Source organism: Streptomyces sp. NPDC002785 (assembly GCF_040295565.1).
Taxonomy (GTDB): Bacteria; Actinomycetota; Actinomycetes; order Streptomycetales; family Streptomycetaceae; genus Streptomyces.
The window spans coordinates 1-40414 of sequence record NZ_JBEOVN010000051.1 but is presented as its reverse complement, the minus strand read 5'-3'; the positions used below and the strand labels follow the sequence as shown (position 1 = coordinate 40414).

At 68.7% G+C, this 40414-nt stretch carries 33 protein-coding genes and 1 tRNA gene; 18 read left to right on the top strand and 16 right to left on the bottom strand.

All coding sequences use genetic code 11. The features are described from left to right. Positions 1-377: 377 nt before the first annotated feature. Complete coding sequence (locus ABTZ94_RS15260; RefSeq protein ID WP_351201215.1) at positions 378-896, top strand: GNAT family N-acetyltransferase; 519 nt, start codon at positions 378-380, stop codon at positions 894-896. Positions 897-1488: 592 nt separating this feature from the next. Then, positions 1489-2226 carry a dienelactone hydrolase family protein gene (locus ABTZ94_RS15255; protein WP_351201213.1) on the top strand — a complete coding sequence of 246 codons (738 nt, stop codon included), beginning with the start codon at positions 1489-1491 and terminating at the stop codon, positions 2224-2226. A 68-nt stretch (positions 2227-2294) separates the two neighbouring features. Here the strand turns inward: ABTZ94_RS15255 and ABTZ94_RS15250 are convergent, their stop codons facing one another. From ABTZ94_RS15250 to ABTZ94_RS15235, 4 genes are all read right to left on the bottom strand, one after another. Continuing rightward, a complete protein-coding gene (locus ABTZ94_RS15250; RefSeq protein WP_351201211.1) occupies positions 2295-2849 on the bottom strand; it encodes a DUF6262 family protein in 555 nt (184 codons plus the stop codon). Next, positions 2846-4240 carry a tyrosine-type recombinase/integrase gene (locus ABTZ94_RS15245; protein WP_351201209.1) on the bottom strand — a complete coding sequence of 465 codons (1395 nt, stop codon included), beginning with the start codon at positions 4238-4240 and terminating at the stop codon, positions 2846-2848. The genes ABTZ94_RS15250 and ABTZ94_RS15245 overlap by 4 nt, the downstream gene beginning before the upstream one ends. Positions 4241-4389: 149 nt before the next feature. Further along, positions 4390-5367 carry a hypothetical protein gene (locus ABTZ94_RS15240; protein WP_351201207.1) on the bottom strand — a complete coding sequence of 326 codons (978 nt, stop codon included), beginning with the start codon at positions 5365-5367 and terminating at the stop codon, positions 4390-4392. Then, positions 5364-6506 (bottom strand): tyrosine-type recombinase/integrase, encoded by a 1143-nt coding sequence (locus ABTZ94_RS15235; protein ID WP_351201205.1) that lies wholly within the window; start codon positions 6504-6506, stop codon positions 5364-5366. Before ABTZ94_RS15235 ends, ABTZ94_RS15240 begins: the two co-directional genes overlap by 4 nt. Positions 6507-7581: 1075 nt before the next feature. Between ABTZ94_RS15235 and ABTZ94_RS15230 the strand changes: the two genes are divergently transcribed. Genes ABTZ94_RS15230 through ABTZ94_RS15220 form a run of 3 tightly spaced genes read left to right on the top strand, consistent with a single transcriptional unit; the run spans position 7582 to position 14917 of the window. After that, entirely contained in the window at positions 7582-8781 is a 1200-nt protein-coding gene (locus tag ABTZ94_RS15230) for a restriction endonuclease-related protein (protein WP_351201203.1), read from the top strand. Continuing rightward, positions 8778-12170: a hypothetical protein gene (locus tag ABTZ94_RS15225; protein WP_351201201.1), complete on the top strand. Its 3393-nt coding sequence runs from the start codon at positions 8778-8780 to the stop codon at positions 12168-12170. The genes ABTZ94_RS15230 and ABTZ94_RS15225 overlap by 4 nt, the downstream gene beginning before the upstream one ends. After that, positions 12167-14917 carry an RNaseH domain-containing protein gene (locus tag ABTZ94_RS15220; RefSeq protein WP_351201199.1) on the top strand — a complete coding sequence of 917 codons (2751 nt, stop codon included), beginning with the start codon at positions 12167-12169 and terminating at the stop codon, positions 14915-14917. Before ABTZ94_RS15225 ends, ABTZ94_RS15220 begins: the two co-directional genes overlap by 4 nt. A gap of 219 nt (positions 14918-15136) precedes the next feature. Here ABTZ94_RS15220 and ABTZ94_RS15215 read toward each other — a convergent pair whose 3' ends face one another. Further along, positions 15137-16024 carry a DUF5655 domain-containing protein gene (locus ABTZ94_RS15215; protein ID WP_351201221.1) on the bottom strand — a complete coding sequence of 296 codons (888 nt, stop codon included), beginning with the start codon at positions 16022-16024 and terminating at the stop codon, positions 15137-15139. A 1568-nt stretch (positions 16025-17592) separates the two neighbouring features. Here ABTZ94_RS15215 and ABTZ94_RS15210 point away from each other — a divergent pair. Then, positions 17593-18810: a tyrosine-type recombinase/integrase gene (locus ABTZ94_RS15210; RefSeq protein ID WP_351201197.1), complete on the top strand. Its 1218-nt coding sequence runs from the start codon at positions 17593-17595 to the stop codon at positions 18808-18810. A gap of 97 nt (positions 18811-18907) precedes the next feature. On the opposite strand, the gene ABTZ94_RS15205 is transcribed toward ABTZ94_RS15210, so the two are convergent. After that, positions 18908-18981: transfer RNA gene (locus ABTZ94_RS15205), tRNA-Pro, on the bottom strand. Between the two features lie 126 nt (positions 18982-19107). Between ABTZ94_RS15205 and ABTZ94_RS15200 the strand changes: the two genes are divergently transcribed. Then, positions 19108-19809: a thiamine pyrophosphate-binding protein gene (locus ABTZ94_RS15200; protein ID WP_351201195.1), complete on the top strand. Its 702-nt coding sequence runs from the start codon at positions 19108-19110 to the stop codon at positions 19807-19809. Positions 19810-19866: 57 nt separating this feature from the next. Continuing rightward, the gene (locus ABTZ94_RS15195) at positions 19867-20769 is read left to right on the top strand and encodes a transketolase family protein (protein WP_351201193.1); all 903 of its coding nucleotides are present in this window, start codon (positions 19867-19869) and stop codon (positions 20767-20769) included. A 30-nt stretch (positions 20770-20799) separates the two neighbouring features. Here the strand turns inward: ABTZ94_RS15195 and ABTZ94_RS15190 are convergent, their stop codons facing one another. The 7 genes from ABTZ94_RS15190 to ABTZ94_RS15160 form a co-directional block, all read right to left on the bottom strand. After that, positions 20800-21363 (bottom strand): GAF domain-containing protein, encoded by a 564-nt coding sequence (locus ABTZ94_RS15190; RefSeq protein WP_502967248.1) that lies wholly within the window; start codon positions 21361-21363, stop codon positions 20800-20802. Positions 21364-21383: 20 nt separating this feature from the next. Beyond that, positions 21384-21944 carry a GTP-binding protein gene (locus ABTZ94_RS15185; RefSeq protein ID WP_351201219.1) on the bottom strand — a complete coding sequence of 187 codons (561 nt, stop codon included), beginning with the start codon at positions 21942-21944 and terminating at the stop codon, positions 21384-21386. 247 nt (positions 21945-22191) lie between these two features. Continuing rightward, complete coding sequence (locus ABTZ94_RS15180) at positions 22192-22563, bottom strand: DUF742 domain-containing protein (RefSeq protein WP_327271533.1); 372 nt, start codon at positions 22561-22563, stop codon at positions 22192-22194. Between the two features lie 2 nt (positions 22564-22565). Beyond that, the gene (locus ABTZ94_RS15175) at positions 22566-23000 is read right to left on the bottom strand and encodes a roadblock/LC7 domain-containing protein (RefSeq protein WP_351201189.1); all 435 of its coding nucleotides are present in this window, start codon (positions 22998-23000) and stop codon (positions 22566-22568) included. A gap of 7 nt (positions 23001-23007) precedes the next feature. Then, complete coding sequence (locus ABTZ94_RS15170; protein ID WP_351201187.1) at positions 23008-24966, bottom strand: ATP-binding protein; 1959 nt, start codon at positions 24964-24966, stop codon at positions 23008-23010. 392 nt (positions 24967-25358) lie between these two features. Then, on the bottom strand, positions 25359-26597 hold the full coding sequence (locus ABTZ94_RS15165) for an MBL fold metallo-hydrolase (RefSeq protein WP_351201185.1): 1239 nt from the start codon (positions 26595-26597) through the stop codon (positions 25359-25361). Between the two features lie 95 nt (positions 26598-26692). Further along, positions 26693-27133, bottom strand: coding sequence for a PPOX class F420-dependent oxidoreductase (locus tag ABTZ94_RS15160; protein ID WP_351201183.1), 441 nt, complete (start codon positions 27131-27133; stop codon positions 26693-26695). A gap of 328 nt (positions 27134-27461) precedes the next feature. On the opposite strand from ABTZ94_RS15160, the gene ABTZ94_RS15155 reads away from it, so the two are divergent. Genes ABTZ94_RS15155 through ABTZ94_RS15140 form a run of 4 tightly spaced genes read left to right on the top strand, consistent with a single transcriptional unit; the run spans position 27462 to position 31217 of the window. Then, positions 27462-29084: a thiamine pyrophosphate-binding protein gene (locus ABTZ94_RS15155; RefSeq protein WP_351201181.1), complete on the top strand. Its 1623-nt coding sequence runs from the start codon at positions 27462-27464 to the stop codon at positions 29082-29084. Then, on the top strand, positions 29081-30301 hold the full coding sequence (locus ABTZ94_RS15150) for a glutamate dehydrogenase (RefSeq protein ID WP_351201179.1): 1221 nt from the start codon (positions 29081-29083) through the stop codon (positions 30299-30301). Before ABTZ94_RS15155 ends, ABTZ94_RS15150 begins: the two co-directional genes overlap by 4 nt. 47 nt (positions 30302-30348) lie before the next feature. Beyond that, positions 30349-30624: a hypothetical protein gene (locus tag ABTZ94_RS15145; protein WP_351201177.1), complete on the top strand. Its 276-nt coding sequence runs from the start codon at positions 30349-30351 to the stop codon at positions 30622-30624. Beyond that, positions 30606-31217: a TetR/AcrR family transcriptional regulator gene (locus ABTZ94_RS15140; RefSeq protein ID WP_351201175.1), complete on the top strand. Its 612-nt coding sequence runs from the start codon at positions 30606-30608 to the stop codon at positions 31215-31217. The genes ABTZ94_RS15145 and ABTZ94_RS15140 overlap by 19 nt, the downstream gene beginning before the upstream one ends. Positions 31218-31381: 164 nt before the next feature. Here the strand turns inward: ABTZ94_RS15140 and ABTZ94_RS15135 are convergent, their stop codons facing one another. Together ABTZ94_RS15135 and ABTZ94_RS15130 are read right to left on the bottom strand one after the other, a co-directional pair. Next, the gene (locus ABTZ94_RS15135) at positions 31382-32383 is read right to left on the bottom strand and encodes a DUF6745 domain-containing protein (RefSeq protein WP_351201173.1); all 1002 of its coding nucleotides are present in this window, start codon (positions 32381-32383) and stop codon (positions 31382-31384) included. A gap of 181 nt (positions 32384-32564) precedes the next feature. After that, on the bottom strand, positions 32565-32891 hold the full coding sequence (locus ABTZ94_RS15130) for a DUF8820 family protein (protein ID WP_114247858.1): 327 nt from the start codon (positions 32889-32891) through the stop codon (positions 32565-32567). Positions 32892-33092: 201 nt separating this feature from the next. Here ABTZ94_RS15130 and ABTZ94_RS15125 point away from each other — a divergent pair, with 201 nt between their 5' ends. The 6 genes from ABTZ94_RS15125 to ABTZ94_RS15100 are packed head-to-tail and all read left to right on the top strand — an operon-like array spanning position 33093 to position 39263. After that, the gene (locus tag ABTZ94_RS15125; protein WP_351201171.1) at positions 33093-34049 is read left to right on the top strand and encodes an STM4015 family protein; all 957 of its coding nucleotides are present in this window, start codon (positions 33093-33095) and stop codon (positions 34047-34049) included. A gap of 6 nt (positions 34050-34055) precedes the next feature. Further along, positions 34056-35027, top strand: coding sequence for an STM4015 family protein (locus ABTZ94_RS15120; RefSeq protein ID WP_351201169.1), 972 nt, complete (start codon positions 34056-34058; stop codon positions 35025-35027). Continuing rightward, positions 35008-36162: an STM4014 family protein gene (locus ABTZ94_RS15115; protein WP_351201167.1), complete on the top strand. Its 1155-nt coding sequence runs from the start codon at positions 35008-35010 to the stop codon at positions 36160-36162. The genes ABTZ94_RS15120 and ABTZ94_RS15115 overlap by 20 nt, the downstream gene beginning before the upstream one ends. Before the next feature lie 37 nt (positions 36163-36199). Then, positions 36200-37015, top strand: coding sequence for an STM4013/SEN3800 family hydrolase (locus ABTZ94_RS15110; RefSeq protein ID WP_351201217.1), 816 nt, complete (start codon positions 36200-36202; stop codon positions 37013-37015). Continuing rightward, positions 37012-38376, top strand: a complete 1365-nt coding sequence (locus ABTZ94_RS15105) for an STM4012 family radical SAM protein (protein ID WP_351201165.1) — start codon at positions 37012-37014, stop codon at positions 38374-38376. Before ABTZ94_RS15110 ends, ABTZ94_RS15105 begins: the two co-directional genes overlap by 4 nt. Positions 38377-38384: 8 nt before the next feature. Next, positions 38385-39263 carry an STM4011 family radical SAM protein gene (locus ABTZ94_RS15100; protein WP_351201163.1) on the top strand — a complete coding sequence of 293 codons (879 nt, stop codon included), beginning with the start codon at positions 38385-38387 and terminating at the stop codon, positions 39261-39263. A 48-nt stretch (positions 39264-39311) separates the two neighbouring features. Here the strand turns inward: ABTZ94_RS15100 and ABTZ94_RS15095 are convergent, their stop codons facing one another. After that, positions 39312-40157 carry an SGNH/GDSL hydrolase family protein gene (locus ABTZ94_RS15095; RefSeq protein WP_351201161.1) on the bottom strand — a complete coding sequence of 282 codons (846 nt, stop codon included), beginning with the start codon at positions 40155-40157 and terminating at the stop codon, positions 39312-39314. Positions 40158-40414: the final 257 nt, after the last annotated feature.

The following is a 40414-nucleotide window of genomic DNA, read 5'->3' as shown; positions in this document are numbered from 1 at the left end:
TTGTTGTCGTGTCACACAGCCTGATCTATCGGATCAGGCCTCGCCGCGGGGGCGAATCCACAGATTGATCACAACCAGATACGCGCCCTAGCCGAGGCGACCACGCTCCTCTCCCCCCTCACCGACCAAGGCCCCACCAGCGGATTCCCCCGCTCCGCCCTCCTGCACGGCATCCACCTCGCGCACGCTCACCTCCTCGCCCGCGACCCCGAAGCCACCGCAGCCACCCTCCTGCAACTCGCCGACCGGGTACCCGACGTGCAGTCCATCCGCTGCCGCAACCTCCTGCGCCGGATCCGCCGCTCCGCCGGCGCCCGCATGCGCGCACCGGATGGCACCCGTGCGCTCACCGCCGTCGACAGGGCACTATCGGCTTCATGACCTCCGTGCCCACGGCCCCCGACGCCCAGACCGCGATACGCCTGACACCCTCCGTGACCGCCGTACCCTACGACCACCCGGACGCCCACCGCCTGACCCAGGCCCTCCACGCTGAACAGCTCACGTTGTACGGCTTCGCCGACGACCCGGACACCACCCCCGAGGCGGACTTCGGCCCGCCTCACGGCCTGTTCCTCATCGCCCACGTCGACGAGGAGGCGGTCGGGTGCGGAGGAGTACGCCTCCTTGGCGAGTGCACCGCAGAGAACAAACGGATGTACGTCTCCGACGAAGCCCGCGGCTACGGGATCGGACGGTACCTCCTCGAACACCTCGAACGGCACGCCGCCAGTCGCGGGGCGACGCGGATCATGCTGGAGACCGGACGGCGCAACACCGCCACCCTGGCCCTCTACCAGCGCACCGGCTACCGGCCCTGCCCTTCCTACGTCGCCGGACGCGACCGCCGAGTTAACCGGGCCATGACCAAGCCTCTCGGCAGCAGCTCACCGTGACTGCTGGAGGGCCGCCGCGTCCGGCGCCGAAATCCCGGCATTGAGCGTGCAATACTCCGCCCCGGTAGCGCTGGGCGAGGCCCAGCTCGCTGCTGTCGTACGCCTTCCAGCCGGTGATTATCTAGAGTTGTAAAGGATCCTGGCAGGTCAACGCACCATGTCGACAGCAGGCACGTAAGGCACGTTGTGCCGTGGTCCCGGAGTGGGGTGAGCACGAAGCTCGCGGCGGAGTCGGGCAGGGGCACGGGGCTGGGAGCACGTTTCCCTGTACGCCGACGTGGCGGGGTACGAGATCGCGTGGACGACGGCCGATGGGGAGGAGAGACGCCGGCTCCTGGCCGAGGCCAGGGGTGTCGAGCCGCACTATGGACTGGGGTGCTGGCGTCGCCTTTTGCCCGGTGGGCTAGGCTGTGTGGCCATGAATACCGGGACGGCATTGCGCCACACACTGATTGGTGACCCGGTGCTCTTCTGAGCGCCGTACGGGCCGGTGCGGGCCCGCTGTTTGATCGAGGATCTTGCGCTGCTGCGCGTGCTCCGCCTCTGTCGTGTTGATCACAGGCTCAACACATCAATCACGACAGGAGAATTCATGCCCACCAAGATGCTGCAGATTCCCACTGCGGACGGCCAGGCCAACGCTTTCGCCGCCTTCCCCGACCGTGGCGAGCGGCACCCAGGGGTGCTGATGTACGCGGACGGCTTCGGCATCCGGCCCGTGCTGCGGGAGATGGCCCGCGAACTGGCCGGGCACGGGTACTACGTGCTCGTCCCCAACCTCTTCTACCGGCACGGCCCGGCACCGGTGATCGAACTTCCCGAGCAGATCGGAGAAGAGGTCCGGCCCGCACTCATGGCCCAGGTGATGCCGTTGATCGAGGCGCACACCGCCGAACGTGTCCTGAGCGACGCCGACGCCTACCTCAGGTTCCTCACCACCCAGCCCGAGGTCGCCGCCGGACCGGTCGCGGTAACCGGCTACTGCATAGGCGGCCTCCTGGCGATGCGCACCGCCGCGGCCCACCCTGACCAGGTGGCCGCCCTCGCCGCATTCCACGGCCCCGTGGGCGTGGACGGGCCGGGTGCCTTCGCCGAGATCACCGCCCAGGTCCACTTCGGCCATGCCGAAAGCGACCTGACGCCCGAGGCCCTGGGCGAGCTCAACCGGGCCCTGGACGCCGCGAAGGTCGACTACACCTCCGAGATCTACCCCGGCACCGTCCACGGGTTCACCATGTCCGACACCGACGCCTTCGACCCCGCCGGACTACAGCGCCACTGGGACCACCTGCTCGCCCTCCTCGACCGCACACTGGCCAACAGCTACTGACCGAGTAGGGGCCTGACCAGCGTAGAAGGCTGCTGGTCAGGCCCTCGTCGAAGAGGCGGATGTGTGGGTCAGGCGTTCTCCGCGCGGATCATTTTGCGCAGACTGCTGCGGGCAGCTGCCAGGTCCTTCTCCAGTTCGTCGACTCGCTCCTTCATCGGCTGAAGCTGGGCGATCTCCTGTTCAAGTCGCCTGTTGGCATTGGTGAGTTCGGAGATACGCGCGGTCAGCTGCTGGTTGCCGACCTGGTCGAGTTGCCGACCGAGTTGCTGGCGGACGGCTTCACGCAGGCGGTCACGTTCCTGGCGGAGGGTGGTGATCTCCTCGCGGGCCATGAGCAGGTCGGACTTCAGGCTTGCCGGGCTGGCCTGGCGACCGTCTGATCGTGCGACGACAGGTTCGTGTTCCTGCTGGCGGATGGCCGCTTCAACGTGTTCGCGTACGCCTTCGGCATAGACGAGCCAGGTGGAGACCTTCGCGGTGCGGGCGACTGTGGTGAAGGTGATGGGCTCGCCGTCGGCGAGCATTCTCTGGACGGCGTCCAGGACTCGCTGCCGTTTTTGGAGGCTGTCGGCCCTGCGGGAAGCCGCGAGAACCTCGGCCGGGGTGCGGGCTGCGGCGCTCACATCTTGTCCTGCTGAATCACGGTGAGGGGCAGCAGCTTGCGGCTCTCACCGGCCCGCAGACGACGCAGGACCGCAGCGGCTTCTTCCAACTCGGCGCGCTCTTCCTCCGGCATGCTCGCCATCCGTCGGCGCATCTTCTCGGTGACCTCCTCGTAGGAGACGATCTGAGCGGTGAGGTTGTCGACGACGAAGCCGGCCGCGTCCATGGCCAGAGCGGTCTCGCGGTCGGCTCGCAGGCTGTTGATGTGGTCCTCGATGGTCGGGAGATAGGACGGGTCAGGGCGGTAGAACCCGCAGCCGGAGCACTGGAAACGGATCGGGCATGCCTGGCCGCCGGCCTTGACGTTGGATGGTTCGGTGCAGCCGCCGAACGGGACGGCCACCGATCTTTGTTCATAGGCCAGCGGCGAGCACGGAGAGGCGGCTCCGAGCCGGTCGACGACCTGGAGGCTGAGTGTCTTGACGGCCTCGCGCTTCCGCTTCAAGGAGACGCGGTAGTAGCCGAGCGTGGTGCGGGGGTCGTCGTGATCCATGAGGTCCCGCAGCACGTCGAGCGGGGTGCCGGCGTCCGCGTGGCGTTGGGCGAACGAGTGCCGGAACGCGTAGGGAAAGATCAGGGACTTGTCGAACGGCAGCGGGTTGCCGTCGGTGTCGAAGGTGCCACTGTCCAGCTCAGGCAGGGAGTCGACCCACTTGCGCAGCGTCGCTCCCAGAGTGATCGAGCTCAGGTGCGGCAGACCGGCCGCATCAGTAGCCGCCGGGAAAAGGTGCGCTTCGCTGTGGGAAGGTGCGTCGACCTGGTCGCGGACCTTCTGCCATCGCTCGATCGTCTGCACTGTCTCGGTGACGATCGGCAGGCGCCGTCGCATCCGGCGGCCCTTGTTGTTGTTCCAGATCAAGGAGACCTCATCGCCCTCGCGTTCCAGGCAGTTCCTGGGCAGGGAGGCCACTTCGGTCGGGCGGCGACCGCAGTCGCGCAGGACGACGTAGACGGCGCGGAACATCGCCCGCACCTCTTCGGGATCGAGGTCTCCGTAGTGGGCGTCGACGGGGAAGGAGTCGAGCTGGGCGTCGAGCTGGCGGATGACGTGCTCCGGGATGGCCCGGCCGATCTCGTCTTCGTTGGTGTCCTCCTGGGGGATGCGGTGCGAGGAGTGGCGGGCGAACATCCCCGGCGCTTCCTCGAGTTGACCGGTGAGCCGGCCGAAGTCCAGCAAGGCGAAGAAGCAGCTGAGCATCTTGGTGCGGTAGCTGGTCGCGCACAGCTTTCCGGTCCTGCTGTTGCGGGCCGCCGCGATCTCCTCGAAAGCGGCCTGGATGTGGGTGAAGTCGAGTTCGGAGAGTTCGGCTCCGCCGCCGGGCAGTCGGTTCATGCCCTGGGCGGCCAGCACGATGCCTCGGTGCCATCGGTTGAACTCGTTGCTGGTGGGACGCTCGGCCTCGGTCCATCGCCGTAGCAGTTGCCGCAGCCATCCCTGCGGGATTCCGGTCAGATCAGCGGCCCCGGCCTGCTTCCGCCGTCCGGTCCTGGTCCGCGATTTCAGCCCCGCCGCCCGCAGGTCGATGGTGTCGTCTGCCCACGGGTCGTCGCCGGAGAAAGCGACGAGCCGCGGCGGACCGACCAGGCCAGCTGACGGAACACCGCGTGTGGGCTGAGCTGCTTCTCGTAGAGGCCGTCGAGATGGTCATCGCGGAGCACCAGACTCGTGTCCCTGATAACCAGACCAGCAACGATCTGGCGGACGCTGCGGGGATCGAGATTGTGCCCCAACTCGTCCCGGTGCTGCAGCGCGTAGGCGATCTCCAGCCGCAGCAGCGGCGGCAGCTCGATCAGCGAGAAGCGGTGGGAACTCAGAAACGGCGGCTGGGTCGCGGACCAGGCCAGCATCTCGCGTGTGGCGGTGTTCCCGAGCCCGCTCGCCTTCTTCCAGCGGCGTAGGTGGAAAATACACAAGGGTGTCCGCTCATGCAGGGCCTTGTTGTCGCAAGCCCCCACCGAACAGGATGGAGGAACGGGAAAGGGAGTGGCGCCGCCCTGGCGCCCCCAGTCCATGGCGCTGTCCCACCCCTTGGGACGGTAGATACCGCGCCAGAGTTGCAGATGCGTCAGGCAGACGCCGTTCGACAGCGCCGTGCGTCCGCACCGCTGGCCGTCCCGGGTGACAGCGCAGTCCTCGGGATCGTCTCCGTGGCGCTGGCCGCGCTCGGGAACGAACGAAGCGTCGAACTCATCCCAGGTCTGCCCGCTGGCGTGGTGGTCGCGTTTGCAGGGCCCGCAGCGGCTGCGGCGTCCGTAGAGACCGCTGGGACAGGCCGGCGTGAGGCACTTCCAGACCGTGGTCCGGGGATTGGCGAAGTCCCCGGTGAACAACCACTGTTGCGCATTCCACTCTTCCGGGCGCCAGTGCGGATCAAGCTGGACGCTCAACCACTGTTGCCAGCCAGGCCAGTTAACGGAGAACGGCAGCGGATGGGACGTGCAGACGTCTGCGAGGGAGAGAATCGGGGCGGCGGTCATCGCGCTCCCGCCGTGACACGCTCGACGGCTTCCCGCTTCCGCTTGTCGCTGGTGTGCAGATAAGGCTTGAGCGAAGACGGTGAGACCTGGCCGAGGAGGGCCTGGACGACGTCGGGCGGGACGCCTTCGGCGACCCACTCGGTCGCTGCTGTGTGACGGAGCATGTGCGGCCTGGCGACGATCTCAGCCCACTTGCCCAGCCGGTCGAACATCTGCTTCGCGTTGGGGTAGCTCATCGGCCGGCCCACCGGGGCCCGGTAGAGGTTCACGAAGACCATGTCACTCTCGGCGGCCTCCCCGACGCCGTCGCGTTCCCACTGATATTCGCGGTAATGGTCGGCAACCTCGTCCGTGACGGGGATGACGCGCGACCTGTGCGACTTGGCGAGTGCCCCGTTGACGTTGTCACGACGGCGACGGACATGAACGTGCGGGCCGCGAACGTGGCAGCCCAGCACGCGGGAGTCGGCCAGCAGGTGGATGTCCTCGCGGCGCATGCCGAGGGTCTCGCCGATACGCATCCCCGTCGCATGCATCAGCACGACCATGAACCGGTCCCGGGCATTGCGTGCCAGCCTGATCATCAGTTGGACCTGTTCGGGAGTGAAGCACTCGATGCCCGGCTCGGCGGTCTTGAACCTCAGCGTTCGGGTCTGGACCTGACGGAAGCGCCCTCCCTCGCCTGCCTCGAAGTCGGCCGGGAGGAACCGCAGATGACGCGGCTGGGACAGCGAATCGGCGACCCTGGCAGGCACCCAGTTCCGACCGACACCGAAGCGGAGGAACTCCGTCATCGTGACGAGTACGGCGTCCGCGCTGGAGTCCTTGCGGAACCGGGGACGCACTGGGGGCTTCGCTCCACGAGGCGGAAGCGGGGTGCTGACGAGCCAGTCCCGGAACCTCAGCAGATTCTCGAATCCCGGGTCGGTCCAGTCCAGTCCCCGCTCGTCGCACCAGGTCAGGTACAGGGCAAGGCGGCTGGCATAGGTGCGTTCGGTGTTCACCGAGCGGCTCTGCCCCCGTAGAGCCTCCAGGTAGGTACTCGCCTCCACTTGCAGTTGGTACAGCTCATCGACGACCACCCAGGCCACTTCAGGCACAGCTCCGGGCAGCACGGCCTTCTCCGCATGAAACTTCACGGACGGCCTAACGAGCCAGATGTACCAACGACCTATCAGATATTGATGAGCCACACGGAAGAGTGAGTCCTGCCCGAATGTCCCTCACGCCAAGAACCACCTCTAGATAACGCACAGGTGGGCCGCCGTGGGGGCGAGCGCCTCGTCGCGGGCCTCGGCGGCGGCCTCCCTGACCGTCGGGGGCGTCCGGCTGCGCCGGTGGCGGCTCGGGTGGGGGTCAGTTCGAGGAGGGTGTCCGCGACGGTGCGGTCCTGGGCCGAGGTGAGATAGGGGCTCAGCTCCAGGAGGACGCGGGCGAGATCCACGACGGCGGCCAGGAGCGCCGCGTCCTGGGCTGCGCCGCCGACCGTGCCGTGTGGCCCGACGGGGAAACGCGGGAAGCCCCCGCGTACGGGCCGCAGGGGCTTCGCCTCATGCGCTGCGTCGGCGCGCGCGTCGGCTCTAGCCGAGGACATCACGCTGGCGAAGACGAAGTGGTCGGTCTTGCCGCCCGGAGGGACGAACGTGGCGGGGCCGTCGCAGCCGGGGAGTTCGTACACGATGGCGGGGCTGCGACGTCGTTGGCGCTCTCCACACCCGCGGCTTCGTAGCACGCTGCCCATCTGGACGTTCCAGGGTGGCAGTGACGCCGCCTCTACCCAGTGGTCACTCCACTTCTCGCCCCAAGCAGCAGCATCCGTGCTGCAGGACGCCACCTTCGGGGTGTCCAATGGGCTCACGTACCAACCGGCGGCGGCCCGGCATCGAATGCTGAATGCCTTGAACCGTACTGACATCCGCACGCGGCCTGCACCCCACCCAGTCGTGCGAACCCTCCGTACGCCGTAGGCGTGCGTCAACAAGCTACGCATGGAAACTTCGTCCCTGCGAGTGGATTCCCGCAGTCGCGCACGGCGGGCAGCGATAAGGCAGAGTTCCGTAAGTTTCCGCAAAGCCAGCGGAGTTCGAGACAAGAGCGTGGGATTGCCGCGACTCGCATCGCTCGAGCGACCCACTCTCGGGGTGATCTTCTTCGCGATACTCGGTTGCACTGAACGGTGATTTGACGGGCCCATGGATGACGAGGAATTCTCCTGTGTTTGCTGCCGCCGATGTGGTTTCTGGCGAGATTGACGAACTTGATCAGGAGCAACGTGAAGCCCTGGATGCCTGTGTCATCGCAGCCATGACATGGTGCACCCCCGAAGGCGACGTGCGTGCACGGGTTCGACTGCTGATGGAGTGCCACGGCCGGTATATGCGTGCGTGCGGGGTTTTCGGCGAGGCCGCATCGTTCCCCGACTTCCTGGATCGACTACGCCGAGCCCCGGTCGGAAAATTGCTGCCCGGTCCGGGTTCGTGGTCACAGATCTACGATGAGCGTCTGCTGGAGGACGACGGCACGGCCACCACAGTCCTGATCCGGCTGGTGATGGAAGCCTCGGAGAAGGCCCAGGACGTACCGGGCATGGGTGCTGACCTACGGCACGTACACAGCGTGCTACGCGCGTTGGGCAAATTGCCGGTGGGCACCAGGTTGTCGCGCATCACCGCTGAGGCGGTGCAGCACGCGGTGTTCCGCGCCCTGCTGGATGCCGGATTCGCCGCCTACACGCAGGGGCGCGAAACCTTGATCCTTAGCCCCGCGATGGCGCGGCGGGCCCTAGCCCGGCATGCGCACCTGGTGGATCTCGGGGTCTACACGGCCATCTCGCCGATGCGCCAGTTCGCAGGTTGGTGGGCGCCATGTCCGTTCTGCCGGTGGACTATGCGTGCCATCCCCAAGGGCCGCCACACGGCCGAGCTGCTCTGCGAGGACGTGCGTCATGTCGAGCGTGGCGCACGGTTCAGGATGTCATCGCAGGACGGTCAGTGGCGGCTCGAGCCGTGGGGCGGCGAAATCCGTGATGCCCCGGAGCTGCTGCCGGTTGAAGGGCACGTCGCCCTGTCCTACGGCTTGTGGCAGTGGATTGTTGTCCCAGGTCTGCTGGAGATCGAGCTGAAGGACCTCGCCGAGGCGGCCGGCGCGGAGGTACGGCTGTGGCCCTACGGCGACAGCTACGACCTGCACATCACCAAGAACGGTGTCACCTGGCGCGTTGATGTGAAGACATGGGCGGACCCGCAGGGCATCGCTGAGCAGATGCGTGACGATCCAGAGGGTTGCTCTGGGCTGATCCTGGTGATCCCCGAACATCTCAGCGGTTACACCGGAGTACTCGCACGCGTGCTGGGGACGCTCGGCGCCCGGGTGATCACCGACGTGGCGCTGATCCACGAGGTGATTGCGGCATGAGCCGTGTTCTGGCTGCTGCACTGGCTCTGGCCGAGCAGTACTTTCCCACGACGGACGCCGAAGGGCGGGCGGTGGTCCGAATCGAGGACGCGCATGTTCTGCTGTCGGGGCAGGTGGCGCAGGTATGGCCGCAATGGGACCACCTCCCGTACGAGGAGCAGCAGCGCATCGGCCGCGTCGTGGCACAACGGTCACGCGCTGAGGCGGATCTGTCCTCCCTACAGCGACGTATCCGTAAGGGATTCGACCAGCAGTGGGAAGACCCCGTCGTCCACCGTTATGCGCCCGGTGCCCGCGACGGCTGGCGGATGGTAGAGGTCTATCCGCGTCACGGACAGCACCCGCTGGACTCGGCGGACCGGCTCTTGGAGCTCGATGAACGCCCGGTGCGGATCGGGGTGGCTACCGGAGGCGGCTGGGTCGCGGCGAGCCGCCGGGGTCCCGTCCAGCTCGCGTTCGACACGCTCAAGGTGGGCTATGCACCGCCCGTGGTGACGACGGCGGACGCCACAGGGCCCATTCCCGTCGACCCGAAGCTTTTGGGCTGGCTCACACGCAAGACGGATGAGGCCGTGGAGGGACCCGCCTTCCGCGAGCACCAGGTCGGCCTTCTGCTGAGCGGCACGATGGGGTCGGGTTCGCAGCCGCCCACTTCTGCGGTCCTGATGGATCCGGGCCCCATGAGACATCTGAGTGCGCCGACCGGCGTGGGCAAGAACGTCTTCGCCCGCGCCCAGGCAAAGCAACTGGCACGAGAGGGCTACACCGTTGCTCTTCTCGTCAGCGACAACAACGACGTCTTCGGTGAGGTGGAGACGCTGCGCCGCGAGCTGAAGGCGTTGAAGCTCGATGTGGCGGTCACGCCCCTGATCGCACCGGGGAGCCGGCATGAGTTCACCCTGCAGACCGCGCACAAGGCAGTCGACGACGAGACCGCTCTGTCGCAGATGCCGGAGGACCTCGTGGAGCGGCTGTCCGAATCTGGCTATGGATGCGCGATCACAGCGCAGATGGACGGACCGGACTGCTTCGGTGACGGGCAAGAACCCTGCACGAGCCTGCGTCACACGGATCCCGACGGCCCGAAGGGTGCCTCGCTGTGCCCGTATGTGAACCGGTGTGACAAGTTTTCTCATGTCCGCGCCGCGTGTTCCGCTCAGATCGTCGTGACCACGCATGCCTGTTTTCAGCGCGGGATGGTCAAGATCCCGCTTCTGATCGACGGCGAACTGCGCCGACAGGTCAGCGTTCGGGAGCTGCTGTTGCGCCGCGCGCACCTCGTGATCATCGATGAGGTCGACGCCTATCAGTCCCGTGGCTTCGATGCCTCGCAGAGCCTGACCCTTGCATCCGTCAGCGATCCGAACACGGCCCTACGGAAAGTTCGCGACAATCTCCACCGCGCTCCCTCACGGCTGCGTATGGAGTCACGAGGTCCACTGACGAGAGCGGTGTGGCTCGCCGAGCAGCTCCTCGATCTGGTCAGCAGTGGCGAGATCTGCACGGAGATCGGTCAAGCTCGGGCACTGGCGGCCGGAAAGGATCCTCGCCGGATGCGTCAGGTCCTGAGAGACCGGCGTCGTTGGTATCAGCCGCACCGGTGGGACCGGGAACTCCTGGACAACCTGATCGGCGTCGATACCGCGGCGAGCGCCACCGAAGAACAGATGGACCATCTCCAGGCCCTGCTGCCGCCTGTTGCCGCCCGGCCCGAGGACCGCGTCATCCCCGCAGTCCTACCGCCGAGACTGCGGCCGGTCCCCCACCTGCTGGAGAGGATGCTCAGCCTCGACGAGAGCGGCCTGTGGGAACTCGACACGATCAAAGAGGAGCTGCGGGCAGTCATCGATAAAGCCGTCATGCAGCTTGCCCGCGACCGCGCGCCCCAGCAGGAATCGGAGACGGCAGGCGAAGCCCTGTCGGCGGACGACGCTCAGAATGGCAGTGAGGAACAGGCCCCGCAGCAGGCACCGGAGCTGACGCCTGGCCTCGCGGGCGGCGTCTTCCACGCGGTGATGATGAAGGCGTGGCTCACCGCACTCAACCACGCGGTGTTCGACCTCGCCGATCGCGCGGGGGAACTCGCTGGCCACGCCATCGACGGGGCGTCCACGCTTGCCGACACGGTCGGCCATCGCGACACCGGAAACGTGGTGCCGTTCGGCCCGCTGGGACAGCAGATAAGCGGATTCCGGTTCGAGGGTCTCGATGACACCACAGCCAAACCGTGCCTGCTCATGGAAGTCCTGCGCGGTGACCCGCACACCGAGACCGCCTTCCTGGGCGACATCGTGTCGCTGGCCCTCGCTGGCCACCGCCGGGTCGTGTTGGGAATGTCGGCCACTGGCTACCTTCCGCGTGCCGCCCGCACCCATCTGCTGGCCGAGCCACAGTGGGCCATGCCAGACGCCCAGCGCGGAGGGCTCAGCATCCTCCGCAGTACCCCCATGGTCGACAATCGCGGCCTGGCCGTGGGCAGTACGCCCTTCCACGAGCGCGACGAACGCGTCGCCGCGCTCGCCCGCGGATACGCACCCACCCTCATCAGCGACCTCCAGCGGCTCGCGGCCGACGTGGCCACCGCCCACCGAGCCCGCGCCCTCATCGCCGTCAACTCCTACAAGCAGGCCCGCCTGTTCGCGGCTGCCCTGTACGAAGCCGCCCTCGCACTGGGGCACAGGCTGAATATCTTCGTGGCCACCCCCGACACGGACGACCCCGACCTCCCGGCGGTTCCCGACGCCATCACCCTGGTCACCCGGGACCAGTTCTCCCAACTCGCCGACCGCGGCGGCGACGTGCTCATCTCACCGCTCCCGCGCACCGAGCGCGGCCTGAACATCCTCACCACGGCTCCCTCGGGCAAACGCGAATCCGCAATCACGCTCATCGCTCTGGCCATCCGCCCCGTCATGCCCGTCGATGAACCGGCCGCCCTGTCCGCCAGCATCGCCGCCTGCGCCTGGCGCTCTACGCCCGAGCACGGCACTCCGGCCGCGCGCCTCGCCGCAATCAGCAAGACAGCCCGAGCCCGCCTACGAACCATTCTCGCTGCCCCCAAACGCTTCACAGCACTCCCCGAAGACCTGCGCAGCGAACTGATCGCCACCGTCCTCGGTCAATGCATCCAACTGGCCGGCCGGGGCCGACGTGGTCAGACCCACGTCGAACTCCACTTCATCGACGGTGCCTTCCACGACTCCACCTGGGGAACGGACCTGCCGACCCTCGTACGCGAGCTGTACGAGAGCTACACCCCCCAAGAACTCACCGGAACCGGCCGCACCTACGGGCGCACCGCCGAGGAATTCCTCGACTACGCCCAGGCTCCGCACCTGCTCACCGGGTTGCGCAAGGGATACCCAGAACACTTCGGAGTAGCCGCATGACCCTGTGTCCCCCCGGAAACGAACACCGCAAGCGCGCCGGCCTGCTGCAATACCGCACCCACCCATCGGTCCTGGGCACCGTCTTCGCCTACCGCCCCGGCCCCGACGCACTCGGCCTGTGGCACGACATGTGCCGCGCATACAAAGAGCGTGTGGGCGACAAGAAGCAGGACGTCCAGCCTCCGTACCGAGCCCTCGAAGCCATCCTGCGTGCCGTACTGGGCACCTGGGCGCGCTGGGACGTCAGCAACGGACAGGCGCAACTCCTCACCGCAGCCGAGATGACCGACGAAGACCGGCGTGACGTCTTTACCTACTGGGGTGAAGCCTTCCTCCCCGACGGGCCCGGGCACCAAGCCGTCCTGCAGCTAGCCGACTTGATCGCAGCAGCACCAGCCCTGCCCTACCCCGACCTCCCCCGTTCCGTGGCCGGACGACGCACCTTGACCTGGTGGCCCGGTGAACTGGCCCGCTGGCGCCTGGCCGAAGACCTGGCCGCCATCGAATGGAAGCTCGGAGGCAAGGAGCCGACCCGCTTCACGCTCTGTACCGACGGGACTCTCGCTGCCATCGGACACGAGCTGCCCAGCGCACCGGACGCAGAGGGACGGCTGCACCGCCTCCTGCCACGTATCAAGATCGGAACCGCAGCCGCAGGGCACTCTGCCCGGCACGCCGTCACCGTCAACGCCGTCACCACACTCTTGGCCAACCGCCGGTACGGCGTCGCCACGGTCCTGCTTTCCAACCCCGACCAGCCGCTCGCCGTGTCCACCCACACCGATGGACCACCCTGGAATCGGCGCCTGAACGTGCCCGCTGTAGCGGCCAGTCGGCGTCTGGCCGGACTGCCGCGCCTGACTCGCCGTGTACCGCTATTCCCCGACGAACTGGAGGAGAGCGCCATCGCGGCCGGTACAGCGCTCGGTGCTGTCCGGGCCGTGGCCCCCGAGAGCATCACCACACCCGGCCTGGGCCGTGGCCACGGGATGGAGATGTTCCGGCGGATCGAGTCCCACATCGACCAGCACTGCGAGGCATACCGGGACAAGACCCCCCTCTACATCGAAGTTCCGGGCCTGTCGGCTCCCACGACGAAGACCGGCGTGCGCACGAGCGGGCCGATCCTGCCCGAGCACCTTCCTGCCGCCATGGACGCCGCAGGCATCGACCGACTCCTCCTTGTGGTGCTTTACCACAACGACGAGGTCCGCTCGCGTGTCCAACAGGAGATCGCACGCCAGTGGCACCTGGGGGACGACTTCGTTGCCTGGGACGGCGATGTGAAGGACAACGTCATCCCCGACCGCGTCGACGTGCTCTTCCTGGAGGACAAGGCGGGCGCCCTCGCACACGGGCCGGCCACCGCGGAGCGCAGACAGCTGCAACTCGGCGAACTTCTGGCCTCTTTCCAGCAAGAAGGACGCGTCATCGCCGCCATCTGCGAGACGGAATGGGACCCCAATCGGAAGTACCCCACCCCAGAGGAGAAGAAGAAGGCGGAGGCCGAGGACGGCAAGTGGCCATCCAAAGCAGCACTCGCCAGGCTCGAGATCGGCTCGCAGTACATCAAACAGGCTCCCCCTCCCGTGCCCACGGTCAAGAAGAACGGCGAGCCGTGCAAGCCGTACTTCATCGAACGAGAGACCAAAGCGCGCGAGAGCGGCCTGGCCAACTCCACGGAGAACGCCATCCGCGACCTCTTCCGCGGGCTTGGTGTCATCGACCACCGACTCGGCACCGCGTTCGGGAAGATTCCGCTCCCCGACTACTGGCACATCGGCATCCACATCCGACGGCACGCCCAGCCACGCCAGTACGGGCAGCGCAACACCAAACCCGCACCGCTCACCATCGTGCTCACAGCCATCCGGCCCGTCGGCGGTGCGACGGAGCCATGGACAGCGTGGGCCTATTCCCCCATCACCTCGCGATGGGAGCCCTACCGCAAGACCCGACTTGCCGTTCACTCCGCTGACCTCGGCCTGGACGTCTCCGGCTTCCCTACCATCGGAGACGAAAGCCATCAAGCATCGGCAGCAGCACAGATCACCGAAGCCGCGCTCCTGGCTGCACGCACCCAGCTGCCTCACGCCGCCCCTATGGTCATTTACGTCAATGGTGATACCAGCGAGCCCACTTGGGCCGGTCTCCGAGACGAAAACCTTGGACAGCAGCCACCCGCAGATCTGCCCAGGCCCGCTTCATGGCTCCCCGGCCACGGCCTTCCCCGAACCCAACGCCCCCTCGCCATCGTCCGCACCATCACGGACATCGAACGCATCGGAAGGCCGACTGGCGGCTACGTCTGGGGCAAGAATGGAAAGTGGGAGCGGACGAAGACCACAGAGAGCCCATTCCAGCTCGTGTCCGACGACGGATCGGGCTACCTCCCCGACTTTCTCCTCACCACCGTGCCGCGCCCCTGGGCCGCCGGCCCTCCCGGCCGTTTCGGGGCGGAGTACTCGCGATTCGCGCCGGAAGCGGCCCAGCGGCAAGGGAAGATCGGATACGCGCACACAGCCGTACGTCTCACAGTAATTCCCACCGCGGACAACGCCGACGCGGATCTGATCGGTAAGGGAGGCATCGTCCTCATCAATCAGGGTGTCAGCTGGGACGGCCGACAAACCGAACCCTCGCCCTCTCGGTTGGCGAAACAGATCGATACCGACCACCCCTACTACCGGCGTAGTAGCGAAGAACCAGAAGCGCCCATCGCGGTGCCGGACCCTGCCAACACCTGACGCGTTGGCAGGCAAGTTGATACCGCCGTCGCCCGCGTCCAGTCCGGCAACAGGAGCACGGCAATATAGCGGCGGATCCCCGGTTACCGAAACCGGGGTTCCGCCGAATACTTATAGCCCCACCGCCACTCTCCATCCGTCGTGTCGAAAGGCAACACCACGACAGCACCCCACAACGCCGGATCCCGGCGACGCACGACTGCGCCGAACGCCGGACCGCTATGCGGCGGCGTAGCTGAGGCGGAACAGACCCTGGGCACGCTCCAGATCCCGCTCCGAACGCAGCTGCAACTCCAAGTCACCCGTGCCATGGTGGCCAAGCCCCGTCACGTCCCGGGTAAAACCTGGAACGAGGTCGACCTCCTTGGGGTCGGCCTTGAGGTAGACGAGGAGCTTGGTCTGCTGCGGCGGGATGAGGCATGCAAAGTTCCGCAGCCGCTGGTAGGCCGTGTACTGCTTGCGCTGGATCCGGGTGATGCCGCCCCCAAGTCCGAGCAGCGCCTCGTCGACCGCCTCGGCCAGCTCCGCCATCGCCCCATCCTGCTGCCCGGTCAGCGGCAGCCTGGCCGCGCGCTGGCGAGACCGTCTGGAAGCCGCCGCCTGCCCGGTGACAGAAGCCACCGTCTCCAGGCCGATGTGGTCGTCGTCGAAGTACCGGTAGCGGACCAGGTCGATGCTGCGCCGGTGCTCGCGCACAGCATGTGCGTCGTAGCGGGTGAAGTCGCCGGCGACGCAGATCAGCCGTGGCGCGCTCCACAGGACCTGGGAGGCGGCCGCGGCCCCGAACCGGTCGCGGACCAGGCTCCGGAAGGCGTCCTTATGGGCCATGAGCCACGCCATGTAGTAGAGGCCCTGGTTGATCACCCCTGCGCATCTGCCCCGCTTGTACTCAACAATGACGGGTGCACCGTTCTCATCGAGCCCCAGCGAATCGATGCGTCCGCCACCCACGCAGTCGATGACGTACTCGCTCGCCAGGAACCGCACGCCCAGCATCGTGTCCATGTGCGCCTCGATGAGGGCCTGCACATCTGCCTCAACCTCAGCAAGATGCGGCATTACCTCGATTAGGCCACCTTTCGTGTTGAACAGCTTCAGCCCCACCACTCCCCCTTCACGACCACGATGCCAGACGGCAACGTCGCGAACCGCAGGTTTTATTTCCGAGGGCGCCGGTCGCGTGGCTGCCCTCGTCTCGGTTAAGGGGGCATTCCCGGTGAACTTGGCTCGCTTGGCAGCCACAGCCTCGGGATCGGCCGGCCGTCGACCTGGTCGAACTCGGCGATCACGTCGTTCAAGCTGTCGCGCTCGATCTGGCGCTGTGCGGCCCTTTCCAGGTACGCAGATACGCCACGCTTACCGACCACGAATAGCCTGCAGGGTTCTGACGGTGGGGGAAACGGCGATCCTGCTGGTGGGGCCGCCGCCGAGGAAGAAGTCCGCGTCACCTTCAGCCATGGGATGAGTGTGGCATTCCCAGGTGCAGGGCGAGGGCGCCTGCCCAAGTCTGCCCCGCGGCTCTCCGTCAGTACGTGAAAGCCGCCTCCGTGCCCGAAGTTATCCGGGCTCGGAGGCGGCTTTCACGTGCCTAACGGCCCGTCAGATTTTGGGGCCGACGTGCGTCAAACGTGCGTCAGACGTGCGTCACGTGCGTCGCTCATGCGTCAAGATATCGCCCGTAACGCCCACAGCGCACATAATACACACTCGGCGAAACCGCAGGTCAGACACCCTTTGCGGCGGGCTCAAGGATCGCGACGCACTCGACATGGTGGGTCATCGAAAACCTGTGGACCCTCGCCTGAGAGCCGACTTCGCATCGGTGCACGAGTCCGTCTTCGCGGAGCGGAGCCGGCGTCGGCCCGGCCTGATTACCGCAGACTTCGGAGCAGCTCACTGAGTGCGCAGCGAACAGTGAGCACCCCATCACCGGCGCTTGCGTGCGGCACCGCACCTGCCGCAACTAACAAATTACCTAAGGGCTGTCGGACCCACCGGGATGACCCGATGGCACCGCCAGAGTTCATTCCGCCCAAGAGACCGGGGGAACTTCACAAGCAACGTACTCCACATACTGCGTCATCGGGCACATGAAATCGGCGTATCTCCTGATACTCCAGTCGCGTATGCGAAGGCTGGCGCATACGACGAATCTCATCGCAAACGGTAGCCACCTCCGGATATCTCGTAGCAGGCGAGGGGAACATAGCCGCACATCGCCGGTTAGCCAAACCGGCGTTTGCGCGGACGATTGTTGTCCACCGTTTACTCCGAGCACCACGCCGGATCGATCCATCTGCGAGCAGCGACACCTGCTGCCGACGGATTTCCCCGGAGTCACTTTGGTGCTCCATACCATCCGGAGATTCACCGCACTTGCCCACCGAACCGATAACAGCCTACCCAGACCGCCATCCGCGCACGAATAGTGTGGACGATGCCCCTTTCGTCCAAGATGACAGCAGGTCTTCCCTCCTGGCTAACGCCTGGTATTCGACGAGCGACCTCGCCACCTGCCTGCGTGTAGATTCCTCGACCCTGCGCCGTTGGCGCACCGCTCGGCCTCCCCAGGGCCCGCCGTTCGTCGCCGTTTCGGAGCGCGCCATCATGTACAGCGCGCTCGACGTTGAGGAATGGCTGCACAGCCACCGGACCGTCCCGCGCCGAGAAGCCTGATGGCCGAGAAATCCGTTGTACCGGTCGGTGTCCGGCTCACCACCGACATCGAGTACCGGCCTGATCGCCTAACCCCCTACCGTGCGCGAGTCCGCTGGTTCGATCCGGCTACGAAGCGCCGTCTGTCCCTGTCGGAAGGAAAGGCGGACGAGGACGAAGCACAGGAGTGGCTCCAGTCCATTATCGAAGCCGCGGAGGCAGGACTGTCCCCGTCGCTCGCCACCATGAAGCTCGCCGAATACGGTGATGCGAACATGGATCTCGCCCTGCGCGGCCTGGAGTTGAAGACACTCGACCCATATCTCGCGGGCTGGCGTGCGCGTGTCGTCCCCGCCCTGGGCCATCTCCCGGTCCGGATGATCACTAACGGCGTTGTCGACCGCACTGTGCAGAATTGGATCGCCGACGAGCACAGCCGCTCAACAGTGAAGAACACCATCGCCGTCCTGGTCCGCGTCATGGAGCAGGCTGTCCGTGACGGCATCATCAAGGTGAACCCCGCCCGGGTCACCGGCTGGCAGAAGCTCTACAAGCAGGCCGAGGACGAACTGCTCGACCCACGCGCGCTGGCCCTCCCCGACTGGGAGACGCTCATCGCACTGGCCGACGCACTCGTCGCCGCATCCCACGACCAGTACCGGGGGTGGGGAGAGGTGGTCACCTTCGCCGCGTGCACCGCCGCACGAATCGGAGAGATCTCAGGCTGTCGCGTCGGGGACATCGACACGACCCAGTGGATCTGGACCGTGCGGCGCCAGACCACACCCGCGCCCGGCGGACTGACCGACAAGGGCACCAAGGGCAAGCGGGCCCGCAAGGTTCCCATCGTCGAGGAGATGCGCCCTCTCGTCGCCCAGCGCATCCTGTCGGCCGGCGCCGATCCCGACGCCCGACTGTTCACTGGCCCACGAGGCGGACGCATCTCCACCGCCGTCCTGCGTGACGCCACACACTGGGACGACGTAGTCACCAAGCTCGGCTACGAACATCTGCGCCGCCATGACCTCCGGCACACCGCATTGACCTGGTTCGCCGACGCCGGAGTCCCCGTACACGTCCTTCGCAGGATCGCCGGCCACGGTTCCCTGACCACCACCCAGCGCTACCTGCACCCCGACGTACACAAGATCACAGCAGCCGGAGCGGCGCTCTCGGCCCACTTCAACGCGCTGCGCGCACCACGCTCGCTGCCGAGCCCCATCGTCATGACCCGCTGACCCGGTCAAGGACGCTGGTCCCCAGCTGGTCCCCAAAAACGGTCAAGGGCCGGTTTCGGATTGCTCCGAAACCGGCCCTGACCTCGACTCTCTCGAGTCGGGACGACAGGATTTGAACCTGCGACCCCTTGACCCCCAGTCAAGTGCGCTACCAAGCTGCGCCACGTCCCGATGCCCGCCTGACCTGGGGTTTCCCCTGGCCGAACGCGCATGAGAACAATACCGCACTTCGACGGGTGGTCACGAACACCTTTACCCACTTGACCTCAACCAAACTTGATGTTCAACGCTGGGTTCATGACGAACACGACTGCTGCGCCGACAGGCGACTTCCACGACATGAACCGGCTGATGGGCCTGATGACAGGGGACGAGAAGCACGGTCCCGCCGCGACCTCCACACTGGATGCCCTCTGGGTGCTTTACGACCGGGTTCTGCGGGTGACGCCCGGCACCGTCGACGCACCCGACCGCGACCGGTTCCTGCTGTCCAAGGGGCATGGGCCGATGGCGTACTACGCGGTCCTGGCCGCGCACGGCTTCTTCGGCGAGGAGTTGCTGTCCGGGTTCGGGGCGTACGACTCACCGCTCGGCCACCACCCGGACCGGACATTGGTGCCGGGGGTCGAGATCGGCAGCGGGTCGCTGGGGCACGGGCTGCCGCTGGCCGTGGGAAGCGTGCTCGGCCTGCGGGCGCTGGGGCTGACCGACCCGAGGGTGTGGGTGCTGATCGGGGATGCCGAGCTGGACGAAGGCAGCAATCACGAGGCGCTCGCCTACGCGGGGCCGGCCGGGCTGGAGCAGTTGCACACCGTGGTGATCGACAACGCGTCGGCGTCCTACGGCCGGCCCGGCGGGATTGCGGCGCGGTTCGAGGCCGCGGACTGGTCGGTCGACTCCGTCGACGGACGGGACCACGAAGCGTTGTACGCGGCCTTCACGGCGCCGCACCCCGGCCGGCCGCGGGCCGTGGTAGCGCGTGTCGACCCCAAGAACTGAAGCACCCGGCGAAAAACAAAGACGCAGAAACCATAAAACGGGAGAAAGGCATTTCTCATGGACACGATGCGTGACCGCTTCATCTCGACCACGTCGCACCTGCTGGACGAGAACCCGCGCCTCGCACTGGTGCTGGCCGAGATCAGCCGGGACGGCTTCGACCGGGCCCAGCGGGCCCATCCGGACCGGGTGATCAATGTCGGAATCAGGGAACAGCTGCTGATCGGGGCGGGCGCCGGGCTGGCGCTCGCCGGGCTACGGCCGATCGTGCACACCTTCGCCAGCTTTCTGGTGGAGCGACCGTTCGAGCAGGTGAAACTGGACTTCGGCCATCAGGGTGTGGGCGGGGTGCTGGTGAGCGCCGGAGGCTCGTACGACTGGCCCGCCGGCGGCTTCACCCATATGTCACCGGGCGATGTCGCGCTCCTGGACACCCTCGACGACTGGACGGTTCATGTCCCGGGCCACCCCGACGAGGCCGAAGAGCTGCTGCGGCAGGCTGCCGCCGGGGACGGCCGGGTGTACGTACGGCTGTCGCTGCAGTCCAACGACCGGGCGCGCCCGGTCGGCGGTGGGGCCGGGTTCCTAGCGGTGCGGGAGGGCGAGGGCGGGGTCGTGATCGCGGTCGGACCGATGCTCGACAATGTACTCGCGGCGACCGACGGCCTCGATGTGACCGTGCTGTACGCGACGACGGTGCGCCCGTTCGACGCGGCCGGGCTGCGGCGGGCGGTCGGTGATCACGCGACGGCCGATGTGGTCGTCGTCGAGCCATATCTGGCGGGCACGTCCACCGCTGCGGCCAATGACGCGCTCGCCGAGCTGCCGCACCGCGTGCTGGGTCTCGGGGTGGGGCGCGCCGAGCTGCGCAAGTACGGAGAGATGGACGAGCACCTTGCCGCGCACGGCCTGGATACGCGGGGGCTGCGTGAGCGAATCGGCACGTTTCTCCGCCGATGACCGGGGCGGTTGCCTCGGGCGGGCGCCCGGTCAGATCCCGATGCTGTTGTCCTCCCGCCGATGGATGTGCGCGACGAGTTCCTGCGCCAGGGACTTGATCGTGTCGAGCCCTGCCCTGCCCCATGGGCGAGGCACGGTGTCGACCGCGCAGACGGCGCCCAGGGTGATACCCATGCGGTCGATGAGGGGCGCGCCGAGGTAGGAGCGGATGCCTATTTCGTCGACCACAGGATTTCCGGCGAATCGTGGGTAGTCGCAGACGTCCTCCAGGACGAGCGCCTTGCGCCGTACGACGACATGCGGGCAGTAGCCGCGGTCGAGGGCCACATACCGGCCGCCGCGGCCGCTGCCCGCGGCCGTGGCGCCCAGGTCCAAGCCCTGGTGCGTGCCGGCCGGGGTGTGCAGCCCGGCGTAGAACTGCCGATTGCCGTCGATGAAGTTGACCATCGAGAAGGGCACTTCGGTCACTTCGGCCACCCGGTCGGCGAAGGCGTCAAAGTTGTCGAACGAGGCATCGGCACGTTCTCCGAGGCCCAAGGTCCGTAGCCGCTGGGTACGGACGAGGGCGTCGCGGTCGACAGGCGTGAGCAGCATTCGGCCGTCGGCGTGTCGGCTCACGGGTGGGCTCCGAAGCCGGACAACGGGGCCGGGGCGGAGGTGGCTTTGATCAAGTACTGGACCAGTGTGACCAATGCCCCGGTGCCGGAGCTGGCGATCCGGGCGTCGCAGAGCACGACCGGCACGTCCCGCCCCAGGTCGAGCGCGGCCCGTACCTCCTCGGGCGCGTAGCGGTAGGCGCCGTCGAACTCGTTCACCGCGACGATGAATCCGATGCCGCGCCGCTCGAAGAAGTCGACGGCGGCGAAGCACTCCGCGAGCCTGCGGGTGTCCGCGATCACGACCGCCCCCAGCGCCCCCTGGGAGAGCTCGTCCCACATGAACCAGAAGCGTTCCTGGCCGGGGGTGCCGAACAGATAGAGCATGTGCTGCTCGTCGAGCGTGATGCGGCCGAAGTCCATCGCCACGGTGGTGGAGGTCTTGGACTCGATGCCGTCGAGGCTGTCGGTGGCGGCGCCGACCTGGGTCAACAGCTCTTCCGTGCTCAGCGGTGCGATTTCGCTGACCGCGCCGACGAAGGTCGTCTTGCCGACGCCGAACCCGCCTGCCACCAGCACTTTGAGCGCGACGGGAAAGCCTTCGGAGCCACCGGATTCATAGGCTCCACCGGATCCGGCGGCTCCACCGGCGTCATAACTGCCACCGGAGCCGTAAGTTCCACCGAAGCCGTGGATATCGCCGGAGTCATAAGCGCCACGGGCGTCGCCGTAGCCTTCCGAATGGCCATATCTTGCATGGCTTGCGTGGCTTCCGAAGCCTTCGGAGCTTGCGCTGTTCTCGTACGCGGCGGAGCTGCCGAAGCCGTCAGAGCTGTCGTCGTAAGCCATCGAGCACTGCCTCCAGCAGAGATCGGTCGGTGGGCATGTCATGAAAGGCGGGCGGGTGCGCGGTGACTGCCCCGCAGTCCACCAGGTCGGAGACGAGCACCTTGGTGACGACTGCGGGCAGCCGCAGATGGGCGGCGATCTCGGCCACCGAGGTGGGGCCGCCGCACAGCCCCAGCGCGACGGAGTGCTCGGGACCGAGATGGATCTGCGGCTCGGTCCCGGTGGCCATCACCAGGGAGAGCAGGTCGAGCACGGTCGTCGGACGGGTACGGCCGTTGCTCACGGTGTACGGGCGGATGAGCCGGCCCGCCGCATCGTCGAGCAACGGCCCGTCCTGCGGAACCGACACCCTCACAGCCCCGTGGCGCCCGGTGTCCCGGCCGCGTGTCTCGCCGGAGTCATCAGATAGGGCCGGACGCTCTTGACCAGCATGGTCATCTCGTAGCCGAGCACCGCCGCGTCCGCCTCGCAGCCGGCGAGTACGGCGAGGCAGGTGCCCGACCCGGCGGTGGAGACGAACAGCAGTGTCGAGTCGAGTTCGACCACCACCTGTCGTACGTCGCCGCTGTCGCCGAAGCGCGCTCCGGCGCTGCGGCCGAGCGAGTACAGGCCGGCGGCCAGCGCCGCCATGTGGTCGGCGCTGTCGGCGTCCATGCCGTGGAGGGACTTCACCAGCCCGTCGGCGGAGAGAAGGACTGCACTGCGTGTGTACGGCACGCGCTGGACCAGCCCGCTCAGCAGCCAGTCGAGGTCCGAGACCTGACCGGACGGCATATCGGTCGCCATGGTGCATCTACTCCTTGGAGGTGTTCGCTTCGAGGGGGTCGGTGGCCGGGGCCAGGGATGGATCCGGGGCCGGGTGGTGCGGGGCGACGGTCGCGCTGAGTCCGCGGACCGGCAGTGGTCCGGGCGAGGTCTGGGGCTGCCAGGTCTGCGGGGCCGCCGTTTCGAGGCTCGTGTCCGGGCCCCGGTCGGTGTCCGCCTCGGATTCGCTACGGGCCTCCGCGAGTTCGATGCCCCGCCGGAAGGCTGCCATGAGTCCCGGGTCGTGCAGGGCTTGTTCGTCCTCGGTGCGCGGGACCGGTGCCTCCCTGAGCTGCGGAACCAGGTGCTCCTGGTTGGCGCGCCTGGGAAGTTGTGGCCTGCCCATGGTGCCGCGTACGACTCCGGGCTCGGATGGGAGCGCCGCGGGGGCGTCGTCCGTGCGCCGGGTTCCGGGGTGGGCCGCGGCCGGGGTGGGGCGGTCGAGGCGCTCGGCGCGCAGTGGGAGTGGCGGGGCTTCGCCCTCGCGTCGCGCAGGCTTGGGTGGTTGATGCAGGCGAAGCGGTTGGGTGGGCACATAAGGCTGTCGATTGGCACTCGCCTGCGGGGCGGGTGACGGGTCCGGACCGGATCCCGGCCCGGGGTTCAGGATCGGGTTCGGCTTGTGGTGGCTTCCGGTGTCGGCCTCGGCCGGCGGACGGTGTACGGGCCCCGGGGGCGGAACCGGAGCCGCGTCGGCCTCGGTCGGTGCGTCCCCGTCCACGCCCAGCAGGGACTGCGGGAGGACGAGTACGGCCTGAGTGCCTCCGTAGATGTTGCTCTGCAGCTGGACCGCGATGCCGTGCCGTCGGGCAAGTGACGCGACGACGAACAGGCCGATCCGGCCGTCCTGCAGGAGATGAGCCACATTGACCTGGTCGGGGTCGGCGAGCAGGGCGTTCATCCGCTTCTGCTCATTGCCCGGCATGCCCAGGCCCCGGTCCTCGACCTCCAGGGCCAGTCCGGCGGTGACCTGCTGGGCACGGAGCAGCACTTGGGTGTGCGGGGCAGAGAACACGGTGGCGTTCTCCACGAGTTCGGCCAGCAGATGGATCACATCGGCCACGGCGTGTCCGCGCAGCGTGCCGTCGATCGGCGGTACCAGTTTGACCCGCGGATACTGCTCGACCTCGGCGATCGCCGAGCGCAGCACCTCCGTCATGGTGACCGGGTTGCTCCACTGGCGCCGGGAGACGGCGCCGCCGAGGACGGCGAGGTTTTCGGCGTGCCTGCGGATGCGGGTGGCCAGATGGTCGACATGGAAGAGACCCTTGAGCAGATCGGGGTCCTCGACCTCGTGCTCCAGCTCGTCGAGCAGCTGGATCTCGCGGTGTACGAGCGACTGCAGCCGACGGGCGAGATTGACGAAGACCTCGACTTTCTGGTCCTCGCCGGTGTGGTCGCAGCGCCGGGACGCCTGCACGACCGCGGCCACGGCGGCTTCCTGCTGACGGGCGAGTTCCTGCGCGAGCAACTCGAAGGGATCGCTGCCGGGCGCGGCGGGCTGCGCGGGCCTCCGTGCGGGCACGCGTTCGCCGTTGCGGAGCTGATCCACCACCCGCTGGAGTTCGGCCTGGCCCTGTGCGCTGGCGCGGCGGAGCGCCAGACAGCGGCCGAAGACAGTGGTGGCGACGCGGTTGGCGGCGAGGTACGCGGCCAGCACGGCGGCGGCGGCCAGTGCGCCGGCCCCGCCCAGTGCGGTCCACAGCTCGGTGGACGGCCGGGCTCCGGTGGAGCGGACGGTGAAGATGACCGCTGCGGCTCCGCTCAGCACTGCGGCGACGGTCGGCAGCACCGCGGTGCGCAGAAGTTGGGGGCGCATACGCGCCTCGGGGGACGGCTGTGCGGCACGCGGCCTGGCCGTGGCCGAGCGGGAACGGGCACCCGGTCGGCCGTGCCGTCCGCCCTCTCGGCGTTCCGGTCGCGCTTCGGGTGCGCGAAGTTGAGACATCAGTGTCCTCGGTACGTGGGGCACCAGGAATCGGCGTTCATGCGGTGGCACCTACGGTGGTCGGTCAGGCTCGGTTCATCGGTCGGGCAGGCTCGAAAGATGTGAGCCCACCGTTGATCACCGGACACACACGGTAGTCGTCAATCACGCATGTGCGACGGGCGGTTGTCGAACTTGCCCACCATCCGTCCCGCTCTGGTATGACCTCTCGCACGAGAGACCGATTACGCCGCATTGGCATCTGATCGACCGACACCCGAACGGTCTACGGGAGCGAAACCCCTGAACGCACGGAACGGCTCGGCCCGTCCGGTCGTGCCGGACGGGCCGAGCCGTCTGAGGTTCCGCGCGTGTGATCCGTACGCCGCAATCGGGACACGCCCGGGAACGCGCTATGCCGTCGGCGCCACCTCGGCGTGGTCGGCCTCCGCATCCTCGGCGGCCAGGCCCGCACCGGCCACCTCGACCGAGAGGTCCGTGATCCGCGCCGCGCCCGCGGGCCGGCGCTCCACCGGCTGCGGCGCCACCGCACGCCACCACGGCTCGTCGGGGACGGTCTGCGCCGTGGGCTCGAAGGGCTCGCCGGGGCGCGGCAGGGCAATTCTGGCGCCCTCGTCCTCCGCCGCGGCGAGAGTCCCCTCGCCCGGCTCGGCCCACGGGTGCGGGGCGAGATTGAAGGTGGCCCAGTGGATCGGGAGCATCGCGCCGAGCGGCTTGCCGCCCTGGAGATCCAGATGGGCCCGCATGCCCTCGGCCGGCGTCATATGAATGTCGGGCCAGTACTCGGAGTACGCGCCGATCTGGATCATCGTCGCGTCGAACGGGCCGTGTTCGGCGCCGATGTCCTTGAAGCCGGGGAAATAGCCGGTGTCACCACTGTGGTAGATCCGGTGCTCGGGACCCACGACGGCCCAGGACGCCCAGAGCGTGTGCTGCTGGTTGCGCAGACCGCGGCCGCAGAAGTGCCGGGCCGGGGTGGCGGTCAGGCCGACGTCGGCGATCTTCGTGGTCTCGTTCCAGTCCAGTTCGCGTATCCGGTCGGCCGAAACCCCCCACCGCTCCAGATGGGCGCCGACGCCGAGCGGGACCGCGAACACCGTGTCCGTGCCCGCGAGGGCGCGGATCGTCGGCAGATCGAGGTGGTCGTAGTGGTCGTGGGAGATCACCACGGCGTCGACGGGTCCGAGGGCGGCGAGCGGCAGCGGCACCGGGTGCAGCCGCTTGGGCCCGACGAAGGCGAAGGGCGAACAGCGCTCGCCCCACACCGGGTCGAAGAGCACCCGTCGGCCGTCGATCTCGGCGAGCACACTGGAATGGCCCATCCAGGTGAGCCGCAGCCCGGTGGCGGGCGGCCCGGCGAGGTCGGCGTAGGTGGTGGCGTGGACGGGCACGGTACCGACCGGTGCCCTGCGTGCCCGCTCCTCCTTGCGGAAGTAGACCTTCGCGAACTCCAGGGCGGATCCGGACGGGCTGGTCCGCGCCCCCACCGGGTTCTGGAAGACGCCGTCGGCGAAGTTGGGCGAGCGGCGGATGCGCTCCATGCGGGCACCGCCCGGATCTGCACCGAATGCGGCGGGACGCAGCGAACGCAGCCGGGTACGGAGCGGAGGCAAGGGGTCAGCGCCGGTCACAGCATCTCCTGAGGGAGTCGATGTCGTCTCATTATGGTCGGGGGTACGACAGTGCGAGAGCGGAACGGTGACGGACCGATCGCCGGACCGGTCCGTCAGCCACGCGGCTGCCCGTACGCGTGCTCGATGCGCAGCCGCAGCACCACGCGGCGGTCCCGGACCATCGCATTGCGGTAGTCGTCCCAGTCGGGGTGTTCGCCCTGGACGTCGCGGTAGAGCGTGATCAGCTCCTCCACCGTCGCGTCGTGTGGATCGGCGGCGACCGGGGTCAGCTCAGCCGTGCCGTCCACGACCGTCCACGCCCAGCGGTCCGCGCTGGTGACGTGATAGCTCGCCCGCGGGTCGCGGCGGAGGTTCTTCGTCTTCGCCCGGTCCTCGGTGATCGAGATGCGGACGATGCGCTCGTCGGGGTAGTAGAAGTGATTGACATTGGACAGCTGGGGCCTGCCGTCCCGCTTGAGCGTCACGAGTACGCCGCCGCTCTCCTCGCCGAGCAGCCCGAGCAGCGCGTCCTGCTGTGCATCGAATCCCGTCATGCCGAATCCAACGCGCGTGCCTGCCACAGGATTCCGCATTCGGACGTACTCCCATTTCGCATCCGGGGACCCCCGTCCGTCATGCCCGTGGACGCAGCCCGCCGACGGCGTCCCATGGCGCCGCCGGACGGCATCCGGGCCGAACCGAAGGAGAACGTCCACCGCCCGAGGTGGAGCGCCTCGCAGGCCGGTGGGACCGATGCGGTCCGGTAACTGAACCACGGTTCAGTAGTGGCCGCATTGACAGGGGTGCTCCTGGCTCCAGATACTGACCGGCGATTCAGTAAATCGACGAGTTGATACCTACCTGTCAATGGAGGGAGCCGGCGTGTCCGAACAACCGGGAAATGCGTCGTTGACCGGCGGCGAGGCCGTGGTCCGCGCGTTGGCGGCGCACGGGGTCACCAAAGCGTTCGGGATTCCCGGAACGCATAACCTGGAGATCTACCGGCATCTGGCCCCGTACGGGATCGCGCATGTCACGCCCCGGCACGAACAGGGCGCGGGATACGCGGCGGACGCGTACGCACGGGTCACCGAACGGCCCGGGGTGGCGATCACCACCACCGGGCCGGCCCTGCTCAACATCACGGCAGCGGTCGGTCAGGCGTATTCGGACAGCGTGCCGCTGCTGGTCGTGTCGCCCGGGATGCCGTTGTGCCACCCCCGTCAGCCGACCGGTCTGCTGCACGAGATGCGCAGCCAGACCGAGGCACTGCGCGCGGTCGCAGCGTTCAGCCACCGTGTGTCGACGGTGGAAGAGATCGGCTCGGCGGTAGCACGTGCGTTCACCCTGTTCCGTACCCGGCGGCCGCGCCCGGTCCATGTCGAGGTGCCGCTGGATCTGCTGGAGACGGCGCAGCCGGCGGGCCCGGTGCGGCTCACGCCACCGCTGTCCGCCCCGGGCCCGGCCGGACCCACGCTCCGGGACGCGGCCCGGGTCCTGCGCTCGGCACGGCGGCCCGCCGTGGTCCTCGGCGGAGGGGCGCGCTCCGCGTCCGCCGAGTGCCGGGCGCTCGCCGAGGCGCTGGCCGCCCCGGTCGTCACCACCGCCAACGGCAAGGGGATCGTCGACGAGACGCATCCGCTGTCGCTCGGGGTGTCGCTGCACAGCCCGTCCCTACAGAAGTGGCTGGCCGACTGCGATGCGGTGCTCGCGGTCGGCACCGAGCTGGCCGAGTCCGATCTGTGGTCCGCACCGCCGACACTGAGCGGCACGCTGATCCGGGTCGACATCGACCCCTCACAGATGTACGCGGGACTGCCCGCCGATCTGGCGCTGGTCGGCGCGGCGCGCCCCACGCTGGAGGCGCTGCGGAAGGCGCTGGAGGAAGCAACCGGGGACTCGGGCGCGCGGGACAGTGCCGCCGCGGTACGGGTGCTGCGCGCCGCGCGGGACGCCGAGACCGCGGAGCGCGACGGCCGCTGGGTGCCGTATCTGCGGGCCGCACGGACCGTGCTGGACGCCGACGCGATCTGGACCTCGGACAGTGCGCAGTGCTGCTACTACGGTGCCCTGCCCCATCTGCCCGTCGGCCCGCGCGGGCGCTATCTGCACCCGACCGGCTTCGGCACCCTCGGCTACGCGCTGCCCGCGGCGATCGGCGCGAAGACCGCGTACCCCCACCGGCAGGTCGTGGCGCTCAGTGGGGACGGCGGGCTGCAGTTCTCCGTGCAGGAGCTCGCCACCGCCGCCCAGCTGCGGCTGCCGCTGCCGGTCGTCGTGTTCGACAACGGAGGCTACGGGGAGATCCGCGACGAAATGGCGGCACGCGGCGACACCCCCGTCGGCGTCGATCTGCCATCCGTCGACCTGCCTGCGCTGGCGCGGGCGTACGGCGGCCACGGCACCCGTGCCGACACCCCTGAGGCGCTCGCCCGCGCCCTGTCCCAGGCCCTGACCACCCCCGGGCCCACCGTGATCACCGTGACCGAGGAGACCCCCCGATGACCACACCTGCGGTGTCCCGCCCCACCAACCCGTCCACCCCGCTGATCTCGCTCACCTGGACCGACCACATCACCGGCCGCCAAGGGCATCTGGTCGTCGACCGGCTGGTGCGCGGCGTGTCCAGCGGCGGACTGCGGATGCGGGCGGGCTGCACCCTCGACGAGGTGGCGGGGCTGGCCCGCGGCATGACGATGAAGGAAGCTCTCCACTTCGACGCCGATGACACGGGGGCCCGCTACATACCGCTCGGCGGAGCCAAGGGAGGCATCGACTGCGACCCGCGCGCCCCGGAGGCGTACGGCGTTCTGGTGCGCTATCTGCGGGCCGTGCGCCCGTACATCGAGAACGTGTGGACGACGGGCGAGGACCTGGGACTCACCCAGGACATAGTGGACCGGGCGGCGGCCGAGGCCGGGCTCGTCTCCTCGATCCAGGCCGTCTACCCCCTGCTCGACGACGAGACGGCGGCGCGGCAGCGTCTCGCGGACGCATTCGCCGTCGAGGTGGACGGCATCGGGCTCGACGAGTTGGTCGGCGGCTGCGGGGTCGCCGAGTCGGCGCTCGCGGCACTGGACCGGGCGGGCGTCCCCTACCGGGAGGCAAGGGTCTCCGTCCAGGGGCTCGGCACCATGGGCGGGGCCACGGCGCGGTTCCTGGCGCGGGCCGGGCTGACGGTGGTCGCCGTGGCCGACGTCAAGGGCACGATCGCCAATCCGGCCGGCCTGGACGTCGAGGCACTGCTGGCCGCCAGGGACGGGTACGGGACGGTGGACCGCGGCGCGCTCCGGGACGGGGACCGGGAGCTGCCCGCGGACGCCTGGCTGGAGCAGGAAGCCGAGATACTGGTACCGGCAGCCGTTTCTTACGCGATCGATGCCGCCAACCAGGCGCGGATACAGGCCCGTTGGGTCGTCGAGGCGGCGAACATGCCGGTGCTTGCGGAGGCGGAGGAACTGCTTGCGGTGCGCGGGATCACGGTGTTGCCGGATGTGGTCGTCAACTCCGGTACGAACGCCTGGTGGTGGTGGACGCTGTTCGGTGACATCGGCGCGGACGCCGACGAAGCGTTCGGACACACCCGCCGCTCGATGCGGGCCCTCATCGACCTGATGCTGGCCCGTGCCGAGGCCGACGACTGCACCCCGCGCACCGCCGCCCATGCCATCGTCGCCGACCGGCTGCCGGTGATCGCGCAGCGGTTCGGCTGGTACCGCTGAACCCAACTGCACGACCGGCCAAGGCTGTTCTGAGCGGACCACCCACCGTGAACCGCAAGGACGGCGACTACCGGGACGACTGGATGTCCGCCCCCTTCAACCCGGCGCTCGGCAAGCAGGCCGGTGCCGCCCAGGTCATCAGGGAGGGCGGCAAGCCGAAGGTCGCGCTCCCGGTGTTCTCCGGACGCGACGGGGCACCGGGCACGGACAGCGGGAGCACGGTCCTGGCGGGCGCAGGGGGCGGGGCCGTAGCCGGCTCCGCCCGCGGCCTGCCCGGGCCCCGTGCATTCGTTAGGGTGACACCGTGGCAAGAGTGCGGTTGAGCGTGGCCGAACGGCGCGAGGAGCTCCTGCGCGCTGCCGTCGAACAGATCGAGGTGCGAGGGGTCGCAGCGGTACGGATCGCCGACGTGGCCGCCGTGCTCGGTGTGAGCAATGCGCTCGTGCTCTACCACTTCTCGACCAAGGAGAAGCTGGTCGCGGCCGCCTTCGCGCATGCCGCCGAGGCCGACCTCGCCCATCTGCGCAAGCTGCTGAGCCGCCGCACCAGTGCGGTACGGCGGCTGCGCGCCGCCGTCCGCTGGTACGCCCCGACGGGCCAGGCCAAGGGCTGGCGGCTGTGGATCGAGGGCTGGGCGGCCTCGCTGCGCGACCCGGCGCTGCGCAATGTGGCCGGCGATCTCGACCAGCAGTGGAAGGCGGAGCTGGCCGAGGTCATCGAAGAGGGCGCCGCCGCCGGTGAGTTCCACTGCGACGACCCGATGTCCGTGGCCTGGCGGCTGACCGCCCTGCTGGACGGCCTGGCCGTGCAGATGACGTCGTACGCGGGTCCGCTCTCCCGGGCCACGTTGCTGGCCTGGACCGACGAGGCCCTCGCCCGCGAACTCGGCATCGACCGCGCGGCACTGACGGCCTGAAACGCGTTTCCCGCGGGCCGAACTGGACCTGGTCATCGTGCACTTCGCGGCCCAGGTCATATCGCCCCCGTCCCCCGGGCGCCGCTCATCCAGGCCAGCGTCCGGATCGGCGCCCGCCTCAACGCCAGAACTGAAAGGCGCTCCGCCTGCTCGGCCGACGAAGGTCAGGTCTGGCGCAGGGGTGCGTACGCATCCCCGTGGAGTCCGAAGGTCCAGGCCACGCCTTCCTTCGCGGTCCTCGTGCCGGGCGGCACCCGGAGCCAGTAGGTGCGGTGGGTTCCGTCCGGCTCCGGGGTGGAGTTGACGACCTCGACCATCACCACGTCCTCGTCGCCGTCCAGCGCTATCCGCCAGAGGATGCCCGTCTCGTCGCGATGGACCGGCTCGGCGCCCGACTCGGTGAGGTAGCGGTCGTAACCGTAGAACTCCAGCATCACGCGGCGCAGTTCGGCGTTCTCCTCCTCACGTATCCGTTGGGGAGTCAGGGAGTTCAGTTCCGCGAGGAATTCGGCGGGCACGGGCATGCCTCGCCAGGCGTGGAGCGCGAAGCCGTCGCGATAGGCGAGCGCCGGGCCGTCCCCTCGGTCGAGCCGGCCCGCCTCGTCCCGGTGGAGCGCCTCCGGGCGCTCACTGATCACCACGACACGCTCGTAGGGCCACCACCAGCCCGCGTGCCTGGCCACCTCGGCCAGACCGTCCAGCCGGTCACCGCGGCCGTCGAACGCGGCGAGCCATGCCGCATCGTGCTGGCCCAGGACCGCGTCGAGCAGCACCAGCCGGACATCGGACTCGTCCTCAGGACGCTCCGTGAGGTCCGCGACGACACCGCTCCTGATCCGCTCGGCAAGCGCCGCCGTGGTCTCCCAGAGCTGCGCCCCTGTGGCGGACCACAGAGCGGACCAGCCCGCCGGGCCCAGCTCGTCGTACATCCGGCGCCGCTCCTGCGCCCAGGGCCGGGTCCGTACCTCGTCACGCACCGAGCGTCCGGCGTCGACGAGCTCCTCGACGGCCTTCACGGCGGCCCTGGGCGAGTCGACCCAGACGATCCGCTCCGGCTCGGCAAGTCCTGCGCTGCGGTAGGCGAGCCGCAGCCCGTCCTCGGCCGCGGCCCGGTCCGCCGCGCCTGTCGCCGCTGCCACGGCCCGCCATGAGTCCACGTACTGCATCGGTCTTCCCCGTCCCCTGATTCCGTGTCGTTCGGTGTTCTGTGTTCTGTGTTCTGTGCGCTGTCGTGCGCTGTGCTGTGCTCTGCTGTGCTGCGAACTCCGGTGGTCCGCAGTGCTTCGGGGCTCGGATCCACTTCTCGGGTCCGCTGCCGCCGGGCGGGCCCGGGCGGCCCCGGGCGCGTCAGTCCGCGACGATGCGGACCGCCCCCGGCGCGTACTCCCGCTGGCGCACCACTCGGTACCAGCCCTTCGACAGCGGTATCGCCGCGTGCTCCTCGTGGACCACCCGCCCGCCTTCGGGGAGATGGAGCAGCATCGGCCCGAAGGCACCCGCCTCGCGCATCAGCCGGCCCGGCCCCTGAACCGCATGGGCATGGCCGGTGACCTCGCCCAGCGCGAGGATCATCCGTCCCCGGCCGTCCCTCGGTTCACCCGGCGCGTCCACGAGATGCGCGGGCACCGCCGACTCCTCCAACGACACGATCAGTACATCGCCCTGCCGGTACACAGACGTCTCCCCTCGATGGCCGCACCCGCTGTGCCGGCCACGAGGAAGACGCTAAGGGGAGGGTCTGACAATCGACCGGCGCCCCGCTCCCACGGGGGTCGGTGGACCTGTCACGGACGGTCCCCCGGTCGCGCCGTTGTCAGTGCGGCTTGATAGACCTTGCGGACATCAGCCGTCCCCCAGTACCAGGAGCTCAGGGTCATGTCCGGTGTGGACCATCTGCACGAGTTGCTCGGCCTTCCCGCCGTCGACTTCCAGCACGCGACGAAGGAAGCGCCGGTGCAGGCCGCCGATGCGGCGGCCTGGCGCATCTCGGTCGATCCGTACGACGACGAGTGCGAGATGACCTGGGAGGAGGCGTTCCAGGCGTTTTTGACGGCGGTCGACCCGGCCGGTGTGCGGGCGCTGATCATCGGTCAGTGGGGCGAGTCGTACGAGGAGACCTCGTCCTACCCGATAGATCTGGTCATCGCCGCGGCCGACCGGCTGACCTCGCTGGAGGCCGTCTTCGTCGGCGACATCATCCCGGAGGAGAACGAGATCTCCTGGATCGAGCAGTCCGATGTCACCGCGCTGCTGACCGCGTTCCCCGGCCTGCTGGAGCTGGGCGTGCGGGGCGGCACGGATCTGGTCTTCTCCCCCACGAAGCACGAGCTGCTGCGTTCGCTGACCATCGAGACCGGCGGCCTGCCGGTCGGAGTGATCCGCGGCATTCTGGACAGCGAACTGCCCGCACTGGAGCGGCTCGATCTCTGGCTCGGCGTCTCCGCGTACGGGGGCGACGCCGATGTGGCGGACCTGGCGCCGCTGCTCTCCGGCTCCCGCTTCCCCCGCCTCCACCACCTCGGTCTGCGCAACAGCGAGGTGCAGAACGAGATCGCGACTGCCGTCGCGGGTGCCCCGGTCGTCGCCCAGCTGCGTACCCTCGACCTGTCGCACGGCACGCTGGGCGACGAGGGCGCGGCGGCGCTGCTGGACGGCCAGCCGCTGACCCATCTCGAAAGGCTCGATCTGCACCACCACTTCATGACCGAGCCGATGGAGCGCCGGATCACCCAGGCGCTGGAACCCCATGGGGTGCAGGTCGATGTGTCGGAACGCGAGGAGCCCTGGGGTGACCGCGGCATCGAAGGCCGCTACACCGCGATTTCGGAGTGATGCGCAATGACTGAGATCGAACACCCGGAGACGTTCCACGGCCTGCCCGTCCTGACCCTGCCGGGACCGGCCCAGTCGCACACCGCCCCTCTCCCGGCCGCCGACTCGGTCGCGTGGCGGCTGGAGAGCGCCTGGCAGGGCGATCTGACGTTCGCCGCGCTGTGGCAGCACTTCGTCGACACGGTCGACACGGCGCAGGTACGGGCACTGCTGATCGGTCCTTGGTGGCAGGAGGAGTACGAATCCTTCGCCCCCGTCGTCGATCTGCTGGTCGGCCACGCGGACCGCATTCCGGCCCTGAAGGCGCTGTTCCTCGCCGATGTCGTCAGCGAGGAGTGCGAACTGTCGTGGTTCGAGATGTCCGACATCACGCCGGTGGTCGAGGCGTTCGGACAGCTGGAGGAGTTGGCGGTACGCGGGTGCGACGAGCCGATCGACGGCAAGGAGCCGTTCGGCCTGCAGCCGGTGCGGCACAAGGCGCTCAAGTCGCTGCGGTTCGAGTCGGGCGGACTGCCGTCCGGCATCGTACGGGCGATCGGAGCGTCGGAACTGCCCGCTCTGGTGCACCTCGAACTCTGGCTCGGCGTCGCCGAGTACGGCGGAGACGTGACGGTCGAGGACCTCGCGCCGGTGCTGTCGGGTGCGGCGTTCCCCGCCCTGCGCCATCTGGGGTTGCAGAACAGCGAGATCCAGGACGAGATCGCGGCCGCGGTCGCCTCCGCCCCTGTCGTGGCCCAGCTGGAGTCGCTCTCCCTCGCAATGGGAACCCTGGGCGACGAAGGCGCCGAGGCGCTGCTCTCGGGCCAGCCGCTCACCCACCTGACCTCGCTGGATCTGCACCATCACTACATCAGCGACCCGTTGGTGGACCGCCTCAGGGACCTGCTCGGTGCCGACCGGGTGAACGGCGAGATCCATGAGGTCGAGGACTGGGATCCGGAAGAGGACGGCCACCGCTATGTCGCCGTCAGCGAATAGCGCAACCGGCCCGGCGCCGCGCTTCGCCGTCGTGGGTGTGCCCGGCAACCGCCGGGTCGCGCTCTTCCAGGACGCCGTGCGCGCCGCCGGGCTGCCGCCCGCGCGGGTCGTTCCCTGGCTGCACGTCCTGCGCGGCGAGGCCGCCTTCCGTCCGGGCGAGACCGTACGAATGGACTCGCCCGGTGAGGACCCCGAGGTGGAACGGCTGCTCCGGGCAGTCGGCGATCCAGCCAGGGTCGAGGGCACCGCCCTGTGGTACGCCCGGTTCACCTCGGCCGTACGGGCAGTGGCGCGGGCGGCAGCCGCTTCCGGTGCCGTTCTCCTCGACGACCCCGGCGATGTCGCGGTGCTGTTCGACAAGCGGCTCTGCCATGCCGTGCTGGACGGCGCCAAAGTGCCCGTACCCCCGTCGCCGACCTCGGGAGCCGCGGCCCCCGTGGTGCGCGACTGGGGGGACGTACGCGACCGGATGACCGCCCACGGCATGCCCCGGGCCTTTGTGAAGCCGGCGCACGGCTCGTCCGCCTCGGGGGTCCTGGCCGTGGAGACAGCCGGGCCCGGCCGGGTCAGGGCGACCACTTCGGTGGAGCGCGACACGGCCGGGCGGCTCTTCAACTCGTTGCGAGTGCGGCGCTGTACGACAGAGCGGGAGGTCGCGGCGATCGTCGACGCACTCGCACCGGACGGGCTGCACATCGAGCGCTGGCTGCCCAAGGCCACCCAGCACGGCCGGGCGACGGACCTGCGGGTCGTGGTGGTGGCCGGCCGGGCCACCCATGCCGTCGTGCGCACCAGCCACTCCCCCATGACCAATCTTCACCTCGGCGGCGAGCGCGGAAGTCTCGACGACGTCCGTGCGGCCGTCGAGGCCGCGGGCAGCAGCTGGGCCGAGGCCCTGGCCGTGTGCGAACGGGCAGCGGCCTGTTTCCCGGACACGCTGTGTGTGGGCGTCGATCTGCTGCCCGCGACCGGCTGGCGGCGCTTCGCCGTCGGCGAGGTCAACGCCTTCGGCGATCTGCTGCCCCGGCTGACCGGGCTTCCCGGCAGCGGCGCCGAGGGCCTGGACACCTATGCGGCGCAGGTCGCCGCCGTACTGAACAGAGCAAGGAACCACCGTGCAACCGCCACTCCCTGACACCGCGCCCGCCCTCACGGACGCCCGGAACCCGGACATGAGCGAGATCGTGGGCAGCCACGACCTGCTGCTCATCACCCTCGACACGCTGCGCTACGACGTGGCGGCGGAGCTCGCCGCCGCCGGACGCATCCCGCATCTGGCGCGCCATCTCCCGGACGGCGTCTGGGAGAAGCGGCATGCGCCCGGCAGCTTCACCTACGCCTCCCACCAGGCGATCTTCGCGGGATTCCTGCCGACACCGGTCGGCCAGGGGCCGCACCCCCGACTGTTCGCTGCGCGTTTCGCGGGCAGTGAGTCCACTGCTTCGGGCACATTTGTCTTCGACACCCCCGATCTGCTGTCCGGCCTCGCCGATACGGGCTACCGCACGGTGTGCATCGGCGGCGTCGGCTTCTTCAACCGGCAGGGGCCGCTCGGCTCCGTACTGCCCGGCATGTTCCAGGAGAGCCACTGGGAACCGGAGTTCGGCGTCGCGTCACCCACGTCCTTCGAGGCGCAGGTGGCCCGTGCCGAGCAGGTCGTCGCCGAACTCACCGCCGAGCAACGGCTGTTCCTCTTCGTCAATGTGGCCGCCCTGCACCAGCCCAACTGGTTCCACCAGCCGGGGGCCACGCGCGAGGCAGGCGATTCCCGCGCCACCCATGCCGCTGCCCTGGAGTACGTCGACGCCCACATCGGCCGGCTCTTCGCCGCTGCGAGCAGCCGCCGCCGCTGTTTCGCCATCGTCTGCTCCGACCACGGAACGGCGTACGGGGATGACGGCTACACCGGTCACCGGCTCGGTCACGAGTCCGTCTGGACCGTTCCGTACGCGCAGTTCTTCCTGGAATCGGGGGCCACCGCACCATGAGCCGCACCACGACCGTCGCACAGACCACCCGCCCGTACCAGAGCTATGTCTACGCCTATCCGCACAAGACCGCCTATCGCCCCCTCGCCGACCGGCCGGCGTTGCGCGAGCTGTGGGCGGCCGAGCGCAAGGACGCGCTCTCGCTCTATCTCCACATACCGTTCTGCGAGGTCCGCTGCGGTTTCTGCAATCTCTTCACCCGGATCGGCGCTCCCGACGAGCTGACGACCCGGTACCTCGACGCTCTGGACCGGCAGGCCACCGCCGTCCGCGACGCGCTGGGAGACGCCGAGCCGGTGCGTTTCGCCGCGGCGGCGTTCGGCGGAGGCACTCCCACGTTCCTGACCGCGGCGGAGCTGGAGCGGCTCTGCGACATCGCGGAGAAGCGGATGGGCGCCGATCTGCGGTCCGTTCCGCTGTCGGTCGAAACGTCGCCGTCGACCGCGACGGCCGACCGGCTGGCCGTCCTCGCCGACCGCGGGACGACCAGGATCAGCATCGGCGTGCAGAGCTTCGTGGAAGCCGAGGCGCGTGCCGCTGTACGACCGCAGCACCGCGCCGATGTGGAGGCGGCGCTGGACCGGATACGTAATGCCCGCATCCCGATCCTGAACATCGACCTGATCTACGGCATCGACGGGCAGTCCGAGGAAAGCTGGCGCACCTCGCTGGACGCGGCGCTCGGCTGGCAGCCGGAGGAGCTGTATCTCTATCCGCTGTACGTCCGCCCGCTGACCGGTCTCGGGCGGCTCGGCGCCGACGGCGAGGCAGCGGCGGACGCCGCCTGGGACGAACAGCGGCTGCGGTTGTACCGCTCGGGCCGGGACCATCTTCTCGCCCACGGCTACGAGCAGGTGTCCATGCGGATGTTCCGCCGCGCCGACGCCCCGCGGACGGACGGCCCCGACGACTACGCCTGTCAGACCGACGGCATGATCGGCCTGGGGTGCGGCGCCCGTTCGTACACCTCGAAGCTGCACTACTCCTTCGACTATGCGGTGGAGACGCGTGAGGTACGGGCGATCATCGACGGCTACACCGGGACCGAGGACTTCTCGCGCGCCGAGGTCGGACGGTACGTCGACGGCGACGAGGCGCGCCGCCGCCACCTCCTGCAGTCGGTCCTCCAGGCCGAGGGGCTGCAACCGGCCGACTACCGGGAACGGTTCGGCAGCTCCCCGGCCGATGACTTCCCCGCCGAACTGGCCCGGTTCGAGGCGCGCGGCTGGCTCGACGCGACGGCCGGGGCGTCCGGCCTGCTGCAGCTCTCCCCCGAGGGCCTGGCCCACTCCGACGCACTGGGCCCCGAACTCTTCTCCCCCGACGTACGGGCCGCGATGGCCGCGTACGAACTCAAGTGAGCGCGCCCATGGACCTGACCATTCTCTACCGCGGTCCGCTCGCGTCCTGCGACTACGACTGCCCGTACTGCCCGTTCGCCAAGCGGCGCGACAGCCGGGAGCAGCTGCGCGCCGACCGCGCCGCGCTGGAGCGGTTCATGGTGTGGGCCGCGGCACAGACAGGCGACCGGATCTCGGTCCTGTTCACCCCGTGGGGCGAGGGTCTGGTCCGCTCCTGGTACCGGCGTGCGCTGGTCGAGCTGGCGCAGCTGCCGCACATCGGCAGGGTCGCGATCCAGACCAATCTCAGCAGCCGTACGGGGTGGCTGGCCGAGGCGGGTGACGCCGGCCGCGAGAAGATCGCGCTCTGGTGCACGTACCACCCGGGGCAGACGCCGTACGAGCGGTTCCTCATCAAATGCCGGGAGCTGGCCGCGATCGGCATCCGTCACAGCGTCGGTGTCGTCGGTCTCGACGACCATCTCGCCGAGGCACGGCGGCTGCGTGACGCCCTGCCGGACGAGGTCTACCTCTGGGTGAACGCCGCGGAGGGACACACCTACACGGACGAGGAAGCGGACCGCTGGACGGACCTCGACCCGCTCTTCCCATACAGCCGGCATCCGCACCGGTCGGCCGGGCTGCCCTGCCGGACGGGCGAGTCGGTCATCTCGGTGGACGGCGACGGAACGGTGCGGCGCTGCCATTTCGTCCCGGCGGAGCTCGGCAACCTCTACGACGGGAGCTACCGGCGTTCTCTCGGCCCGCGGGCCTGTCCGCTGGCTGTCTGCGACTGCCACATCGGCTATGTGCATCTGGAGACGCTGCCGCTGTACGACGTCTTCGCGGGCGGTGTGCTGGAACGGATACCGGCGCCGCCGTTGCCGCCTCTCGCCGGACGCGCCTGAACCTCGAGCCCGTCCGGCGAGGGAGGGCACTGCGGTGGCGGACGCAGCCTAGAGCGGCAGGAGGTCCGGCCGCTTCGCCTCGACATGGTCGCCGGAGGACTCGCCTCGCAGCCGCCGTCCGATCCACGGGACCAGGTACTCGCGCGCCCAGTGGATGTCGTCGCGCCGTACTTCGAGCGTGCCGCGCTGTACCTGCGGGGGCCATTCCTGGTCCGGGTCGGCCGGCACGTCGATGCCGAGGACCTGGGCGGCGCGCAGCGCGACCCTGGTGTGTCCCTCGGGCGACAGATGGAGCCGGTCGTCGTCCCAGGCGCGCCTGTCCTGGACGGACCGCAGCGACCACAGGTCGAGGACCGGGCAGTCGTAGCGGTCGGCGATGGACCGCACATGGGCGGTGTAAGTGGCGATCTTGCCGCGCAGATGCCGCAGCACGGGAACGCCTCGGGTGTCGAAACCGGTGGTGACCAGGACGGTGCCGACCGATTCGGCCAGCTCGGCGACCGCGTGCTCGAAGCGCTCGGCCACGTCGTCGGGGTCGGTGCCGGGCCTGATGATGTCGTTGCCGCCCGCGCAGAAGCTCACCAGGTCGGGTGCGAGCTCCTTGGCGCGCGGCACCTGCTCCTCGACGATCTGGTCGAGGAGGCGTCCGCGTACGGCGAGATTGGCGTACCTGAAATTCCCGTGAGCGGAGCCTTCGGTGCTCGTCCCCGCATCAGGGTCGGGGAGCTGGTCCGCGAGAAGTACCGCGAAACGGTCCGCCCAGCCGACGTAGGTACCGTCCGGGCCGGGGTCGCCGACTCCCTCGGTGAAGCTGTCGCCAATCGCTGCGTACGACCCGATGACGCCATGTCGGTTGATGACGCTACGTTGATTTTTTCTCGAATCGTCTGCCACAAACGCTCATCCTGCACCGCCGAATGTGACCTACGCGACCGTAATAAGAGGTTGACGGGTGGTGAGATAGACCACCCGGTCAGGTTTTGGTAATAGGGGGAATAAGACCGACCGGTACATGGGGTGCGGGAGAAGGAGCCCCACGATGCCGCCCCCATGTGCCGGTTGGTCCAAGCAGAAGGGGCGGTGGGCCGCACCCCACCGCCCCAGGAGTATTTCTCAGCTCAAGCGTACAAGATCAAATGACCAACCCCGCG

Coding starts and splice junctions, on each gene's coding strand:
- ABTZ94_RS15260 (WP_351201215.1), top strand. CDS start 378: ATGACCTCCGTGCCCACGGCCCCCGACGCCCAGACCGCGATACGCCTG.
- ABTZ94_RS15240 (WP_351201207.1), bottom strand. CDS start 5,367: ATGACCGCCGCCCCGATTCTCTCCCTCGCAGACGTCTGCACGTCCCAT.
- ABTZ94_RS15220 (WP_351201199.1), top strand. CDS start 12,167: ATGACCCTGTGTCCCCCCGGAAACGAACACCGCAAGCGCGCCGGCCTG.
- ABTZ94_RS15135 (WP_351201173.1), bottom strand. CDS start 32,383: ATGCAGTACGTGGACTCATGGCGGGCCGTGGCAGCGGCGACAGGCGCG.
- ABTZ94_RS15150 (WP_351201179.1), top strand. CDS start 29,081: ATGACCACACCTGCGGTGTCCCGCCCCACCAACCCGTCCACCCCGCTG.
- ABTZ94_RS15125 (WP_351201171.1), top strand. CDS start 33,093: ATGTCCGGTGTGGACCATCTGCACGAGTTGCTCGGCCTTCCCGCCGTC.
- ABTZ94_RS15105 (WP_351201165.1), top strand. CDS start 37,012: ATGAGCCGCACCACGACCGTCGCACAGACCACCCGCCCGTACCAGAGC.
- ABTZ94_RS15115 (WP_351201167.1), top strand. CDS start 35,008: ATGTCGCCGTCAGCGAATAGCGCAACCGGCCCGGCGCCGCGCTTCGCC.
- ABTZ94_RS15120 (WP_351201169.1), top strand. CDS start 34,056: ATGACTGAGATCGAACACCCGGAGACGTTCCACGGCCTGCCCGTCCTG.
- ABTZ94_RS15160 (WP_351201183.1), bottom strand. CDS start 27,133: ATGACGGGATTCGATGCACAGCAGGACGCGCTGCTCGGGCTGCTCGGC.
- ABTZ94_RS15170 (WP_351201187.1), bottom strand. CDS start 24,966: ATGTCTCAACTTCGCGCACCCGAAGCGCGACCGGAACGCCGAGAGGGC.
- ABTZ94_RS15175 (WP_351201189.1), bottom strand. CDS start 23,000: ATGGCGACCGATATGCCGTCCGGTCAGGTCTCGGACCTCGACTGGCTG.
- ABTZ94_RS15100 (WP_351201163.1), top strand. CDS start 38,385: ATGGACCTGACCATTCTCTACCGCGGTCCGCTCGCGTCCTGCGACTAC.
- ABTZ94_RS15110 (WP_351201217.1), top strand. CDS start 36,200: ATGAGCGAGATCGTGGGCAGCCACGACCTGCTGCTCATCACCCTCGAC.
- ABTZ94_RS15210 (WP_351201197.1), top strand. CDS start 17,593: ATGGCCGAGAAATCCGTTGTACCGGTCGGTGTCCGGCTCACCACCGAC.
- ABTZ94_RS15255 (WP_351201213.1), top strand. CDS start 1,489: ATGCCCACCAAGATGCTGCAGATTCCCACTGCGGACGGCCAGGCCAAC.
- ABTZ94_RS15195 (WP_351201193.1), top strand. CDS start 19,867: ATGGACACGATGCGTGACCGCTTCATCTCGACCACGTCGCACCTGCTG.
- ABTZ94_RS15190 (WP_502967248.1), bottom strand. CDS start 21,363: ATGCTGCTCACGCCTGTCGACCGCGACGCCCTCGTCCGTACCCAGCGG.
- ABTZ94_RS15225 (WP_351201201.1), top strand. CDS start 8,778: ATGAGCCGTGTTCTGGCTGCTGCACTGGCTCTGGCCGAGCAGTACTTT.
- ABTZ94_RS15200 (WP_351201195.1), top strand. CDS start 19,108: ATGACGAACACGACTGCTGCGCCGACAGGCGACTTCCACGACATGAAC.